The organism is Mesorhizobium sp. M4B.F.Ca.ET.143.01.1.1, from assembly GCF_004792275.1.
GTDB lineage: Bacteria > Pseudomonadota > Alphaproteobacteria > Rhizobiales > Rhizobiaceae > Mesorhizobium > Mesorhizobium abyssinicae.
Window position 1 is genome coordinate 56812 of sequence record NZ_SRSR01000021.1, and the last position, 51390, is coordinate 108201.

Here is a 51390-nt window from a genome sequence, read left to right on the forward strand (position 1 = left end):
CGGGTCCGCCAGCGCGTTTCGCAGCAGCGACTGCAGCACCATGCCGGAGATTGCCAGGCCCGATCCGCAACAGGCCGCAATGATCGCACGCGGCAGGCGGTAGTTCCAGATGATCCCCATGTCGATCGGGTCGAGCACGTAGGCCGAACCAAAGATCTTGTTGGCCAGAGTCTGCAGGACGATCGAGACAGGGATCGGCGTCTCGCCGATGCAGATTCCGGCGAGCACCGCCGCGACGAGCGCGGCGAAACCGAGCGTCCCCCGGCCAAGCCGGAAGACGTAGATCTCCTGCGAGGCGGTCAGACTCACTGTGCCAGTCCGAAATCCTTGAGCGACTTCGACAGCACCTCGATGCCGGCAATCGTGCGGATGGTCGCATCCATCGCATGTGCGTCCATGACCACGATGCGGTCGTTCTTGACCGCGTCCATCTGGCTCGCGACCGGATCGGATTTTAGGAACTCCAGCTTCTTCTCGTAGTCGTCAGCGGGGAAACGGCGGCGGTCCATCCTGGCGATGACGATCAGCTTCGGGTTGGCCTTGGCGATGGTCTCCCAACCGACAACTGGCCACTCCTCGTCGGACTCGATGATGTTCTTGATGCCGAGCTTGTCCATCATGTAGGCCGGTGCGCCCTTGTGGCCCGCGACATAGGGGTCGATATCCATCTCGGCGCTGGAGAACCAGAAGACCGCAGAGACGTCCTTGAGGTCGAGCGCCTTGGCGCGTTCGACGGCGGCATTCTCGCGCTCCGCCAGGCTGGCGACGAGTTCCGCACCCTTGCCCTGGATGTCGAAGATCTGCGCCAGTTCGCGGATGCCCTGATGGATAGTGGCGGTCGAAAAGAGCTCGCTGCGCGTGCCATCAACGCCGACCGTATTGTCCTTGGCGACGCAGTCGGCCGGCAGCATATAGGTCGGTATATCGACGTCATGGAACTGAGTGCGGGTCGCGACGATTCCGTCAGGACCGACATGCCAGATGAACTGAACGGTCACCAGTTCCGGCTTCTTCGCGACCACGCTTTCGAAGCTCGGATCGTTGTCGGCCAGGCGTTCGACCTTGTCGTTGACCTTTTTGAACTCGGGCAGCACCTCGTTGAACCAGACCGAGGTGCCGGTCACCTTGTCGCCTAGGCCGAGTGAGTAAAGCACTTCGGTCGCCGCCTGGCCGACCGCAACGGTCGACGCAGGCGCCTTCTGGAAGGTCAGCGTCTCCCCGCAATTCTCGAGGGTCAGCGGGTACTTGGTCGGCTCGGCCGCTGCGGCCGCCGTGAGGAAAGCGAAGCTAGCAGCGGCAAGCGCAAGGCGTGAAACAGTCATGACGCGAACATCTCCGATCGGTTGCTGGCAGGGATCGAAGGATTCGGGTCAGGACGGCAATGATCGTCATCGCGTCGCAATGGACGAGATGCGGCTGCACTTCACGTGTGGCTAGCGTCATCGACAACCTCCCCGGACACCCCGCCCGGCGCGTTAAGTTACGGGTGTCGGTAGGTCTCCTGACTGACGGGTCATCGTCCCTCTCGGCCTTCCCGGGGGCTAATCCCAGTGGCATGATCGAGATGGACTTACCGCCTACAGTTGCGGGGGCAGTTTCGTTTCGCGGCAAGCCGCGGCGAATTCCCTGTTATTTCCTTACGGAAACCGACACCCGTTCCTAACCAATCCCCTGGCTCGCATCAAGCGGTGCCTTTCCGAGCCCAATATATTTATGCCTCTTCCAGTCTGTCATGTTATTACGTAACAGACTGGAGCTGCTTATCCAAGGAGAGCAGCAAATGCAACCACTATGGACCAACCCGGCAGCGAAGCTCGCGGGAATCAGCGAAGCCTCGGCCGACGAGAAAGAGGCATGGCCTCTGTACGTTTCCGACCACGCCGCACCGACCGTGACGGCGATCGATGCGATAGACGGCAAGACAATCGGCACGTTCCCTGTGAAGGGCCTCGCCACTCTCTACCGCAGCGCGAGCGGCAAGGCCGTGTGTCTCGATTGCAGCTGAATTGAGAATCTGCGCTACCCCATTCTCGCAATTCGTGAGCAGCTCTCTCGCTGAAGCTTGGCTGCTTCGTTCGTCCAACCGATATTGCTCATTCCTTTATGTCCAATTATCACGCCTTTTGATCATATATACATGTTCTTTTGGCGTTTCTCTGCTCATCTTTTTATGCTAACGTGAACCGAAGATGGACATATATCTATGAACATAAAACAGGCTTCGCTCGCGCGCAAACAACTGGAACGGCGTCTCGCACCGCTGCGGGAACTAAAGCTCATTGCGCCGCCTCGCGGTTGGATGAAAGCCATCCGTGAAGCTCTGGGGATGAGCACCCGGCAGCTCGCCACTCGCATGGGCGCAGCCCCCTCTCGCATTCCGGCCATCGAGAAGGCGGAGGTTTCGGGCGCGACGACGATTAAGACCCTTCGGGAAGCCGCGGCGGCAATGAACTGCACGTTTGTCTATGCCTTCGTTCCGATCAAGCCGCTAGACGACATGCTTCGCGAGCGAGCGGCAGAAAAGGCGGGACAGGACATGACTCGCCTGGATCATACCATGCGGCTGGAAAACCAGGCTTTGATCAAGTCGGATCTGGAGGACGAACGTCGCCGTCTCATCGATGCCATTCTTGCCGACTCGCCACGACGACTGTGGGAGGATGACTGATCCCCATGGAAGACGATCCTCTGTTCCAGGATGATGACGAAGCGAATACGCCGCTAACCGCCGAGGAGCGGGAGCAGCTCATCCCGTCCTACATCACACTGCGGCATGAGCTGAATGAGGCCGAACAGGTCAACATCGGCGAAGGCTTGCGCTGGGCGATGTCGCGAAGGCGCGATGTCCTCGACCATGAGTTCCTGAACGAGCTGCACCGGCGCATGTTTGGCGAGGTGTGGCGTTGGGCGGGGCAGTACCGCATGACGGCCCGGAACATCGGCGTTGATGCTTACCGCATCGCAGTGGATGTCAGGCAGACGGTCGACGATGTGCGCTATTGGGTCGAGCACGGTGCCTACCCATCCGACGAGATCGCCGTCCGATTCAGCCACCGTTTGGTTGCCATCCATCCCTTCCCAAACGGAAACGGACGGTTTTCCCGCCTGGTCGGCGACCTGCTTGCTCGCCAGCTTGGACGACCACCGTTTAGCTGGGGCTGGGCAAACCTGGTCGACGCTGGCGAGACCCGTGCCCGCTATGTCGCGGCGCTGCGGGCGGCTGACAACCACGAGATCGAACCCTTACTGGCGTTCGCGCGCTCGTAGGCGCGTCGCCACGACGACCGACGGAGGAGGATGGACAGTGAAGACTTTTACGCAATCGCAATTGCAGGCAATCGCGGATGCGTTGGGAGGTACTACCGCTCTCGGACCCAAGGCGACGTACGCGAGGGTTAACAATGTCGACGCAAGAAGCCCACTCGGGCACCTTGTACATCGATGGAATTGCCCGTGCACAAGCCCATTGCCGTTTTGGACGCCGGGATCGGCAGCTACGCCATAGTGACCGAGATACAGAGGCGATTTCCCGAGCAGGACATTATCTATTCGCTGGTCGTGCGAGATTTCCCTATGGAAGCAGGGGCGCGAACAGCGCCTTGCTATCATGCGCAAGACGATCACCTTTCTGGAGAGCTACACCCCATCGGCCTGGCAATCGTTGGAAGACAGACACCGTGAGGCGCTTTGATCGCTTCATCGAAGTCCAGGTATGGGATGAAAAGCCAATTTTGGATTTCGTTTCGGCAGCACTGCGAATCAGTCATGCTGACTGCCGAAAAACCGAGCGGGCGCAATGCTCAAATGAACGCGATTAAGGTCGTCGACTACAACCCAGCATGGCCAGGGCTATTCGAAGAGCAAAAGCGCCGGATATTGGAACTGATCGGCGACATGGTGGCGAACATCCACCACGTCGGTAGCACCTCGATTGTCGGCCTTTGCGCAACTCTCAAGATTTACATCCACGCAGTGCTCCATCGCGATGCGCTGGTTGCCGACGCGATCGTGCGCGTGAAGTCCGTTCACGACTACACCTTCCACGGCGACCCTATGATGACGGCATGTGGACCTTCACCCAAGATCACGGCTCCTACGGCACGCGGCTTTATCTGTGCGGTCCGAACAACGCCACGCATGTGAAACGAATTCTGCTTCGCGATTGGCTCCGCACACATCCGGCCGACGCCGCCGAATACGCAGCGCTGAAGCGCAGGCTTGCGGCGGAGGCCACTGGCGACTGGAAATTCTACACCGGCGGGAAAGCTGAATTCGTCGCGAGGATCGTGCGGCAGGCATCCGCCCAGATCGGTACTCCGGCGATTTAGGATGGCTATTGCAGGCTAGTTTCCTCCGCGCGTGCACTTTGGCCCTGTCGGCCCGAAGCCGCGAAAATGGCCAAGTTGAAAATCAAATATAGATGTAGGTGCTTGCAATCATAGGCGGCTGTGCTCGTTCACAATGAGACCCCTCCCGGCGCGTGTCATGATTGCAGGAGCGACGCGCCGCGACAGATCACGAACCTCTCAGTGGCGTCGCGCGGCGACATGATTGGCGATACCCCAGCTGAAATAGAGCACCAGAAGCTGGACCAGCAGCAGCCACTGCAAATCAGGGTGCAGCACGAGTGCCATCATGCATGCGATTAGTGACAACACCAGCGCGACGGCCCCAACGGCTGCTTCGGGCGCCGTGTAAGAAATTCCGCCTCGGCACGACTATCTGAAGATGACAATGGTGCGCCAAGACAAGACAGGCGAGGCCGAGCCCGTTGTGCCGGAAGACGTCGATCAACGCTACACGCTCGCGGTGGAGATGCTGGACGGCGCGCTGGCGCGGCTGGCGGCAGGATATGAATCCGATCCCGCCGAGCGGCAGGACCTCGTGCAAGACATCCATCTTCAGGTCTGGCGCAGTCTGAGGTCTTTCGACGGACGCTGCTCGCTGCGCACCTGGGTCTATCGCGTGGCACACAACGTGGCCGCCGATCATGTCGGGCGAGCCCGACGCCGGAAAGGCATGATCGGTTTCAATCAGTCCGAGGCAGAGATTGCTGCGGACCCGCGTCCCTCTCCGGAGATGGAGGTCTCCGACAGGCTGGCCCTTGCCCAGATCCACGCGATGCTCCACCGCCTGCAGCCGGTCGACCGGCAGGTGATGATCCTCTACCTGGAAGACGAGAGTGCCGTCACCATCGCCGAGGTTTCCGGTCTCTCAGCGGGCGCCGTGGCGACCCGCATCAGCCGCATCAAACGCCTTCTGGCCGGCCAGCTCAATCTGGAGGCAACGCGATGAGCGACCGATCCCAACATTCATGGAAGGAACAGCCTGTGACAACCGCAGCCATCAGTCTCGACGAGATCAAGAAGCGACATGCCGCCCTGAGCCGGACCATAAAGCGTCGCAACACCTTGGAATATGTCGCCGGAGGTATAGCCGCAGCATTTCTGCTGGTCATGAGCGTGATTGCCTTGCTTGCCGCCCGTGCCGTGGCTCATTGGGTCATGGGGGCAGGATTTGCGACGCTGGCGCTCGGCATGGTCTTCGTCGGGCTGTATATCTTCAGGAAGAGCACGCGCGTCGGCACCGATATGGCGGCAAGCGGGATGGACCATCTGAAGCGGCGGCTGGAGCACGAGCGCGACCTTCTTCGCTCCGCCTGGCTCTGGTATGTCGGGCCGATGGTGCCCGGGTTTGTCTTGAGCTATCTCGGATACTGGATGGCAAATCCCGAGCGTCCGATCTTTGTGCTTGTCGCAGGAGGTCTGACCTTTGCCTTGGCCGTTTTCGTCGTCGTTCTGAACCGCCGGGCAGCTCGGCAGATCGAGTCGGAAATCCGCAGCCTGAGGAAATGACCACCCGTATGCAGAGGAGAATTGGCAGATGCTCCTGCCATGTTGCGAGCATCAAGCCGTGTTCCTTGTGGGTGACTAGAATAGGATCGGTCATTGCCGGTTCAGGCTCGCCTTTGGCGCAGCGCATCAACATCATCCTTGGGTTGTCTTACCTTTGACGGGTTAACCGAAAGGCTCTCAATATGGCTACTGGAATGGCGATAGGAATTGGAATCGGTGCGGCGGTGGGCGAGCTTGTGTTTGGCAATATCGCCGTTGGGATTGCTGTTGGCACAGCAATTGGGGCAGCAGTCGGCCATACAATCTCAAGATGAGCCAGCCAACGTGTCCTCGTCAAAGTACTTCCCGAACAAGCTGCGCAGCCTGTTTCGCGAAACCGACCCATAGACTGGACCCTGAGTTCTCACAGAGGGCGGCGGCGAGGAACTCATCGCCGGAGAAGGTGGACAATACGGCGATCTTGCGCATCAGCAAGTTCCCTCGAAACTCTGCCCCTTCTGGGCTGTGCGCTGGCGGAGAATGCTTCTAGTAGGGCTGGCACTATCGTACTTTAAAAGTCCGGCGAGACTGAGAAGCAGCCGATCGAGACTTCAAGCCATGGGTTTTTGAAAGATGGTTTACGCGGCAATGCAATGTCAAGATGATCTACATCCCTGAGCGCCATGAAGGAGCCTTGGGCAACGGTCTGGCCTCGCCGCGATGTGCTCCACCCGGGCGGTGTGGCCGCGTCTCCGGCATCGGATGCGACACCGGTCGACGGCTTTGCCCGAACGACGTACTGCATTCGAGAACAGCCACATGCGAATCCCGGGCGAGAACGTATAGTGATGCGCAACACGGCGCGTCGCACCAGTCCATCGAGTGCAAATTGCGCGCACGCGGCCGGCGCCACGATCCTTAGCTTGATCCGATCTTCTCGCCATTGGGGCTCAACGTCATCCGACGCGTGTGCACTCCAGCCGATGCCAGCCAGCACGCCCCCTACGATAGCAATGCGCCCTATAAACGAAGAGAACCACCAACAAATCATGTTAAGCATCCACAGTCTCGACGTCTCGTCGGTCAAAAGCTCCGCCAGCCGGTCGCGGCGGTCGAACGGCAGCACCGAATCAAGCGCATCGAGAGCCTCGGCGCGGTGGAGCTTGGGGGGCGCCGTCAGAGGGTTTTGGCAGGCTGAGGTCCATGGCGGTCGCTCAGAACAGATACGGCTTGTCGGCCCAGGCGAGCAGCACCTGGGCGTCGCGGTCCCAAATTCAGTTTGGTCTCGTATTCTCGGACCAATGTGTCGCTGACGAACCGGGCTCCAGATAACGCCCGAGGGCGCGGAGGTGAGCCACGATCTCCAGTCTGAGGAAATCGCGATCGCCGTAGGTTTCCTCTATTCGCTGTAGTTCCGGCAACGCCGCTTCCAGCTCACTCACGGACAGGTCGGCATCGCCGAGCACGTAACGATCATGGCCGACGGCGCAGATATCACAGCCTGCCTTTATCACCTCTTCAACGAACGCCGGAATTTCGCTCGCCTTCATGAGCCTTCGGTTACTGCTCTCCATAAGTGCTCACTCCTTTCAAGGTATTGGCAGCGGCCGAGAATGCCGTCAAATCTGGTGCGAACGCGAGTATATTTCGCTGCCGCGCTTGCACCACCAGTCGCTAACGAACAGTTCCCAGCTCACGTCCGCATCTCCGCCCAACATATGGACTCTACCCGCATAGCGGCTTCTGCAGGGTGGACGCTGTATGATTTATTATTTTCACTGCGAAGAAATCGTGATGGGGAGTGGCTTCCGTTTGAGCGACGATCCTGGGGGCGGCTACGTGTAGCAGCTTGAGATTATCCAGGCGCGGGCGCGAGATCATCGCGATTTTCGGCTCACTTTATCTGAGACTGTAAAATCGAACATTCGGTTACCGTTCTGGCACACTAAGCATAAATGAGGTTCGCATGTCGGATTCGAGCGTCGATCTTGACCCACCAACCGAAGGAGATGACGGATGGCAGATTGCTGACCCCGAAAGTGAGGGTTTTGACGCAGACTTACTACGAGGGATCGGTCCTCATTTTGACAATTGGGACGACGCGAACGTCCATGCCGTTCTCATCGCTCGACACGGGAAGCTGGTGTATGAACGATACTTCGCCGGCGAGGATAAGGCGTGGGCCACACCACTTGGGCGGGTGACGTATGATGCGAGCCTGAAACACGATCTGCGATCGATTTCTAAAGGGATCGTCTCTCTACTTGTTGGTATCGCGGTCGATCGCGGGTGGATCAGCGACATTGATGCGCCAACTCTGCCTTTCCTCCCCGAATATGGCGATCTCAGATCACCTGAAAAGGACAGCATCACGCTGCGCCATCTGCTGACGATGTCCGCCGGTTTGGCTTGGAACGAATATCTGCCCTACAGCAATCCCGCCAATAGCGAACGGCAGATGATCAATGCTCCGGATCAATATCGCTATGTGTTGGAGCAGCCCGTCGCTCGCCCTGCCGGCGTCAGCTATGCTTACAATGGCGGCCTGACCGCGCTTCTAGGAGCCGTTTTGAAGAAGGTCTCTGGTCGTCCGATTGATCAGCTTGCGCACGATGAACTTTTCATGCCGCTCGGCATTGATGACGTCGAATGGGTTCGTTACGCCAACGGAACGCCAAATCCCGCTTCTGGTCTGAGAATGAGGCCCCGCGATCTGGCGAAGATTGGTCAGCTTGTTTTGAACCAAGGGATTTGGAGCGGACGACGCATTGTCTCTGCATCGTGGATAGAACAAGCCATCTCCCCACAGATTCACGGAGACGGCCTGTTTTTCTACGGGTTCCAATGGTGGATCGGTCGATCATTGATCAATCGCCAGGAGATAAAATGGGCTTCGGCCGTAGGCTGGGGCGGGCAGCGGATGTACGTCGTTCCCAGCCTGAACATGCTCGTTGTCGCAATGGCAGGCCTCTACGACAATCCAATGCTCCAACCAGTGGTAGGAGAGGTCATCCTTCGGCGGTATGCTCTTTCCGCAGCAGAGCCCGGCCGAGATTCGCATATCTCCTAAGTTTTGATACGTCGCAAAAGTCAGCGTATCATCTGATGCAGAAGTCGGGATTTTCGCGACAGCGGCTCGCCGACCATCATTTGGGGGCAGCCTCTTGAGGCGCAATCTTCGTCGTCTCCTTATAGGTCTCGACGGCGAACAGCGTCGTGTAGCGGACCACGTCCGGATCACTGTCGAAGAGGCGGTCGCAGAGCGCCTGATATTCTTCCATGTCGCCGAAATGCCCGATTAGCACCGCGTCCAGATCGCCAGTGACACCGAACGCTTGGGTAATCGCGGGTTCCTCTGAAATGCGCGACGCGAAGGACGACCGCATATCCTTGGTGTGGTTGCGCGTGGTGACAGTGATGACAGCCCGAATGCTGCGCCCGAGCTTGGCCGGGTCCGCGAGATAGACGCAGGCTTTCAGGACGCCCGTTCGCCGCAGCTCCGCGACCCGACGCAGGCAGGTTGAAGGCGTCGAGCCAACCGCCTCTGCCAGCTCCGCCTTGGTGAGCGCACCGTCTGCCTGAAGCGCGGCCACGATCCGGAGGTCCAGTTCATCCATATGCAGCGTTTTCCGTGGTCCAAAGCACCATTTTTTTGTAAATTTTGGCCACCTTATCCGCCATTTTCGCCGTATTAAAGTAGAAAATCGGTGTGGTGAGACGATGAACAGTGCAGCGCTGGGGCTGGTCTGGGCCTTTTCCTTTGTGATCTTGGAAGCAGCCCAAGCCGTGTTTTTTGGCGGCGTGTTTCAGGACTATGACTCGTTCCTGATCGGCGGGGCAGTCTTTGGATTCACGGCCGCCGGAACGCTGACCTGGGCAAAGATGCGGACCCCGGATCAACTGAAAACTGCATGGGCCAACGGAGCCAGTGTGTTCGGTTTGAACCTCTCGACGGCCCTTGTCTGGATCGCATACTTCTTCGCGCTTCAAATGATCGAACCGGCTGTGGTCTTCACCGTGTTTTCAGGGCTGATACCTATTGGTGTCCTTGTTGCCTCGGCTTGCGGGGTTCCGGAAGCGTCACCGCTGCGCAACCGGGTCGAAGGCGTCGGCCTGATCGCTGTAGTGATCGGCGTCGGTTATCTGGCGGCGATCACGCTGCTTGGACAATCAGGCTTCGTGCGAGGCGGCTGGACTGCCGCGATGGCCGGACTGCTGCTGACCTGTGTGTCTGCCGTCAGTCTCACGGCGATGATGATCTACAGCCAGAGGCTCGACCGCCTCGGCATCGCACCGGCTGCGCAATATGGGCTACGGTTTCCGCTTTACGTAATGATGGCACTCCCGGCCGCGTGGCTCGGCCTTGATGGGAAAGGTCCGGTCGATCCCAGCGGGCTGCTTGCTGTTATCGTGATCGGCTTCGCGATCATGGCGTTTCCTGTCTTTGCGATGCAAAAGGCCATATCGCTAATGTCCACCTTGTCGCTGGCCGCGATCACGGCGCTTGGTCCACTGTTCGTTTTCCTGTTTCAGCTCGTTGAAAGTCGTGTGGCTTACGCACCGGCCACGATGACGGGTCTGATGATCTATTTCGCAGGGGCCGTTCTGGCGGCCTATGGTGGGGCCGGACACTCGGATGTAAAGTCGATCATCCACAAAAGGAGGCAGCCGTCGCAAAACTCCTAAGTTTCGCGAATCCCGAACCGTCACTGATTCTTAAGGGAAATTTCTGTCGCAAAAATCGCTGGCAAAACTCAAACTTTCGCGACAGACATTTGCGACAATTTCGACCTAGGCGGAAACCGACTTTCCTAAGCGCTTGGGTTTTGGTATAGATCATCCGTGCCGACCGTTTTACGCCTCGATGGCCTGCGCGTGGTCATCTACCCGAACGATCATCGACCCGCGCACGTTCACGTCAAGGGAGCGGCCGGCGAAGCGGTGTTCATCCTGCATTGCCCCGATGGACCGCCGGCGCTGCGGGAGAGCTTCGGATTCAACCAGCCCCGCGCTAAGCCGGATCGCGGAATGGAGAACAATTCATGGCCGTTACTGAGCAAGAGTTTCACCAAGCCGAAAAGCGGATGGCCGCGCTGCGGGAGAACGGCTTTGCCGTGTCCGCGCGCTACGATCGCCGCTCGGCCCGCATCGTCGTCAACCTGAATACCGGCGTGCAGATCGGTTTCCCGCCGCGCCTAGCGGAAGGTTTGGCTGATGCCTCGCCGGCCGACCTTGCCGAAATCGAGATCAGCCCGGCCGGCCTTGGCCTGCACTGGCCGAAGCTCGATGCCGATGTGTATGTGCCGGCGCTGCTACAAGGTGTGTTTGGCTCCAAGCGCTGGATGGCCGCGCAGCTCGGTACGGCCGGCGGCCAAGCCCGTTCGCGCGCCAAGGCGGCGGCGGCTCGGGAGAACGGCCGCAAGGGAGGCCGGCCGCGCAAGGTTGCTGGTGGTGGCCTATAGGCCGGCCGCTGAAATCAACTCTGGCAATCTGCTTGAGCCAACTTTGGAAATCGCCCCATCTTCCGGACGGCCGATCTGTCGCGGCGACATGGCAAGGTCGCAAAAGGACGGAAGCGGGCCTCAGGCGATCAAATCAACTCCCACCCGATAACCGCTCGGACCACACATTTCGTAGACGGTCGGTGTTGAGCAATAGGCCGGAGATCGCGCCTGTGGCATCACGCGTGAAGCGCAGGCGGCGGCTGCGGTCTTCGATGAATAGGTCCTTCGCCAAGGCGGTCATGGGCTGAAGCGGCTTCTTCAGCGCCGTAGAGGCAATGATGCCATCTTGAAGAACCACTTCGTAGGGGTAGGCCGTCTCTGATGGCGACGGCCTGCGCCAGCAGCGTGTAGCCGGTGTTGCAATACATGAAGCGCGTGCCGGGCGGAAAGTTGAGCGCCCTTTGTCGCGAGACCACCCGCAGCACGTCCTTGTCCGTGATCAGGTCCTTCGAGTAGCGCCAGCCCGACAGTTGGAGAAGTTCCCACTGGTCACGCAGGCCGCTGGTGTGGTGGATGAGATGGTCGAGCGTGACGAGCACGCCGAAATCCGGCAGTTCGGGGACATGGCGGCGGATATCGTCGCCCAGCGAGAGCCTGCCTTCCTCCACCAGCATATAGACCGCCATGGCCGTGAACTGCTTGGAGACGGACGCGGAATGGAAGACAGAGGACGGTGTGATGGGCACATCATGATCCAGATTGGCCATACCGTAGCCGCGCTGGAAGACGATTTCGGCATCCCGGATCACGGCCACCGCCGCGCCAGGCGAATCTGGCCGCGCCCATCCTGTAAAGAGGTTATCGATTACGTCGGTTATGTCGAACACGGGCATATTATTCCGGTCTGCGCTGTCGCAAATCTCTCAAAAACCTGCGACGACTTTAGCGCCTAAGTCCTGCGACCTGAACGTGGATTTAGGATTTCTGCGAAACAGCCCGGCTGATGAAATCAGCCTTTGCGCTTCGGTACTCTTCCATATCCCGCCCTTCAAATCGACGTTTCAGGTCATTGTAAGATGACAGAAGGTTTGCACTTTCGCGAAGGCGATCTCGAAACCGGACAAAGAAATCCAGCTCGCTACCCTTTGCCACAAGCTGCACTCCAAGAGGGGGATGCTGTTCGTCATCCATGAACGCCGAGAACGCATCACTCCTGACCGATCCCGAGTTGCGCTCGAGGCTCCGGACAAGGCGTTCCTCTGCCGCCTCAAAATCCTGCGGGTCTACCCTTATGCAGATATCGAGATCGCCCTTGGTAAGACAGCCGGGGACCGCTGTTGCGCCAACGTGCTCAATCACGGCCGAATTGGGCAGGTCGCTTTTCCATCTACGCACGAACTCGTTGAATGCGTCAGATGCCAATTGTTCGGTATCATCGTAGGGCTGTAGGGTCAGAATTTCGTTGGTCGCCATCTCGTGAACTCATGAACACGTTAGAGTTTTGCGACCGATTATTGCAACAGCCTATTCCCACCGTCACAAGGCGTTAGAAATCCAAATTCTATTTTTGTTCTTCAAGTTGGCCATTTTCGAAGCCTCGGGCCGACAGGGCCGGGAAGAGCTGAGGGGAAACCCGGCCTTCATGGGTCTGCGACGCGGCGTGCACAAGGACATTCAGTCAGCCGCCCGCTTTTCACCTTCACCCTTTGCTCGGCGTTGTGCGGCCCTCCTATGCCATCTGCCGGCGGACAAGCTCAGCCGCGCCACCAGCCTTGGCGGTCGCGATAATCTCCTTCCTGTACCTGCGCGCCGAGGATGGCAAGCAGGTCAGCGGCCATGTCAGAACGTCTCGCAAATGGGTCGCTCTGGAGAGGGCGGGGCCAAGGGCTAACTGTCCGGTTCCGCCAGTCTCGATCACGTCGCTTTGCCGACCGCTGATTCCATCCCCATTTCTTCCTCGGAAATGTCGTCGAACGAAGCGTAGTTCATGTTGTAGAGACGGGCGTAGAGGCCTTTTTTTGCCATCAGCTGTTCGTGGTTGCCGCTTTCGACGATCTCGCCGTTCTGCAGCACGATGATTCGGTCGGCGCCGCGGATGGTGGCCAAGCGATGGGCAATAACCAGCCCTGTCCGGCCTTCCAGCAGTTTTATCAGCGCCTTCTGGATCAGCATCTCCGTATAGGAATCGATGCTGGCCGTGGCTTCGTCGAGCACAAGGATCTTGGCGTCGGCCACCAGCGCCCGCGCGAAACTGATCAGCTGGCGCTGGCCGAGCGAGAGATTGCCGCCACGCTGCTCGAGTTCGGTGTCGTAGCCATCGGGCAAGTTCTCGATGAAGTCGTGCGCGCCGACGGCCTGTGCGGCGCGCACCACCTCCTCGCGGCTGGCGGTTTTATGATAGCGGATGTTCTCCAGCACCGTTCCTGAGAACAGGAACGGCTCCTGCAGCACCATTGCCACCTGCTCTCCGAGCGAATCCTGTGTCAGGTCGCGCACATCGTGCCCGCCGACCAGGACCTGACCGGACCAGACATCGTAGAAGCGGTGCACCAGAGCCATGGAACTGGACTTGCCCGATCCGGTTGGGCCGACAAGTGCTACAGTCTCGCCCGGATTGACACGGAAGGAGACGTTCTTCAGCACAGGCAGGTTCTGCCGGTAGCCGAAGGTGACGTTCCTGAACTCGACCGAGCCGTCCATGTCGCGCGACAGCTTAACAGCATTGTCCTTATCGCTGACGTCCACCGGCACGTCGAGCACTTCTGAGACGCGCTGGCCCGAAGCCATGGCGCGCTGCATCACGCTGTACTGCATGGTGAGCGAGCGGATCGGGTCGAAGAAGCGCTGAATGTAGAACAGGAACGCCACCATGACGCCGACGTCGAGGCTGTGCGACAGCACCATCGAGCCGCCCACGACGATGACTGTCGCCATGGCGAACCCGGTCAGCGTGTCGACGATCGGCACCATCACCTGCGCATACCTGGCCGACCTCAGATGGGCATTGAGATTGGCCAGCACCTTCTCGTCATAAAGATCGAAATTGACATGCTGGCGTTCCAGGCTCTGCACCGTGCGAACGCCATGGATGCCTTCGGCCAGCGCACCGTTGGCGATCGAGTTGGTTTCATGCGCCGCCATGAAGGCGACCTTGGCGCGCGGCAGCCAAAACAGGCGCACGATGAACAGCACCGGCATGGTCGACAGCGTCAGCAGCCCGAGCCGGAAATCGAGCCAGAGCAGGACGCTGACGATGCCGAACAACAGCACGATGTCGCCCACCGACATCACCGACGTTTCAAGGAATTCCTGCATTGAATTCACGTCGCCCTGCAGGCGCGACATCAGCCGGCCGACTTCGGTCTTGTCCATGAAACTCAGCGAGACCCGCTGCAGGTGGCTGAACATGGCGCGGCGCAGGTCGGAGAGCACGTTTTCGGCCACCTTGCCGACGACGCTCTCCTGCACATAGCTGGCGCCGTAGTTGATGAGGATGATCGTGGCGAAGGCGCCCGTCGCCCAGATCATCACCGACCGGTCGAGCCTGCCCGCCGCCATGCCGTGGTCGATGGCGTAGCGGATGACCAGCGGGATCGCCAGCTGCGTCAGCGTGAACACCAGGACCGCGGCGACCGAGATGAAAATCCGGCCCCGATACGGTTTCACGAAGCTCCAGATGCGCCGCACGATGCGCGGATCATAGGCCTTGCCGAAGACTTCTTCCTCGTCGCGGTGCGAGCCGACGACCGCCTTTGTCGGCCGCCCGCTGGTGTCTTCCTTCTCGTCGTCGCTCTGTGTCGACATCACGCGGCTCCCGTTACAACGGGTCGGTCATCGTCCGGCCGTAGCTGCAGGTCGTAAAGGGCGCGGTAGCGTCCGCTGAGCGCCAGCAGTTCCTCATGCGTGCCGCGCTCGACGATCCGGCCGCCCTCCACGAACAGGATCTGGTCGGCATGCATCAGTGAACTCAGCCGGTGCGAGATGATGAGCGTCACGCGGTCCTTGGCGAAGCGTTTCATCGCTGCCCGGATCCGCTGCTCGGTGCCGGCGTCGATGGCAGCGGTGGAATCGTCGAAGACCAGCACCGATGGCCGCAGCATCAGGCTGCGGGCGATGGTCAGGCGCTGGCGCTGACCGCCGGAAAGTGACGCGCCGCGTTCGCCAACGACTGTGGTGTAGCCCGCCGGAAGCCCGATGATGTAGTTGTGCAATTGGGCATACTCGGCGGCTTGCCCGATGCGGGTCTCGCGCGCCCATGGATTGCCGTAGGCGATGTTGTTCTCGATCGAGGTGGTGAACAGGAATGCGTCCTGCTGCACCACGCCGACCGCCTTGCGCAGCGATTGCAGCGTGACCTTGCTGATGTCCTGGCCATCGATGGTGATGGCACCTGACGTCACATCGTAGAAGCGCGGGATCAGGTGCGCGATGGTCGACTTGCCGCTGCCGGGCGGACCGACAATGCCGATGGTTTGGCCGGATCTTGCCTCGAAGGAGATCCCGGATAGCGTCGGGCGACCAGCTCCCGCGTAGCGGAAGCCGACATTGTCGAAGCGCAGCACACCGTCAGTGACGACAAGATCCCTGGCGTCGGGCGCGTCCTCGATATCGAGTTCGGTGTCCAGCAGTTCGAACAGACGCGTGCCGCAGGTCGAAGCGCGGGCGAATGAATTGACCATCAGGCCGAGCTGGCGCACTGGCATCTGCAAGATGGTCATGAAGGTGAGGAACTGGGCCAGCGTGCCGACGCTGATCTGGCCCGCAATCACCTTCTGGCCGCCGAACCAAAGCACCAAGCCCATGGCGGCGAGGAACGAGAAGTTCATGGCGCTGGTGTTGCTGACGCGGATGCCGACGCGCTGGTTGGCGAGGTCCAGCGCATCCTGCTTGGCGCGGTCGAACTTTTCCAGCTCATGCCGCTGCGCCGCAAAAGCACGCACGACACGGATGCCACCGAGGTTCTCATCCATCACCCGGCTCAGCACCGACAGCCGCTCTTGCAACGTCAGCCAGGTGCTGCGCAGCGCCAGCTGCGTGACCGAGGACCGCCAGGCGACGAACGGCACAAAGCTCAGGCTGAGCAGCCCGAGCACGAGATCGGTGCTGATCAGCAGATAAGCGCCGACGCCGATCAGCACGCCGAGCAGCACGACGCGCAGGATGCCGGTGGAGAAGAACATGCGCACGCCGTCGAGATCGAGCAGGCCGAGCGTGATGAGATCGCCGGTATGGACCCGGTCATGGAAGGAGAAGCTCAGGCGCTGGATCTTCTCATAGAAAGCCAGCCGCAGTTCATAGCCGGTCCGGTGGCCGACGGCCTCGCCATAGTAGTTCTGCGCCATAGTGAAGAGGCCGCGCAGGATGCTGACGACGAGCAGCGTGAGCGCCGTGTTCCACAGCGCGTGCTCTGCCGCAGGACCAGCACCCGCAGTCATGACGCCCTGCGCCTGATCGATGGCCCGTCCCAGCAAGCGTGGAATGAAAAGCTGCAGCGTGGCGGCAATGAAGGTCGAGATGATGGTGATGGCGACTTGCCAGGGATGGCGCAGCGTCATTCGCACGATACGCAGCAGGGTGCTGAGGCCTTTGCCCCAGGAGGCTTCCGCCACATGGACAAACGATTTGCCGCGCTTCGCCGCGCCGCTGGTTGCATCCGTACGCAAGGAAAATATCCAGACCACTCCGGACATTAGCCCGGACGAATGAAGCAGACTCAATTCAGATGGCGCGATGGTACGCGTGTCCGACTTGACCGTTCAAGGGGCCAATGGCGACATCGCACTGGGCCTGAAAGGCGGCACCGCCAATTGGGTCATCGCCATCGCGTCGAAGAACGGAGTTGCAAACGCCACCCCCAGACCTCACCTCCCGTCGTGATACACGAAGAGGCTGTCGGTTCGAAGTCCCCTCAAACGCAATGCGGCAAGCCGGACTTATCGCGGTTTCAATAAGCATGCTGGACGCAGGCAATTTATTGCGTGTCCATGTTCCGCTGTTCCCTAAGATGCGGCGAACCCTCGGGGGACGCCGTGATACCTCTTGAACTCAAGGTCACTGCCGCGCGCAGCCTTCTCTCCGTTACATGGGAGGACGGTGTGGTTTCGCTCATCCCCGCGTCCAAGCTGCGGGCGCGCAGCCGGGCGGCACAGCAGGTGCGGGCGGACATCGAGGGCAACGAACATTCGTTCGAGACCGTCACCGTGACGAGCGCAGAGGCGATCGGTTCATATGCCATACGTCTGGTTTTCTCCGACGGGCACGACCGGGGCATCTATCCCTGGAGCTATTTGCGCGAAATCGCCGATTCTGCGGCTTGAGGAACGAGAATGGATAATTTTGTCGAAGGGCTGTCGGAAGTCACCTGCGATGTGCTGGTGATCGGCGGCGGCACAGCCGGACCGATGGCGGCGCTCAAGGCGAAGCAGAAAAATCCCGCTCTGAATGTCGTCCTGCTCGAAAAGGCCAATGTGAAGCGTTCCGGCGCTATCTGCATGGGCATGGACGGACTGAACAACGCCGTCGTCCCGGGATATGCGACGCCCGAGCAATACACCAAGGAGATCACCATCGCCAATGACGGCATTGTCGATCAGGCGCCGGTCTTCAAATATGCATCGCGCTGCTATGATATCATCCAGGAACTTGACCGTTTCGGCATCCGTTTCCAGAAGAACGCCAATGGCGATTTCGACCTGAAGAAGGTCCACCATCTCGGAACCTATGTGCTGCCTATGCCGAATGGCGATACCGTCAAGAAGGCGCTCTACCGGCAGATCAAGCGCGAAAGGATATTGGTCTCCAACCGCTTCATGGCAACGCGCCTGTTGACCGCCAACGACGGCAGGATCGCGGGCGCCACTGCTGTGAACACGCGCACGGCTGAATTCCTCGTGCTACGCGCCAAGACCGTGATCCTGTGCATGGGCGCGGCGGGGCGGCTCGGATTGCCGCATTCCGGCTATCTCTTCGGAACCTATGAGAATCCGACCAATTCCGGTGACGGTTATGCCATGGCCTATCATGCGGGTGCCGCGCTCGCGAATCTCGAATGCTATCAGATCAATCCGCTGATCAAGGACTATAACGGCCCGGCTTGCGCTTACGTGGCCGGTCCGTTCGGAGCCTATACCGCCAACAGTGAAGGCAATCGCTTCATCGAAAGCGACTACTGGTCGGGACAGATGATGCAGGAATTCTACAACGAACTACAGTCTGGCAAGGGGCCAGTGTTCCTGAAGCTCAACCACCTTCATGCCGACACGGTCGGCGAGATCGAAGAGATCCTGCACAAGGTCGAGCGCCCGTCACGCGGCAGGTTCCACCAGACGCGGGGCACCGACTACCGCGAAAATATGATCGAAATGCACATTTCCGAAATCGGCTTCTGTTCGGGTCACAGCGCGTCGGGCGTTTTCGTCGATGAATGCGCCCGGACCACGGTGCCGGGCCTCTACGCTGCGGGCGACATGGCGAGCGTGCCACACAACTATATGCTAGGCGCCTTCACCAATGGCGCGATTGCGGGCGAACACGCAGCCGAAGTCGCACTCGAAAGTGATCTGCCGCCCTTCGACAGCGATCTGGTCAGGCTGGAGCGAGAACGCGTGCTTGCGCCGACGCGGCGCGAGGACGGCATCCCGCCCAACCAGCTGGAATACAAGACCCGGCGGCTGGTCAACGACTACCTGCAGCCACCCAAGGTGACGGCCAGGATGCGGATCGGCCAGGCGCGGCTCGCGGAGATCAGGGATGATCTCGAAAGCGCCCTTATCGCGCGTGACGCGCATGAACTGATGCGTTCGCTCGAAGTGTCGTCCATTCTCGACTGCGCCGACATGGCGGCCCATGCCTCGCTCTTCCGAACGGAAAGCCGCTGGGGGCTCTATCACAACCGCGTCGATTATCCCAAAAAGGATGACGACAACTGGTTCTGCCATACGCTTCTGCGCAAGGTCGACGGCCGCCTGGTCTCTGAGAAGCGGCCAATCCAACCCTACATCGTTCCGATCGAGAACGAGGAGCGGACGGCCTATGACCATCTGCGCGTTTCCAATCAAGCCTGACGAGGAAGCCATGCCGCTTGCGCTTTCACCCACAACCGTTCCCGTCGTCGTGGACGAGGCGAAATGCATCGCCGACAAGGGCTGCACGGTCTGCGTCGAGGTCTGCCCGCTGGATGTCCTGCGCATCAGCGATCTCACTGGCAAAGCCTATATGAAATTCGACGAGTGCTGGTACTGCATGCCGTGCGAGAAGGATTGTCCGACCGGCGCTGTGACCGTCAACATCCCCTATCTGTTGCGCTGACATGACTGCATTCGATCCCTTCGAAGATTTTGGCGACATCGAGGAAATCGGCGAGCGTCTGAACGATGCGGACGCGGCCGTGCGACGGCTTGCCGTGATCGACCTTGCCGAGACCGCGAGCGCGGATGTGCTGCCGGATCTCCTGACCGCAGTTGCCGACCCCGACGCGACAGTGCGTTTGCAGCTGGCGATTGCACTGTCCGAGTTCGACGCCGTTGAGGCGGCTGCTGGCCTTGCCCGTCTGGCGGCGGATCAGGATTTGACGGTGGCCCAGGCGGCAGCCGATAGCCTTGCTGAACTGAAGGATCCAGCGGCAGCTGAATCCATCCTACCGCTCGTCAGTCATGGACGCCCCTTCGTCCGGGCTGCGGGTTTTCGCGGGCTGAAAGCGTTGCGTTCGCGTGGGGCACTCGGCCCCGCTCTGGCAGCAATGCGGGATGAAGATGCCAATGTGCGCGCGCAGGCGCTCGGCGTCGTTGCCTATCTCAAGCTGGAAGAGACCTTGCCTTCCCTGATCGCCGCGACGCGCGATGCCGATGCCACCGTTCGGTCCGTTGCGGTCAACGCCTTGTCGTTCACGAGCCAGCCCGCCGCAGCGGCTGCCGTGACGGCTGCCCTCGACGATGAGAACTGGCAGGTGCGGGCCGCGGCGGCCGAATCGCTCGGCCGAATCGGCCAAACCTCGGCCGTCGACGGACTGACCGTCGGCTTTTCCGACGAATACTGGCAGGTTCGGCAAAAATGCCTGAATGCGCTTGGCAAGCTCAAGGCGCAATCGGCGGTACGGCAGATTTCCGAGCTGTTGACGAGCGACATGGCCTCGCTCCGCAAGGAGTCTGCGGCGGCGCTCGGTGAAATCGCCGATCCATCGTCGCGGGATGCTCTCATGACGCATATCGGCGACGCCGATCCGGACGTGCGCAAGACCGTTCGCTGGGCGCTAACGCGGCTCGGTTAGTTAGGGGAAGCCGAAGCGCGGCCTCACCCCGCCGCGCGCTTCGAAACCATTTCCATCAGCGTGTGAGGGCGTTCGATACGGATATGGCGCGGCGTCACCGTTACCAGCCCTTCCTTTTGGAAGCGCTTCATCATCATCGTCACCCATTGGCGTGTGGAGCCGACCATGGCCGCAATCTGGTCATGCGTCACCTTGGCATTGATGACGATTGCCCGTCCGTCGCGCACGCCATGAAGGTTGCCGAGATTCATCAGGAACTGCGCCAGTCGTTCGATCACCGAACGCGTGCCGAGCATCTGAGCCATCGCCGAATAGCATCTGCCCTTCGCTGCAAGCCCCTGCAGAAGACAGAGCGCGAAATTCGGGAGCTCGACGACGAGCTTTTTCAACGCATTGGCCGGGATGAACAGCATCCGGCATTCACTCAATGCTTCTCCGGACCAGATATGGATTCCACCGCCGGTCATTTCGGGACCGCCAATGAAATGCCCCGCTGTCCAGTAGGCGAGGGTGATTTCGCGTCCTGACGGTGCCGTGTAGAAGACGTGAACCTTGCCGCTTTCGATGATGAAAATGCCACCGTGCCTGTCGCCTTGGGTGAAGATCGCCTGACCGGTCGCAAAAGCGAGACGCCGGCCATGCGCCCTGAGTTTCGCCCACTCGTCGGATGTCAAGGCATCGAGAAAATGCGCGCCGTCGTCGAGCCCTTCCACGCTTTCGCTGAGAAAAAGCGCTCGATCGCCGGGAAGAAAGACCTGCGCGGGCAATTCGAGCGCCGGCTCATGTTGCTTCCGCTTAGCTTCGAAATTGGTTGAAAGCATTTCGAGGCTCATATCCGGCTCCTTTCGTGTCACGAAACGCGTTAAAAGTAGATAATTTCTATAGACAAAAAAGGAATATAATTGCGGCTTTCATGCCTTGCTTAGATAATTCCTGTCCCTCAATTTCGAACGGTTCCAGCATACAATTTTAAATCAGCGCTGAACCGACCGGAAGCCGGCGATCGAAATCGGCGCCGCCGAAATTGCGCAAGTAATTGCTTATGCCTTCAGCCCGGCCGTCACAACTTGGATGACATCGGATTGGCAATCGCCACCGGGTCAGCAAATCAGCCGCGAATGCCGGCAGATTAATCACGAGGTAGGACCATGAATGTTCGCTCATATTTGGCTGCGCTTGCCCTTATGGTGGCCGGATTCGCTTCTGCCGCGCATGCCGAAACCATCCGCGTAGCCATCGGCACGCAGGACACCACCATCAATACCGCCACGGGCGGATTGCTGATCCGTGAGTTGAAACTGCTCGACAAATACCTGCCGCACGACGGCAAGTATAAAGACGTCACCTATGATGTTCAGTGGAAGAACTTCACGAGCGGCGCGCCGATCACCAATGAGCAGATCGCCGGAAAGCTTGATTTCGGGGTGATGGCGGATTTCCCCGGCTCGTTCAACGGTCTCGGCCATATCAAGGCGGGGAGAAAGAGCTTGTTCATCACAGTGCTGTCCGGCAGCGTGAACGGCAGCGGCAACGGCGTTGTGGTGCCGACCGCTTCGCCCATCCAGTCCCTCTCGGAGCTCAAGGGCAAGACCATCTCCGTTCCATTCGCATCGACCTCGCACGGCATGCTGCTGCGGGCCGTCAAGGCACAGGGCTGGGATGCCGAAAGCGACGTGAGGATCATCACCCAGGCTCCTGAAGTCGCCGGCGCGGCCCTCCAGGCAAACCAGATCGAGGCGCACGCCGATTTTGTCCCATTTGCCGAACTCTTCCCCTGGCGCGGCTTCGCCCGCAAGATCTATGACGGATCACAGGCAAAGACGCCCACTTTCCACGGTGCCCTCGTCGAGGCCAACTATGCTGAAAAGTATCCCGAGATCGTTGTTGCCTATCTTCGAGCCTCAATCGAGGCCGATCAGTTGATCGCCAAGGAGCCGGAGAAATACAGTGAGCTGATCGCCAAGGTGACAGGCGTCGAAGCCGAGGTCGAATACCTGTTCCATGGACCGCTCGGGCTTCAGACCCGTGATCTCAGCTGGAAGCCGGAATACCGCCAGGCCGTCGCCACTGCGATCGACACCTTGAGGCTCCTGAAAAAGACCGACCAGTCGCTCGACGTGAACAGCTTTGTCGATGACCGGTTCATAAAGGCTGCATTCAAGGCGTCCGGGCTCGACTATGATGCCGCGCTCAAGAACTATGCCCAGCTGCCTTTGAATGCCAAGGATGCTGCCACCGGTGAAGTGATCAGCGACCCCAAACGCGTTGCTGAGATCTGGGTCCAGGGTGAGCCGCTCGTCCGACACTATGCGTCGCCGGAGAACGCATTCAAGGCGCTTAAGGCCGTTGAAGGTGAGGGGAAGCCGGTCCGGGTGTTTTATGCGCAGGACCGTGAAAGCGGCATCAAGCTGCTCGGCAATCAGGCCTGGTTTGTGCGTGCCGACGGCGGCGAAGTCAGCGCCTTCCTGCTGAAGGAAAACGCCAAGAAATGGGCCAAGGATCATGGTGGCAAGGTGCTTGATTTCGCTGCCGCCAAGGCCTCGATCATGGCCAGCAATTGAGGTTGGCCAATGACGCGTTTTCACCTTGGGCAATGGTTGCGCCGGGCCGGATCCCTCGCCATCTGCCTCATTCTCTGGCAGATGGTATCGAGCCTTAAACTGAATCTCGGCATTGTCACGTTCGAGAATGTGCCATTGCCCATGGATGTCGTGTCGGCAGCGTTGGATTTCCTGCGCTCGCCCAAGTTCTTTGCCCATCTTTTTAGCAGCCTGGAAAGGGTTCTGGCTGGCTATGGCATCGCTGCCGTGATCGGTATCGGGCTTGGCCTCGTCATGGGTCGCTCACGGTGGCTCGGGGATTTCCTGCAAGCCCCGCTTGAGCTCCTGCGGCCGATCCCGGCCGTCGCCTGGATTCCGCTTGCGGTTCTGATGTTTTCGTCGTCGGAAGTCTCAATGATTTTCATCACCTTTACGGGCGCGTTGTTTCCGATCTTGCTCAACACCGTCCATGGCGTGGAAAGCGTCGATCCAAGGCTGATCGCCTCTGCTCGCAGCCTGGGGAGCACCCGGACCGCGATGCTGTTGGAAGTCATTATTCCAGGCGCGGCGCCGAACATCGTCACGGGCCTAGTCATCGGCATGGGCACGTCGTGGTTTTGTCTCGTCACCGCCGAGATGATCTCCGGTCAGTTCGGTATCGGTTACTACACCTGGGAATCCTACACGCTGCAAAACTATCCTGAAATCATCGTCGGCATGATCCTGATCGGGCTGTTCGGCATGGGAAGCAGCGCCCTCTTGCGAGCGGCAGGGGCGGCACTTCTTCCATGGCACACGAAGGACAGCAAATGACGACCCATCAGCGCAGCTTTCGCGCGGCAACGGGCCGTATCGAGGCCAATCATGTTTCGATCCGGCTCGGTCACGGCAGCAGTGCGTTCGAAGCCGTCAGTGATGCGAGCTTCGAAGTCTCTCCCGGGGAATTCGTCTGTCTTCTGGGACCATCCGGCTGCGGGAAGTCGACCCTGCTCGGCGCCTTGGCGGGACATATCAAGCCAGCTGCCGGCGTCCTTTCGGTCGACGGACAGCCCGTAAAGGACCCGCATCCAGAGCGCGGTATCGTTTTCCAGCACCACACGCTCTTTCCGTGGAAGAATGCGCGGGACAACGTCGCTTTCGGCCTCAAGATGCGCGGCGTCAAGCGCGGGCAGCGGCGTCTCGAGGCGGAGAAAATGCTCGATCTCGTCGGTCTGAACGGCTTTGCTAGGCGCTATCCCGGCCAGCTGTCCGGCGGCATGCAGCAACGCGTCGAGATCGCGCGTGTTCTCGTCAACCAGCCACGGCTGCTGCTGATGGACGAGCCCTTCGGGGCGCTCGATGCCCTGACACGGCTTCGAATGCAGGAATTGCTGCTCGATATCTGGGCGCAATTCCGCAAGACGATCCTATTCGTCACTCATGATATCGACGAAGCCCTGCTGCTCGCCGACCGGATCATCGTTATGCAGGCGCAGCCCGGCCGGATTCACGAGGAAATCACCGTGCCTTTCGAGAGGCCGCGCATGACCGAAATCATCGCCTCGAGCGAGTTCATGCGCCTGAAACAGCATTGCCTGCATCTTCTTCACAGCGACAGGCGAGGGGATACTTTGCCTCGGCTTTCTCCCTTGGGGTTGTGAGTGAGTGTCGAGGCAGTCTCGACAGCCGCCATCGTGGCCCTCGTGCCGGACGATCCTTTGAAGCTCGTCCTGCAAGCGCTGCCGCGTCAGAGCCTCGATGGCCCCAGCGGCTCGTCGAGCAGCAGAAAGCGTGGCTTCGTCACGAGCGCGTGGGCGATCGCCACGCGCTGCGCCATGCCGCCCGACAATTGGGCGGGATAGGCTTGGGCGAATTGATCGAGGCCGACGAGATGAGAGAGGGTCGCGAACGAGTTCGCTCCGTTCGGCAGCGCTCAGCGCGCACAAGGATGGCGGCTTCCTGACCCTGCTGCTGCAGGACGACAAACAAGGGGCTGCAGGTCGAATATGACCGCTGGGTGAATGTGGACCCGATCCCCGGAACGCTGGTCGTCAACATCGGCGAACTGCTCGAACTGGCATCGAATGGAGACCTGTGCGCCACCGTGCATCGCGTCGTGACGCCGCCCGCCGGCGTCGAGCGGATTTCCGTTCCCTTCTTCTTCAGTGCGCGGCTCGATGGAACTGGCGGCGCAGGCGCGCGGATCGGCGAGCGATCCGGACAATCCGTTGTTCCGCGATGTCGGAACCAATGTTCTGAAAAGCCGACTGCGTTCACACCCCGACGTGGCACGCCGCCACTATGCCGATCCTCTCGAGACCCGGAGCAGCGCGATCGTGAGGGTTCTCTATAATGCGGTGCGCGAATTTTTGCCCGTTTATATTCTTTTTTGGAATTACATTCGTCGCCAAGGCTTTGAAATAAGATCAAACAGGTAAAATCGTTCGGCGGTTTCCTCCCATCCGCCGGACGGTGTTCCCCGAAGGTTTTAACCTTCTTTTGGCCGGGCCGCATTCGAGCCCGGCCATTTTTTTTTGCGGGGGCTCCTTGTTCAGCGCTGCTGGAACGCACCTGGGATCAATCATTCGGAAACAAGACGGTTCGCATTCGCCGCTCCAATGGAAGTGCGGCTACCATGTTCCGTCTAACCGCCACATCGAGCGTGCCGATGGCCGCACGCCGTGGGTCATGCCTGCCGAGGATGATTCTCCGCCCCAAACCCTCCCGCGCCATCCTTCCCAGGCCGGAACCGAACCGTTCGCGCCCAGGACGAGGGTGCCGGCCTGGCTGCGCCGGGCCGTCGAGGCGGCGCAAACCCTTGAGCATGCTGCGAGCGTCGCCCATCAGTCCGCGGGTCCGCAACGCCGGCGGCCGGGAGAGCAATTCGGCGAGGCGCTCATGTGCCTGCTTTGCAACGTGATGTCCGATCCATCGCGGTGCCTAGATATAGGCGATGCGGTCTTCCACGCTGCGGTCGAGGTGCGGGCGAACGTGATCGAGCAGATGGTCCGCCATGTCGCCAATCCTCGACCTGCAGACGGCGTTTCTGACGCACCGGATGCTCGGCAGGAGCCGGCGTCGGTGTGCGCATCGCATCATAGGATTTGGTGGTTTCTGCCGCGTGGGTTCGATCGGCGCGAGCAGACCGTCGCGCCTCTCGACAGCCCGAAATTCTTTGGTCTCCGGATCTCGGATGTAGATGTGGCTGATATCGCGAGGATCGCATCGCACTTCGAGCCTGCCCAGCCGGCCTAGCTGCGGAACCAGGCCGCCCAGCCACGGCGAGTAGTAGTCCAGCGCGAACATGCTGATCCCCTGCGGCGAGAGGCGTCTGTCTGCACCGGACAGGAAGGCGAGCAGGACACGCACTGGATCGTCGTCGAGGCGACGGAGGTCTCGGCTGTTCCGCTCTCCCATTCCGTCGGCTGGTCGGCCCCTATGCCAACGGCAAGACGATGATTGCGGAACGGTTTGCCGTCGAACATCTGAAAGCCGCCGAGCAGCGTCCTTGGGCGCGGCGCCGAGCAGCTCGGCTGGTGGCTGGCGGATCTTGTGCTGGCGCAAAAGCTGCGTTGGCCAAAGCCAGTTCCGCTTCTGATGGCGCAGGTTTTTACGCCGACCTAAGCAAAGATTTGAGTGGGCGGTGTGCTTGGCGCTGGCGCGCGGCGCCGCTTGGCGCGGACTGCGGATTATTTGGCAAGCTACTATCACGCTCGCCTTCGAGTGCGATCCTGGCCGTGTCTGCGGAAAACGGTCATATTCTGGACGCGAAGCGTCAGCCGACGTGGATATGTTCGCGATACCGCCTCTTCGAGACCGCGCTTATCGATACCACGATCCGACCCAAAGACAGAATTTTAATTCTCTACAAATCTATAGAGAATATATTCTATCTTAGTCGGCGCTCGCCTTGTCGGTAGTGTCCTCCGCAGTCGCCCGGCAGGGCTATCAAAGGAGTGACGGATGGGTCGTCATATTCGCTTCAACGCTTTCGACATGAATTGTGTTGGCCATCAATCCCCGGGTCTCTGGAAGCATCCGCGCGATAAGTCGTGGAAATACAAGGATCTGGACTACTGGCAGGATTTGGCGCGGACGCTCGAGCGCGGTATTTTCGACGGCATATTCATCGCAGACGTCATCGGCTACTACGACGTTTACAAGGGCTCGAATTACCACGCGATCGAGCAGGCAGCGCAGATCCCGGTCAATGATCCCCTGCAGTTGGCCGCGCCGATCGCGCTTGCCACCGAACATCTCGGCATCGGCATTACTGCTTCGACCTCGTTCGAGCACCCTTATACATTCGCCCGCCGCCTTTCGACTGCCGACCACCACACCAAGGGTCGCGTCGGTTGGAACATCGTTACCTCGTACCTCGAAAGCGGCGCTAAGAACGTCGGCCAGACTGGCTTGAAAACCCATGACAACCGTTACGAGGTCGCGGCCGAATATGTCGAAGTGCTTTACAAACTATTCGAAGGCAGTTGGGAAGAGGGCGCGGTGCGGCGTGATCCGGTCCGCGGCATCTTCACCGATCCCAGTAAGGTCCACGAGATCGGTCACAAGGGCAAATTCTTCGAGGTGCCTGGCTACCATTTATCGGAGCCGTCGCCGCAGCGCACTCCGGTTCTCTATCAGGCGGGCGCCTCGGGTCCCGGCAAGGCCTTCGCCGCTGCGCATGCCGAGTGCGTCTTCGTCGGCGCGCCGACGAAATCGCTGCTCAAGGCCTATGTTTCCGAAATCCGCCAAAAGGCCGCCGCCGCGGGCCGAGATCCGAAGAATATTCTGATCTACAATCTAACCACGCTGATTGTCGATGAGTCCGACGAAAAGGCCCGGAAGCGCTTCGAGGAATATCAAAGCTATACATCCTACGATGGCTCGCTGGTGTTCATGTCGGGTTGGACCGGCATCGATTTCGGCCAGTATGCGCCAACCGACGCGCTCAAGAAGGTCGAGACCAACGCCATCGTGTCGATGGTCGAGCACTTTGCCGGCAAGGATAAGGCCTGGACAGTCGAGGAGCTGGCGAAATGGGGCGGCATCGGCGGCGTTGGGCCTGTCTTCGTCGGCTCGCCCAGCACAATCGCCGACATCCTGCAGGAATGGGTCGATGAAACCGGGGTCGATGGCTTCAATCTCGCCTATGCGGTGACGCCCGAAAGCTTTGAGGCCGCCGTCGACCTGCTGGTGCCGGAATTGCAAAAGCGCGGCGTCTATCCCACCGCCTACAAACCGGGCACGTTGCGCGAAAAGCTGTTCGGCGACGGTCCCTATCTTTCCAGAACGCATCCCGCTGACGGGTACCGTGACATCGAGGCCGTGAAGCGTCGCGAAGCCGAACGTGCTTCGGCGTTGCGCTTGAAATCCGTGAATGCGTGATGACCAGTCTGCTGGACCTCCACGACGTCTCGCTGTCCTTCAAGGGTGTGCGAGCGCTGAATGCGCTGAGTTTCAGCGTCGCCAAGGGTGAAATCTGTGCCTTAATCGGGCCGAATGGCGCCGGTAAAAGCTCGCTTCTCAATGTCATCAACGGCGTCTATCGCGCCGACGCCGGCGATATTGTCTTCGACGGGCAGCGCTTCGAGGCAATCCATCCGCAGAAGGCAGCCCATCTCGGCATCGGCCGAACCTTCCAGCATAATGCGTTGTTTCGCCGCCTGTCGGTGCGCGAGAACGTGCTGGCCGGTCTTTCTCGTCATGGCACCGCCAGCTTTTTCGAAAACATCTTCCGGCTGGGCAGGGACGGCGCCGAGCGCCGCAGCTTCCTTACCCACGCTGAGCGCATCATGTCTTTCCTCGGGCTCAATCGCCATGCCGAAAGGATAGTTTCGACACTTTCGTACGGGCTGCAGAAACGCGTTGATCTCGCCCGCGCATTGGTCTCCGGCCCCAAGCTGCTGCTGCTCGACGAACCGATGGCCGGCATGAACCAGGAAGAGAAGGAGGAGATGAGCCGCGTGATCCGCGAGATCAATCGCGTCTTCGGCTCGACTGTGGTGCTGATTGAGCACGATGTCGGCATCGTGCTCAACCTCGCCAGTCATGTGGTGGTGCTCGACTACGGCCGCAAGCTCGCAGATGGGGCACCCGACGAGGTGCGAAAAAACCCCGACGTGATAACCGCCTATCTCGGCACGGTTCACTGAGGAACTCATGTCCTATTTCTTTGAAACATTGGTCAGCGGCCTGTTTGCTGGAGTGATGTACTCACTCGTCGCGATCGGCTTCGTGCTTATCTACAAGGCGTCCGGAGTCTTCAATTTCGCGCAAGGAGCGATGCTGCTGTTTTCGGCGCTGACCTTCGTCACCCTGACCGAGAAAGGCATGCCATTCGCCTTGGCCTTCATCGTCACATCCCTTGTCATGGTGGTGATGGCGATACTGATCGAGTGGCTGGTGCTGCGACCGTTGCGAAATCGCGATGCGTTGACCCTGTTCATGGCCACTCTGGGATTGAGCTATGTCATCGAGGGGTTTGCCCAACTGCTGATGGGCATGGATGTCCACATGCTCGATCTCGGTATCGCCGATGTCGCGGTACAGGTTGGCGGCATCTATGTTAGCCAGTTCGACATCATTGCCTCGTTGATCGCGCTGACGCTGATCGCCACACTGGCCATCGCGTTCAACAAGACGCGCATGGGCATCTCGCTTCGGGCGGTGGCCGCCGACACGCTTGCGGCGCAGTCAATCGGCATCCGCCTGCCTGTCATCTGGCGCATCGTCTGGAGCGTCGCCGGGGTCGTGGCCCTGGTTGCCGGCCTCGTCTGGGGATCGCGCCAGGGCGTGCAATATTCGCTCTCGCTGGTGACGCTCAAGGCGCTGCCGGTCCTGATCGTCGGCGGCTTCTCCTCCATCCCGGGCGCGATCGCCGGTGGACTCCTTGTCGGCGCAACCGAGGCGTTGGCCGACATCTACATCGGCCCGCTGGTCAATGGCAGCGTTTCCACGTGGTTTGCCTACATCCTCGCTGTCGGCTTCCTGCTCATACGTCCGGCCGGCCTGTTCGGCGACCGCGAGATCGAAAGGGTCTGATCATGACCACGCTGCAGGAATCCGCTCCGTCCAAGCCAATCCGCCAACCCATGTTTGGAGTTGGCACCATCGCCGTCGTCGCTGGCCTGATCGGCGCCTTTGCGGTGCCGGCCATTGCCGACGATTACTGGCTGAGCTCGATCATCATTCCGACAGTGATCATGGGGCTTGCCGGTATCGGCCTGAATCTGCTGATGGGCTATACGGGGCTGGTGTCGATTGGTTCGGCTGCCTTCATGTCGATAGGCGCCTTCTCGACCTACAATTTGCTGCTGCGCGCGCCGTTCCTGCCACTGCCGGTGGTTCTGATCCTTGCCGGCTTAATCGCGGCGAGTGCCGGCGTCATCTTCGGGCTGCCCTCGCTGCGCATCAAGGGCTTCTATCTTGGCGCCTCGACCCTCGGCGCACAGTTCTTCTTCGAATGGCTGTTCACCAACTTCAGCTGGTTCTCGAATGACAGCCAGTCGCTGACCATATCGGCGCCTCGGCTGCAGATCCTCGACTACGATCTCCAATCGGCCACCGGCCGCTACTATCTGGTCATTGCAACCACGGTGCTGCTCATCGCGCTGGCCTTCGCCATCGTCAAAAGCCGGGTCGGCCGTGAATGGATGGCGATCCGCGACATGGATGTGGCTGCCTCGGTCATTGGCATCCGCGTTGCGCGCCGCAAACTTCTGTCCTTCGGCATAAGCTCGTTTTTCCTTGGCATCGCCGGCGCGCTCTGGGCCTTCGGATATCTTGGCACCTCGGACGCGCATGCGTTCAATCTCGATAAATCGTTCCAGATCCTGTTCATCGTCATCATCGGCGGTGTGGCAACCATCTTCGGCAACTTTCTCGGAGCAGCCTTCATCGTGCTGACGCCGATCCTGCTCGACCGGCTGTCCCTGATCATCGATTTGTCATTCCTGGGCGATCAGGGCGCGCTGGCAAACCTGCAGCACATCATCTTCGGCACGATCATCATCGTGCTGCTGATCAGGGAACCGGATGGATTGTCGAGTCTCAGACGACGCGCTGTGGATGCCCTTCGCTCGCGGGCAAGATCATCCAGTTGAACCTCAGACAGACGAAACACCTCGGCGCCGGGTCTTTCGCCTTCTCCCAAGCATCAGGCGTCATTTCCTCAAACCACTTACACAAGGGTTGCACAATGTCATTGTTAACCAAGGCCGTGTCGTTGGCGGCCACTGCCGCGATGGCCGTCACGCTGATGAGCAGCGCATCTTTCGCCGAAGACGGCAGTGGGCAACAGCTCTATCCGCTGTTTACCTATCGCACCGGGCCCTATGCCCCATCGTTCATTCCATTCGGCGCCGGCAATATCGATTATCTCCGCTACATCAATGAGGTCGAGGGCGGCGTCGATGGCGTCAAAATCCTGGTCCAGGAATGCGAGACGGCCTACACGATCGAGCGCGGCATCGAATGCTACGAACGCTATAAGAACGGCTATAACGGCGCGCTGACGGCGGCAATCTATCCGCATTCAAGCGGTCTCGACGTGGCCCTCACCGACAAGGCTCGCATCGACAAGATCCCGATCGTCAGCCCTGGCGGTGGCCAGAACATCGCCACCGACGGCCGCGTCTTTCCCTACCTGTATCCGTTGGTGTTCGACTACTGGAGCGAAGCCCAGATCATCGTTGATTACATCGCCCAGCAGGCGGGCGGCTACGACAAGCTCAAGGGTCTGAAGATCGCGACGCTCTATCACGATAGCGGCTATGGCCGTGATACGATCGAGCCGCTCGGCATCCTTGCCAAGAAATATGGCTTCGAAGACATCCAGATCCCCGTTCCGCATCCCGGCGAACAGCAGCAGACACAGTGGCAGCAGATCCGCCGTGCAAGCGCCGACTGGGTGTTTCTGCGCGGCTGGGGCGTGATGACGCCGGTGGCGATCAAGACCGCGGCCCGCGTGGGTTTCCCCGCCGATCGGATTATCGGCGATATCTGGAGCGGTTCGGAAGACGACGCCCGCCCAGCGGGTGCTGCCGCCAAGGGTTACCTCGCCGTCTCGGTCTTTCCGCCGGGCACCAACTACGGCATCTTGAAGACGCTCAAGGAGGATATCCTCGACAAGGGCAAATCCGACTTGAAGGACAATTCGAAATTTGGCACGGTTTACTACAATTACGGCGTGATCGAAGCCATCACCTTCGTCGAGGCGCTGCGCACAGGCCATAAGAAATTCGGCAACAGGCCATTGACCGCCGCCGAAGGCCAATGGGCGCTCGAAAACTTCGACATCGATCAGAAGCGGATCGCCGAGCTTGGCGCGGAAGGCCTCATCAGCCCGCTGAAAACCTCCTTCGATAACCATAAGGGCGAAACCATCGCTGCCAAAATTATCCAATGGAACGGTCAGTCCTGGGACACCAGGACCGACTGGATAAAGGCAGATGCCTCGCTGTTTGCCGACGTCATCAAGGCAAAGGCTGCCGCCTACGCCAAGGAAAAGGGCATCCAGCCTCGCGTTGCAACGAACTGAACACTAACCCCCACTGACAGGATCGACCTATGACCATTGCAGCAAAAAGCTTCCTCGATATCCAGAATATGGAAGCGCTCTATGGTCAGGCGATCTTGGCTGTGCGCGACGTGTCGCTCAAGGTCGAGCAGGGCAAGATCGTTGCCCTGCTCGGTGCCAATGGCGCGGGCAAGACAACGACGCTGAAGGCGGTTTCCAATCTGCTTGGACCAGAGCGCGGTATGGTCAGCCGCGGCAGCATTCTCTGGCAGGGCGAGCCGGTCAGCGGCCTCTCGGCGTCTCGGCTTGTCGCCAAAGGCGTCGTGCAGGTGCTGGAAGGCCGTCATTGCTTTGCGCAGTTGACGGTCGAAGAAAATATCCTCTCCGGTGGCTTCGTCCGCAAGCCGAGCAGGACAGATCTGCAGCGCGACGTCGAACGAATCTACACTTGGTTTCCGCGCCTCAAGGACAAGCGCAAGGTCAAGGCCGGCCTGACCTCAGGGGGCGAACAACAGATGTTGGCAATAGGCCGCGCGCTGATGACCAAGCCTAGCCTTGTGCTGCTGGACGAGCCGTCGATGGGGCTCGCGCCGATCATCGTGCAAGAAATCTTCGAGATCATCCGCATTCTGAACAGTGAGCAGGGCGTCAGCTTCCTGCTTGCCGAGCAGAACGCCAATCTCGCGCTTCGCTATGCCGACTATGGCTACATCCTTGAAAACGGTCGCGTTGTTCTGTCGGGAACGGCAGAGAAATTGCGAGCCCGTGAGGATGTCCAGGACTTTTACCTGGGCGGTGCCAATGTCGTCAAACCACACTGACCGCCTCGCCCGCGCGGGTGGGAGGGCTAATTTCAGGACAATCAAAAATGACACAGATCGATACGGCCTGGGGTGCAGGCCCCAGCGCTCGCTATGAGACACTGGCCGAACGGTTCCGGCCAATATTTGCACAGATCGCTGCCGGCGCAGTTGAACGCGAGCTTGGCCGCGAACTTCCGGTAGTGGAGATTGCGAAGTTGAAGCAGGCGGGTCTGGGCGCGCTGCGCTTACCCGAAGCCGAAGGCGGTCTTGGCGCGACGCTGCCCGAACTCGCCAACATCCTTATCGAGCTGTCGCAGGCCGATTCCAATATCACCCAGGCGCTACGCGGTCATTTTGGATTCGTCGAGGATGTCGTCAACAAGACAGCAGGCGAGAGCCGCAAGCGCTGGGCAGAGCGGATTGCCCGCGGCGAGATCGCCGGCAATGCCTGGACCGAGATCGGCAATGCCAAACAGGACGTTTTCTCGACCCGCATCTCGAAAAAGGGTGACAGGCTGGTCCTTAACGGCACCAAATACTACACCACCGGCTCGCTGTTCGCCGATTGGATCGATGTCGGTGCGACGGGGCTTGCCGGGGAAGGCATCGTCTTGCAAGTGCGTCGCGACGATCCGGGCGTCGATGTCATCGACGACTGGGACGGTTTTGGCCAAACGCTCACGGCCAGCGGCACCACGATCTTTACCGACGCCACTGTCAATCCTCTGGATGTCGTCGTCGACGACGACAAGTTCCGCTATGGAGCCGCCTTCTACCAACTGGTGCATCTTGCCTCGCTCGCCGGTATCGGCCGGGCGATGGCCAACGAGACCGCTGCCGCCGTCGCCGCACGCAAGCGGTCATACTCCAATGCTGCCGGCCCGCGCTCGAGCCAGGATCCGCAGGTGCTTCAGGTCGTTGGCCGTATTCGCAGCAACGCCTATGCCGCTGGCGCCATTGTTTTGCAGGTCGCGCAAGCCATCGAACGCGCTTATCGGGCACACTTTGCCGGCGAAGCCGACGCCGAGGAAAAGGCCAACGCCATCGCCGAACTTGAGACATCGCAGGCGGTGACGGTCGTCACGAATCTTGTTCTCGAAGCGTCGACGATCATCTTCGATGCGCTGGGTGCGTCCGCGACCAGGAAGCCGATCGGTCTCGATCGTCATTGGCGCAATGCTCGTACCCTGTCTTCGCACAACCCACGCATCTACAAGGATCGCATCGTTGGCGACTACGCGGTCAATGGCACGCCACCACCATATCAGTGGCGTATCGGGCGGAGCCCGTTATAAGCCAGCAAGAGTGAGTGGCCGATTCGCCGCTGACATTTTTTAGAACGAAGGCGATGTAAGACCGCTCATGCGGTACGCTGCTGTGATTGTGTTTGCCATCAACATGGCGATGGTCATCGGCCCGACACCGCCCGGAACCGGCGTGATCGCACCGGCGACATCAGAGGCTTCCGCATAGGCGACGTCGCCCACGAGCCGGGTCTTGCCCTCGCCCCGTTCCGGCGCATCGATCCGGTTGATGCCGACATCGATCACAGTCGCACCAGGCTTAACCCAGTCCGCCTTCACCATCTCCGGCCGGCCCACCGCAGCCACCAGAATGTCGGCGCCACGCGCCACGGACGCCAAATCCTTCGTGCGCGAATGCGCCGTCATCACCGTGGCATTGGCATTAAGCAGCAATTGCGCCATCGGCTTGCCGAACAAGTTGGAGCGCCCGATAACGACCGCCATCAGGCCCGACAGATCCTCGGTATGGATGGAGCGCACCAGCAGCATGGCGCCGGCCGGTGTGCACGAGATTAGGCCGGTCGCCAGGTCACCGATTGCGAGCTTGCCGGCATTGACGACATGCAGGCCATCGACATCCTTCTCCGGGCGGATCGACTGGATGATCGCATCCGCATCAAGATGCTTCGGCAGCGGCAGCTGCACGAGAATGCCGTGGATGGATGCATCCTCGTTCAGAGAGGCCACGAGGCCTGCGAGCTCGCCTTGCGTTGTTTGCGCCGGCAGCGTGTGCTGGATGGAGTTGAAGCCGCATTGCTTGGCCATGCGTCCCTTGGCGCCGACATAGGCGTGGCTGGCCGGATCGTCGCCAACAATCAACACCGCAAGCCCCGCTTTTACCCCCTTTGTTCGCTGGAGATCAGAAGCCGCTTGCTTCACCGCTTCAATAACGGATGCCGCCACCTGTTTGCCGTCGATGATATGCGTCATCGCTCAGCCCATGCGCTCAGAAGCGTAGCTTCCCGGGCTTGCCGGGAACACGACGGTTCGGTTGCCGTTCAGGAAGACGCGGTGATGGATATGGGCGTGGATGGCGCGAGCCAGAACCTGGCTTTCGACGTCACGGCCGATCGAGATATAGTCCTCGGCGCTCTGCGCATGGGTGATGCGGGCGGTGTCCTGCTCGATGATTGGGCCTTCGTCGAGATCAGCGGTGACGTAGTGTGCCGTTGCCCCGATCAACTTGACGCCTCGCTCATAGGCCTGCTTGTACGGGTTGGCGCCCTTGAAGGAGGGCAGGAACGAGTGGTGGATGTTGATGATGCGGCCCGACATGTTCTTGCACATGGCATCGGAGAGGACCTGCATGTAGCGGGCAAGCACGATCAGTTCGGTGCCCGTCTGCTCAACGATGTCGAGGATCTGCGCTTCAGCCTGCGGCTTGTTCTCCTTGCTCACATTGATGTAGTGGAAGGGAATGTCGTGGTTGACCACGACCTTTTGGTATTCAAAATGGTTGGAAACGACGCCAACGATGTTGATCGGCAGGGCGCCGATCTTCCAGCGGTAGAGCAGGTCGTTGAGGCAATGGCCGAAGCGCGAGACCATCAGCAGCACCTTCATGCGCTTGGTGGCATCGTGGATCTCAGCATCCATCTGGAACTTCTCCGCGATCGGCCTCAGGCCTTCCACCAGGTCGGCCTGGCCGAATCCCTCCTCGGAGATGAAGGAGACGCGCATGAAAAACTTGCCTGTGTCGAGATCGTCAAACTGCGAACTATCGACAATGTTACAGCCTTGGCCGGCCAGGAAAGTCGCAATCGCCGCAACGATACCGCGAGCCGATTTACATGAGACTGTAAGTACGTAATGCGTCATTTTAAACTTACTTTGCTGAAATTCCGGGCGTTTTGCTTGCAATGGGATGTCCTCAGAACCAAGCGGCGCGCTCGATGGAAAAGGCGGAGTTCTTCCGCCTTTCAAACTCCGGGTGCCAAAACGAACGTGCGGACAATCAGGCCACGGCCTTTTTGCGGGTCCTTTTTGCAGGTGCAGGCTGTTCGGGTTCGTTAGGCTTTCTACCGAGGCCAATAGTCTTGGCCAAAGCCGAGCGCGCGGCGGCATAATTCGGGGCGACCATCGGATAGTCTGCCGGCAGGCCCCACTTGGCGCGGTATTCGTCGGGCGTCAGACCATAGTGGGTGGAGAGATGCCGCTTCATGGAAGTCCCGGAGCTGAAGGAAGAACGGAAAGACCGATGATGCTGCTTGTCTCGTCGAAACGCTAGGAGTGCCGATCCTCCGTAGTACGGCACCGGTTCAGGGCCCCACGCGCGCGGCCTCCGTCATGCGCCCGTCGTCATAAACGACCGCGGGCACGGACTCGGCCACGCCCGGATCGGCAATCGCACGCTCCCGGCAAGAGGTGTTTTCGAAGGAGGCCTCGCCTGTCTTCGCGGCCGCTTCCCAGGGCTCGACGGGCACACGGACGGCACTCGCCGCATGATCGGCCTGGAATGCCTCGGCGTCGCGCACGTCGAGTAGGCGAAAGGCGGCGAGCAGCGAAAGTTTGTCCGCTTCAATCACTGGATCACGCGGCGCGAGCGTCTCCGACTCATGGCGGGAGGCGGCCCCAGCTGCCGCCGGAGCGGCACTTGCTGTGCGCCGAGACATTATACGTCGGCCCTCGTCCCGTCGAAGCGGGTGAACGTGAATTTCTCGAACGGCTCGCGATAGGTTTGCCGTTCGTTGCGGAGAACATTGATCGCGAGCGCTTCGCCGAGCGCCAGCGACGCCGAGAAATCGGAACGCCAATGGATGCCGGCCCAATCGCGGCCGATGCCGTAGTTCCAGGCGAGCTTGTTGAGCTCGCCGCCGACCGTGAGCGGCTCGCCCTGGTAGGGGATGAGCTTCGTCGGGTCCTTCGGGTCGGGCTGCACGGGATTGGGAATGGTGGCGTCCTCATCGAAGAGCGCCTTGAGAATCGTCACGTTGGACGCGGCAATCTGAGCCGCGCCGCCGGGATAGCTCGAGTGGATCGGCGCGCCCTCCGGATAGACGTGCGGCAGGAGGTGGGTGCCGAACTTGCCGACGCTTCGCGTAAGAGCGGCCGAGTTGAGGATGTCGCCGTGGACGGGATAGGCGTCCACCTTGTTGGTGATGCGGTGGTGGATCAGCCCGCCATAGGCCTCCGGCCGCAAGGCGCGGTGGACATAGAACTTCTGCCAGTAGGCGACGCGGATGGCGAGCGATGCGGTGACCGGCAGCAGGCTTTGCGCATAGGGCAGGCCGAAAGTGCTGTACCCGCCAGTCTGCGTCTTCGAGTGCAGGTACGGATTGGATTTGGCGAACGGAATCCCGAACCCGCCGAACTCGGCATTGGCCTTGTCGGGTCCCACGCCTAGCAGCAGGGCTGCCGACCAGAAGGCAGCCGGATTGTTGTGCACGTATTCGGCGAGGTCGCGACCGGTCGCGATATAGCGCGCCATCGGGTCGAAGCTGGTCGGCTTCGCAGGCGGAATGCCGTTCTGGATGGCGAGCCACTCGTCATAGGCGGTATGGAAATCGGTCCCGGCTGCGGCGGTGCGGATGCGCGCTGGAATGAGCTGGCTGCCGTAGGGGGCGTCCTTGAGCAGAAACTGGGAAATGTAAGGACCAACCAGCGCGCCGGGCGGCGTGACATAGCGCCCGGTTTGCCCGGACGGATCGGCCGCGTCGACATAGAGCGCCGTCCCGCGGAACAGCGTCTCCGGCGTGATGCCACCATCCTTGCGCGGGCCGCTGAAAGCGGTGAGCTTGTTGAGCTCGTCGACGGCGGCGAGCACGTCCTTGTTCTTCGTGTCGTTCGTCAGCTCGGACAGCGGGACGTCTCGCAGGAGCGACTGCCAGTAGAGCTCGACGGCCTCGCTCGCCCGCGTCGCGCTATCGAGCGTGGGGGCCGGCGGGATCGTGAGCTGCGGGCCGATGCAACCCGTGAGGTTCACGGCGAGGGAACCGATCGGATTGAGCTGCTTGCGCTTGCCGCCGAGCGGTATCGCCTCGAAGTCGGCCGGATCGCCCGAGGCATAGGCCTTCAACGTTGCGTCGAAGGCCGCGCGGTCGACCTCGCCGCGTTCATCATGCGGCAGGCCGCGTGTGTCGGAGCCGATGAGGTTCGCATATTTCTGCTCGTCGCCGTTGACCGGATGCGGCGCAATCGCCACCGCGAAATCCGCGTCCGCTGCGGCGCTTCGCACAGCATAGGCGTGCTTGCGAAACGCAAGATGGGCATCCCCCGACGACTCCTCACCGGCATGCGCCCGGGTGGAGCCGCCGACGACCGCGAGGGGAGGCAAGCCCGCAACGGCTATGGCCGCGACGCCTCCGGCCGCGCCAAGAAAGCGGCGGCGCCCACCGTCAGGGCCGTCTGCCCTCTGCTGTGCCGGCGGCACACGCCCGGTCTGACTTTCGCCTGCTGATCCGCGATCCTTGTGCATGTTGCGATCTCCTTGTTCTGCCGAGGCGCCGCACGGATCGACGGCTGCGCCTATACCTCTTCGAGAATTCGCGCCTGCAGGGCCACAGCCGCGGTGTCCGCCCCCTCGCGTCGTGGCCGGGGGAGATCGACCGGCAAGTCGAGCGTTATGCCGCCGTCGCGGATGACGAGCACCCGGTCCGCGAGTGCGACCGCTTCGGCGACGTCGTGGGTGATGAGTACGGTCGTGAAACCATGCTCGCGCCAGATGCGCTCGAGCAGACGGTGCATCTCCATACGCGTCAACGCATCGAGAGCGCCGAACGGCTCGTCGAGCAACAGTACCCCCGGTCGGCTCACCAGCGCCCTGGCGAGAGCGACGCGTTGAGCCTGACCGCCGGACAGGACGGCAGGCCAGTCGTTCCACCGATCGGCAAGCCCGACATCGGCGAGGGCTGCCGCCGCAGTCTCCTGCCAGCCCTTCGCGCGCGCGATGCCGACATTGCTGAGAACGCGATGCCAAGGCAGCAGCCGCGCGTCCTGGAAGAGAAGGCGCACGTTCGGCTGCAGCGACTGGACCTCGGCGTCGCCGATGGCAATCGTTCCGCTCGTCGGACGATCGAGTCCCGCGATCAGGCGAAGGAGCGTCGACTTGCCACAGCCGGAGCGGCCGACAATCGCCAGCAGCTGTCCGGCAGGGATGACCAGATCGAGGTCGGACAGGACGCTTCGGTCTCCGAAGGATTTTGACAAGCGATCAAGTCGTATGTCCTGCCCGTTCAGTGACGGCGCGTCCTTACCGTGCGGTCTCACCTCGCGAAGCAGGTTTTTCTCGGCCAGCGCATCCGCTTCGTGGAACGAGGCATCCTTGTGCAGCCGCAGCACGCTCGCAGATTCTCTCACGACGTCGCTCCCCTGGTGACGGTGCGGCGATAGGTGGGGTGCCAGGCAAGAGCACGCGCCTCGAGCAGCCGTGTGATGAAATCGGCAAGCTTGCCGAGCAGCGCGTACACGATGATGCCGAGCACGACCACGTCGGTCTGCAGGAATTCGCGTGCGTTCATCGTCATGTAGCCGATGCCGGATGAGGCCGAGATCGTCTCGGCAACGATCAGGGTGAGCCACATGAGGCCGAGCGAGAAACGAAGGCCGACAAGGATCGATGGCATGGCGCCCGGCAGGATCACCCGCCAGAACAGGGGTACGGGACCGAGCCCATAGACACGCGCCATCTCGATCAGCTTCGGATCGACGGTGCGGATGCCGTGAAAGGTGTTGAGGTAGAGCGGAAATGCGGTCCCGATCGCCACGAGGAAGATTTTTGCTTCCTCACCGATCCCGAACCAGAGGATGACAAGCGGGATGATGGCGAGATGCGGCACATTGCGGAGCATCTGCATCGACGAGTCGAACACGGTCTCGGCCGGCCGCGATATCCCGGCGAGGACTCCCAGCACGAAGCCGATGCCACCGCCGATGAAGAGGCCCTTCAGCGCGCGCTCGGTCGAGATTCTTGCATGGGTGAGGAGCGTTCCGTTTTTCAGGCTCTCCCAGAAAGCGGCGGCTACCGCGCTCGGCGCCGGCAGAAGACGCGTCGACAGCACGCCGCTTCGCGAGGCGATCTCCCATGCGATCAGCAGCACGATCGGGAGTGCCCAAGACGCCAGCGCCCTAAGCGCCGCTGCGCCGGTGCCATGAAGGCGCGATGGCCCGGCCATGCTCAGGACGCCTTTCTTGCGGCCGGACGGATCTCGTTGGCTATCGTCTCGCCGAACGGACCGGTGTTGACAGAGAGCTCGGCCCTCTCCGGCGCGTGCGCCAGCGGCAGCAGTGGGAAGACGAGTTCGGCGAAGCGGTATGCCTCTTCGAGATGCGGGTAACCGGACAAGATGAACGTGTCGATCCCGATGGAGCGATACTCGTTCATGCGCGCCGCCACCTCCTCGGGCGAGCCGACGAGGGCGGTGCCCGCGCCGCCTCTGACCAGGCCGACGCCTGCCCAGAGATTCGGGCTGACCACGAGCTTGTCGCGGCGGCCGCCATGCAGCGCGCTCATCCGGCTCTGGCCGACGGAGTCCATCCGCGCGAACACGGACTGCGCCTTGGCGATCGTCTCATCGTCGAGATGGGCGATAAGGCGGTCTGCTGCCGCCCAGGCCTCATCGGAGGTCTCGCGCACGATGACGTGGAGGCGGATACCGAAGCTGAGCCTGCGGCCGTGCTTGCGCGTGGCGGCCTTCACCTTGGCGATCTTCTCGGCGACCAGAGCGGGGGGCTCGCCCCAGGTGAGGTATTTGTCGACGGTTTGCGCGGCGACCTCGATTCCCTCGTCAGACGAGCCGCCGAAATAGAGCGGCGGGTGCGGTGCCTGCACCGGCGGAAACAGCAACTGTCCGCCCTCGAGACGGATATGCTTGCCTGACGTCGTCACGGTCTCCCCGGCGAGCAGCGCCTTGTATGCATGCATGAACTCGCGGGTGATCTCGTAGCGGTCGGCGTGGCTGAGGAAGATGCCGTCGCCCTTGTTCTCGACCGGGTCACCGCCGGTGACGACGTTGATCAGCAGGCGGCCATTCGAGAGGCGGTCGAGCGTCGCGGTCATGCGAGCCGCCACCGTCGGCGGCTGCAGCCCGGGCCGCACCGCGACCAGGAATCTCAGCCGCTCAGTGGAGGTGAGCATCGCCGACGCGACGATCCAGGAATCCTCGCAGCTCTTTCCCGTCGGCAACAGCACGCCGTAGTAGCCGAGCTGGTCGGCCGCTTGAGCGATCTGGCGCAGATACGGGAGGTCGGTTGCACGGCCGCCGGCCGCGGTGCCCAGGTACCTGCCGTCCCCGTGGGTCGGCAGGAACCACAGCACGTTCACGCGGTCGGGGGCGAGATCGGCAGCGAGATTCACGACTGCGGCTTCCTTACGGCATCGGCGACCGAGATCGAATGCGGGATCAGGCCGAGGTTGAAGAATACGTCGGCGATCTTCTGCTGGGCGGCCACCACCTCCGGCGTGACCGGCTTCACGCCGTACGTCCGCCGTTCGACGGCGACTTCGAGGATCTCGGCAGGAATGCCGAGCGCCGGCGAGAACTGTTCGGCCACGTCGCTGCGGTTGGCGTTGATCCACGTGTCGACCTCGCCGAGCGACGCCACGATCGTGTCGACCACATCAGGGTGGGCATCGAGGAAGTCGCGGGAGGCGAGATAGAACTCGTGGTTATCCACGACGCCGCTGCCGTTCGCCAACTGCCGGGCGCCGGTTGCTGCCTCTGCTGCAGCCAGGAACGGCTCCCAGATAACCCAGGCGTCGACCGCTTGCTTCTCGAAGGCTGCGCGTGCGTCGGCCGGCGGCAGGAAATTGACCTCGATGTCCGAGTAGGCCAGGCCCGCCTTCTCGAGAGCCTTGACCAGCAGGTAGTGAACATTGGAGCCCTTGTTCAATGCGACCTTCTTGCCCTTCAGGTCGGCAAGTGTCTTGAGCGGGCTGTCCTTCGGAACGAGGATTGCCTCGGCTTCGGGCGCCGGCGGCTCATAGCCGACATAGACCAGCGGCGCGCCGGCCGCCTGTGCGAAGATGGGCGGCGCCTCGCCGGTCGTGCCGAAGTCGATGGAGCCGACATTGAGCGCCTCGAGCAACTGTGGTCCGGCCGGGAACTCGGTCCATTCGACCGTGTAACCCTGCGGCTTCAGCTTCTCCTCGAGCAGGCCCTTGGTCTTCAGGAGGATGAGCGTGCCGTATTTCTGGAAGCCTATCCGGACGACTTTGTCCTCGGCGTGGGCTGCCGCCGCTGCCATGCTCAGGGCAATGCTGCCGGCAAGCGTGATCTGTGCGAGATACCGTGTAAACGCATTCATCAAATCGGACTCCTTCTCCAAGCCGGTCGAACTTTGATCAGCGGGCACGAACAGCGTCGCGCGGTGCGGCAATCTCGGAAGCGCCGTCGGAATTGCCCGATCGATTGAGCCTACCGAGGCAAAGAACTGCTCTCAAAGAAAATTCTACTAACTTTATAGACATTAGAGAATGAATTGCCCTGCCGAGCGAGAGCCGCGGAAGAACCTGGTCCATCCAAGTCTGACAGCCGATCTCGACCAGTCAGGCCCTGGGTCGTCTCGACGGGTGGCTGGCGAGCAGGCGCCGACGAGTGCTGGCACTGGACACGGACGTCAGGGATCGCTTCGATCTCGAGAAAGGCGCCGCGGGTAAGGGGGCCAACGCCTACAAAAAGTCGCTGTGTCTTCCATCCCGGTTGATCAGCGCCATCGGTAGCGGATGTCGAGGTGAAGCCTATCCGTCCGCGCCATACCTCTGGCGAGCAGGGACCGGATCAGGGGGGTTGGTGCTCTGCTCGGATCCGCGATCAGGCCGGCGCAGTCGTAGACCCGTCCGGCCCGAATCTCCTCAAGCGCGGCCATCAGGACCCAGCTGGCACCAACGCCGATGATCGCAACGGACCTGATCGGAGCGGTGCCGGGAGTCGGGTCGCGATACGCGGAAAAGGCGACTGTGATGATCGCGCGAGTCTCCGTGGCGGCCCACAAACTATAATGGTGTTGGCGTAACGCTTTTAGGTTGAATGCCCGATGCGAAGGTGGCTCAGGCGGTCGCCTTTTGCGGCCGGCTGAACGTATTTTCCGGGCGCGGCAGACCGAAATGGTCCCTCAGCGTTGCCCCGTCATAGTCGTGCCGGAAAAGTCCGCGCCTGCGCAAGATCGGCACCACCTCCGCGGCGAATATGTCGAACCCGCCCTGCAGGTAGGGCGGCATGATATTGAAGCCGTCCGCGGCACCATTGTCGAACCATTCCTCGATCTTGTCGGCGATCTGTTCGGGCGTCCCGGCCTGAACCCAATGGCCGCGCGCCCCGGCGAGGCGGTGGAGCAGCTGGCGGATGGTTGGATTCTCGCGCTCGATGATGTCGAGTACGACGTGGAAGCGGCTGCTCGCACCACGCTCGCCCTCGATGCGGATAAGCTCGCGCGGAAATGGCCCGTCCAGATTGTAGCTTGAAAGGTCGGCGTCTACGATCCGGCGTAGCTGGTGAAGGGAATATTCCGGCTGCGTCAGCTCGTTGAACTCGTCATGCAGCGCACGGGCTTCCGCCTCGGTGGAACCGATGAAGGGGCTGATGCCGGGCAAGACCTTGACGTGGTCAGGATTGCGGCCAACCGACTTCACGCGCGCTTTGATGTCGGCATAAAATTCCTGCGCGTTGCCGAGTGTCTGATGTGCTGTAAATATCGCCTCGGCATAGCGGCTTGCGAATGACCGTCCGTCTTGGGACGAACCTGCCTGCACGTAGACCGGACGGCCCTGCGGCGAGCGTGGAAGCGTGAGGGGTCCCTTCACCCGATGATATTTGCCGATGTGGTTGATCGGGTGGATCTTGTCGGTGTCGGCAAAGATTCCGGACACCCGGTCCGCGACAAGCGCGTCGTCCTCCCAGCTGTCCCAGAGCTTCGTCACCACGTCAACGAATTCGCTTGCGCGCTCGTAACGGTCGGCGTGGGTTGGATGTCGGTCAAAGCCGAAATTCAACGCTGCGGACGCATCGCCCGTCGTGACGATGTTCCAGCCGGCGCGCCCGCCGCTCAAATGATCGACGGAAGCAAACAGCCGGGCCAGATTGTAGGGTTCGTTGTAGGTGGTCGAGGCCGTGGCGATGAAGCCGATGCGTTCGGTCACAGCAGCGAGAGCCGAAATCCATGTCAGCGGCTCCAGCCTGAAGCGGCTTGCGTAGCGAATGTTGTCGGCAAGCGCGGGCCCGTCGGCAAAGAACAGCGCGTCGAACTTGCTTGCCTCGGCCTTTTTCGCCAGTTCCTGATAATAGGCGATATCCAGCACTCTCTCGGGGGCGGAATCCTTGTAGCGCCAGCCGGCTTCATGATGGCCGCCAGGATAGATGAAAAGGTTGAGATTCAATTGTCGTTTTTCGGCGGGCATATGTCAGTCCTCCTGGGTGGTGATGCTGAGCGACAGGTCTTGGGGGGCCGTTCAGACGGGCAACACAGGCTTTGTCTCGACGCCGAGATGACGCAGAAGTTGGGAGCGGATCTCGCCGAACCGGCGATCGCCATGATCGCGTGGCGTGGGGACATTGATTGCGATGTCGGCGACGATCGCGCCGTTGTCGAGCACCAAAACCCGGTCCGCCAGCGTTACGGCTTCGTCCACATCATGGGTAACCAGCAGCACGGCCGGCTGGTGACGGGCGCAGAGCTGGCGCAGCAGATCGTGCATGCGCAGGCGGGTCAGCGCGTCGAGCGCGCCAAACGGCTCGTCCGCTAGCAGCAGCTCAGGATCACGAACCAGCGAGCGCGCCAATGCCACCCGCTGCTGCTCGCCACCAGAGAGTTCGACCGGCCACGCGTTCTCGCGGCCGCTCAGGCCAACCTCTTCGAGAGCTACCCGTCCGCGTTCGGCGGCGTCCGGCAGGTCGAGGCCAAGAACCACATTCTCCAGCACTCGTTTCCATGGCAACAGCCGGGCATCCTGGAACACCACCGATTTCTTGTCGGGTATTTCGAGTCGGCCGGAGCCGGAGACTTTGTCGTCGAGATCGGCGAGCGCGCGCAACAATGTACTCTTGCCCGACCCGCTACGGCCGAGAAGGGCGACGAACTCCCCCTTCTCGATGTCGAGGCTGAGGCCGTCGAGGATGGTTCGCGGCCCGAAACGTCTCACAAGGCTCTCGACCCGCACCACCGGCGCGCCGCTCAATCCGCCAAGGTGCGACGCCATGACAGGGACCTTTCCTGGAAGAAGCGGACGCTGCCGTCGGAGGCTAGACCGAGCAATGCGTAGACGACGAGGCCGACGATGATGATGTCGGTCTGGCCGTAGTTGCGTGCGAGATCGATCATGTATCCGATGCCGCTGGTGGCATTGACCTGTTCGACAACCACCAGAGACAGCCAGGCATAGGTCACCGCGAAACGCAGGCCAAGGAAAAACCCTGGAAGGGCGCCGGGCAGGATGACCTCGCGGATGAATTCGCGGTAGCCCATTCGCAAGGTCTGGGCCAGTTCGACATAACGGCTGTCTATGCTGCGCAAGCTGCTGTGGGTCTGGATATAGATCGGGATCAGGACAGCCAGCGCGATGGCCGTCACCTTCATGCCCTCGCCGATGCCGAACCACAGCATCAGCAGCGGGATCAGAGCGAGCGTCGGTATCGCCCGCTTGATCTGGACGGGACCGTCTATGATGGCCTCACCAAGCCGCGACAAACCTGAAATGAGAGCAAGGATGGTCCCGATCAGGACACCGAACACCAGCCCCTGTGCTGCCCGCCAGGCAGACGTCGTTAAATTATGCTGAAGCTTCCTTTCGGCGATGAGATCGATGGCGGTGCCGACAACCGACCAAGGTGCCGGCAGCGTTCTAGGATCGATCAGGCCGGCGATACTGCCGATGGACCAGATCACAAGAAGAAGTGCAGGCCCAATCAGCGCGCCAAACGGGATCGTTCGCCCAAGTGCAAGTCGCCTCGTCCCGGTCTTGCGGGGCTCCACGGCGGGCGGGATCAACAACCTTTCATCCGATGGGTAGGGAATGTTGGGGGCAACTGCGGCGGTGTTGGAGAATGCGTTCATCGGTGTCGTCTCCGGTCTCGGAAGGCAGGCGTCAGGAGGCGTTCAGCGCGTTTGTGGCGATCGCCTCGAAGCGCCTGTCGAACAGGTCCTCGGCCTTGATCGCGGGCTTGTTCAACTCCTTGGCCAGGAGATCGATCGTCGCCTGCTGGCGCACGATCACGTCGTTCCAGTCGGAGGGGATGTCGAACTGACCATCAGCGTCGACCAGATACTGGCCATCTTCTGTGTTGAGGCCCTGGGTGGGGACGTAGTACCCCTCGATCCACTCCTTGGGATGCTCTTCCACCCAACGGGCGGCTAGCGCCCAGTAGCGCACATATTCGCCGAGAGCGGCTGCTTTGGCCGGGTCGTCAAGCACGGCTTGTGGGGCATAGAGATGGGCTGGATCATCGCGCAAGCCGTGCGGGATGGTGGTAGCGCCGTCGGCGCCATACTGGCGCAGATAGCGCTTGATGAGGACGCCCGAGATCGGCGCGACGTCGACTTGCTTGCCGGAAAGTGCCACCGGATAGGCATCGCCTTTGCTGGGCAATTCGATGAGATTTACATCCTCCTTTTCCAGGCTGGCGGCCTGCAGGACCCTCAACACCAGCGCGCCCTGTGCCTGACCGGGGCTGAAAGCAATCCGTTTGCCGCGCAAATCCGCGAGCGTCTTGACCTCAACTCCCGGTGCAATGCCGAGTTGATAGATCGGGTGCGCAACCGGTTCCTTGCGGAACTTCGCGGCAATGATCTTGACCTTGAGCCCAGTCCAGGTCGCGTGGATGGGTGGAATGTCGGCAACCGATCCGACGTCCAATGCGTTGGCGCGAAAGGCTTCGATTGTCTGTGGGCCGCCGCTGATATTGGCCCATTCGACCTCGAACGGCAGTTGATCGATCAGCCCCGATAATTCCAGCGCCCTTTGCGTCTCGGGATCGCCGATACGAAGGACAGTGCCCGCCGGGATGTTGGTCGGCAGTTTGCCAGCGTCCGGACTACCCGCCTGCGCAATGAGGGGGGAGAAAGAAGCGACCAAGCCTACCGCGAACGCGGTCACGAACCCACCAAATCTCCTTCTTGAAAATCTCTCCACAGCTAACACCATCGTCTTGCTCCAGTTTGGGGAAGGCTCCGAATTTCACTGCTAGTATGTCCAGCGTTTTGGTAGACTATAAAAGTATCAGGTGCTGTTCTTTGCCACCCGATGGAAACGCTGTTCGCCTCCAATGCTCATTTGGAGCACGTGCCGCCCAACAACAGGCGGCTTAGGACGCTGCAGAGCAGCTCGCGTTTCTAACCGGCGCCCGTCGCCAAAAGCGGTTCCTGATGCCCTCTGCGCCTTGCCAGCAAGCTTCGGCTTGGAACAGGACCCAGCGTGAAGCCGCCTAGCAGAAAAATTGCTTTGGCTCCGGTCGTGTAAGAGCAGGCACTATGACCCTGCGCCGTGTACCGGCCGTTAGGAACGGCCGGGGTCGCAATCTGCTTTCTCTAACAGAGCGAGGCCGGCTTCGTAAGGACCGGAAGAGTTACTGTTTCCTTTTCGAAGGATTCCCTGAAAAGTCTTCTGCCTAAAACTCATTATTGTGGTCCAGCTGTCGTATTTTCCAAGGCCATTGCAAAGTAGAGTGATAGCACCTTGCCGCCTGCGCGGCAGGGAAGGCCATGGCAGAGCCGGAACCACGGTAGGACGGCGCAGACCGTCAGGCTCTTCAAAAAACTATTCAGAGGGGATCGTCATCATTGGTCCGGAGGTTGGGAGGCTCGGCCGGCTGAAAAGAGGACGTTGGCAATGGGGCGGCCACGAGATAGCTGGGGTGATCCACGCCACGCATTTGCACGGATCACCTGCCAAAAATGGCGGACCGGTCCCGGAATCGAGCCGCCGTCGCGGGTTTTTTGCGGCCGTAGCGGCCTCGCTCTCTGCTGTGCGCCTGGCGAAGCCCGCAGCAGATGAGAAACCCTGCGTGCGTCGCGCTGGCGCTGATGGTGCAGCCGGAGATACGGCTGCTCGATGAGCCGTGGGGGCTCTCGAGGCCATGACCGAAATTTCCATACAGGAAGAACTGGCGCGCATCTGAGCGAGACAAACGTCATCATGATGGACAAGGCGTGCCAGCCGGCGCGGGCGTTTCGCGCCTCCGGCGCGGCAATCATCCCTGTGAATCAGGCTTGTTTGTATAGCGAAACTTCGACAAAAAGTCGCTCCGACGCGGATCGGGAGAAGGGAGCGGATATGGTCTTTCGATTGAAAGAGCGACTTGGCAAGAAACTTGAGGAAGAAGTGCAATTCTTCAAATGTTGGCAGAAGGATAAGAAAGGTGTTGGCGCACTCATGCCCACCTCGATCCATGCGGCGCGCCGCATGGCTAGTGTGGTCAACCCGCATTCTGGATTGCCGGTTTTGGAGCTTGGTGCCGGGACTGGTGTCATCACCAGGGCCATCCTAGAAAGAGGCATCAAACCGCATCGGTTAACTTCGGTCGAATATTCCAAGGATTTTTATGATGGCCTGGTGCGACGCTTTCCGGGAGTGGATTTCCGCTTGGGCAATGCGTTTGCCCTGGAAGAAATTCTGGGGGAGCGCCGGGAAAAGTTCGATTGTGTCATAAGCGCAGTGCCGATGTTGAGCTTTCCGATGCAACAGCGCCTCGCACTGCTCGAGGATTTGCTTGCACGAATCCCGGCCGGGCGACCTGTGATCCAAATCACCTACGGTCTTCTGTCACCGGTGCTCAAAATGCCCGACCGTTACATCATTTCTCACTATGATTTCGTCGTTCGCAATGTCCCCCCCGCACAACTCTGGACCTATCGACGAGCAGTGTGAAACCACAGGGGACGCGAGCGACAGGTGGCTTTCGGAATCCTTGTACAGGACTGCAAAGCCGATTGAACTTGGTGCTGTGACCAGCCATTCGCGGCCTGGCTGGACCGCCTTCCATTCCGCATTTTCTGGGGATGATTTGACCGCAGCAGAGAGATGATGTTCGGCTACAAGCATTGAGAGCGGCGCAGCTTCCGCTAAAGCCTATATTTCTCCGGTATTTCGGCTATGCATTCCTCGAGACGCGCCAGGCGGAACTTCGCATTGCGAAGTTCATGTCCGGCTTCGAAACGTCCATGGCGTCCTTGACGTGTGGGCGCTATGAGGTCGTGCTCCAGTTCCGCAATGCGCGCACGCACCTGCCGAGCCTCGTCCTGTCGCAACGCCCTGATCCATCCACGCCCGCGCATCGGTCTTCCTGCCAGCACCCCAAAAGCCATGCGGGTTTATCCACCGAGACCCTAATTTCCGGCAAGCCGAAACGCTCGAAATTTAACTTCGGCTATTTTAGCGAAGACAAAGAGGGCTCTTTGGAAAAAAGGCGGCGCTTGGAAGGACGAGAAGCGAATAGAAGGTCATCCGTCCCATCGGCCATCTTCGGCTCTGACGTCATGCGCAATCTGTTTATCTGTTTGAGGGGCGCTGAATCTGCAACGGTTTGGGCATGCCGCGGACAAGCGAAACGCCGGCCAGTCTCGATTCTCCTAGCTGGCTTTGCCCGCCGTTGCCGACGCGTCCAGATCGTCAGCATTGCCAAGTACGTTCAAAGTCCGGTCCAGCGCGCCTAGTCATTTTTGATCTCGGCAAGCCTGTCTCGAATGCGCTCAGCTTCGGTGAACAGATCGGCCCGCATGGCGCAAGCCATTTACCGTTTGTTGGGGTCTATCGTTCATCGTGAGGTAAGCCGCGAAAAGGTGTTGCGTACGCGGCTCATTCTCCCCCGAAAACCGGCTCTGCACCTACTGGAATGTTGGTGCTCTTGCTACATAGGGCCGCACTTTCGCAGCCATGGTGGCGCAGCAATTGGAATTGGTGTTGTTTGAGCAGCCACTCGTGCGAGGGCCTGCATCGACGTTCTGTGATCGTGTGGCTGAAGCAGGCCCGCTTCTAGCCCGCTGAGCGCCGCCTGCTTGCGGGCCGAGGCAGCGGAGAGATGATGTTCGCTGCAAGCGTGCTTGGCGTGCAACTACTCAATTCACCGGCTATCGAAAACGTTCTAAGCAGATGGCATGCTCGCCAGCGGCAGCCTTTCCGCAGTCAAACCCGGCTTCGTGCCCGTCCTCAAACGGGAGAGCGGCTGATCAAAGACGCTGCCGGCCTGTCATGGACAGTTCGACAGGGCAGCTTCAATCCTGGCGCAGTTGACCTACCGCGCCGCTCGGTTATGGCGGAGCACCCATGGCAGGCGCCGCTTCCATCGTTCACCTGGCCGCAGAGAAACATCTCTCTGCCAGCGCTTCTTCTTGCGAGTCCGTCTGCCTTCAGTCGGTGCGTTCGATGCCTCCGGAAGCGGCGCTTCTTCAACCCTAGGCGGCTTAGGAACCGATACATCGGGCAAGACCATGTCATTGACATCGGGTACTGCTTCACCAATGGCGGCCATGGGCTGAGAACGGATATCTTCACAAGGAAAAATCGGCGCTTCAGCGATAGCTTCAGTCTTGGCTTCCGCGACATCGTTCGTAATGGCGGCCAGGTCGATGCCGGCCCAGATTGACTGTGGCCGCTTCACGAGCCCACGCTTCTGTTTGATCTCGACGACAAAGGGTCGCTGCTGCCTCATAGTGCTCTTGACGTTGCCCCCAGTTTCTATCCAGTTTTGAGTTCGTTTCCGGCGTGGGTTGTGCCCTGCTGGGCGGGTGAAGCGACGGGCGCTGGCGCGGAGCCTTTGGCATAGCGCAGCGCGAGCGACCGTC

49 protein-coding genes, 7 pseudogenes and 1 riboswitch (1 of these 57 only partly in view) are annotated in these 51390 nt (G+C 60.6%); of the genes and pseudogenes, 29 read left to right on the forward strand and 27 right to left on the reverse strand.

The genetic code is table 11. The features are described from left to right. Together EN786_RS32035 and EN786_RS32040 are read right to left on the reverse strand one after the other, a co-directional pair. Positions 1-228: the beginning of an iron ABC transporter permease gene (locus tag EN786_RS32035; protein ID WP_210238911.1), read on the reverse strand. Its footprint begins 744 nt before the window's first position; the window shows 228 of its 972 coding nt (coding positions 1-228); its start codon is at positions 226-228; its stop codon lies beyond the left edge, outside the window. A 77-nt stretch (positions 229-305) separates the two neighbouring features. Beyond that, complete coding sequence (locus EN786_RS32040; RefSeq protein WP_135909492.1) at positions 306-1322, reverse strand: ABC transporter substrate-binding protein; 1017 nt, start codon at positions 1320-1322, stop codon at positions 306-308. 151 nt (positions 1323-1473) lie between these two features. Continuing rightward, positions 1474-1666: riboswitch (cobalamin riboswitch) on the reverse strand. A 114-nt stretch (positions 1667-1780) separates the two neighbouring features. Here EN786_RS32040 and EN786_RS32045 point away from each other — a divergent pair. The 6 genes and pseudogenes from EN786_RS32045 to EN786_RS32075 all read left to right on the forward strand — a co-directional run bounded on the left by EN786_RS32045 (position 1781) and on the right by EN786_RS32075 (position 5855). Beyond that, positions 1781-2005, forward strand: coding sequence for a hypothetical protein (locus EN786_RS32045; RefSeq protein ID WP_135909494.1), 225 nt, complete (start codon positions 1781-1783; stop codon positions 2003-2005). Positions 2006-2203: 198 nt separating this feature from the next. Further along, positions 2204-2668, forward strand: a complete 465-nt coding sequence (locus tag EN786_RS32050; RefSeq protein WP_135909496.1) for a mobile mystery protein A — start codon at positions 2204-2206, stop codon at positions 2666-2668. Between the two features lie 5 nt (positions 2669-2673). Then, a complete protein-coding gene (locus EN786_RS32055; RefSeq protein ID WP_135909498.1) occupies positions 2674-3267 on the forward strand; it encodes a mobile mystery protein B in 594 nt (197 codons plus the stop codon). A 537-nt stretch (positions 3268-3804) separates the two neighbouring features. Further along, positions 3805-4328, forward strand: a pseudogene (locus EN786_RS32065) (GrpB family protein). Positions 4329-4773: 445 nt separating this feature from the next. After that, complete coding sequence (locus tag EN786_RS32070) at positions 4774-5295, forward strand: RNA polymerase sigma factor (protein WP_246688794.1); 522 nt, start codon at positions 4774-4776, stop codon at positions 5293-5295. After that, positions 5292-5855, forward strand: a complete 564-nt coding sequence (locus EN786_RS32075; RefSeq protein WP_135909502.1) for a hypothetical protein — start codon at positions 5292-5294, stop codon at positions 5853-5855. The genes EN786_RS32070 and EN786_RS32075 overlap by 4 nt, the downstream gene beginning before the upstream one ends. 333 nt (positions 5856-6188) lie before the next feature. Here EN786_RS32075 and EN786_RS39360 read toward each other — a convergent pair whose 3' ends face one another. Together EN786_RS39360 and EN786_RS32080 are read right to left on the reverse strand one after the other, a co-directional pair. Beyond that, positions 6189-6323, reverse strand: coding sequence for a hypothetical protein (locus EN786_RS39360; RefSeq protein ID WP_281405023.1), 135 nt, complete (start codon positions 6321-6323; stop codon positions 6189-6191). Between the two features lie 785 nt (positions 6324-7108). Then, positions 7109-7384 (reverse strand): hypothetical protein, encoded by a 276-nt coding sequence (locus tag EN786_RS32080; RefSeq protein WP_135909504.1) that lies wholly within the window; start codon positions 7382-7384, stop codon positions 7109-7111. Positions 7385-7800: 416 nt separating this feature from the next. Between EN786_RS32080 and EN786_RS32085 the strand changes: the two genes are divergently transcribed. Then, entirely contained in the window at positions 7801-8904 is a 1104-nt protein-coding gene (locus EN786_RS32085) for a serine hydrolase (RefSeq protein WP_135909506.1), read from the forward strand. Between the two features lie 76 nt (positions 8905-8980). Here EN786_RS32085 and EN786_RS32090 read toward each other — a convergent pair whose 3' ends face one another. Continuing rightward, positions 8981-9451, reverse strand: coding sequence for an Lrp/AsnC family transcriptional regulator (locus tag EN786_RS32090; protein ID WP_135909508.1), 471 nt, complete (start codon positions 9449-9451; stop codon positions 8981-8983). A gap of 103 nt (positions 9452-9554) precedes the next feature. Between EN786_RS32090 and EN786_RS32095 the strand changes: the two genes are divergently transcribed. From EN786_RS32095 to EN786_RS32105, 3 genes are all read left to right on the forward strand, one after another. Continuing rightward, positions 9555-10520 carry a hypothetical protein gene (locus EN786_RS32095; RefSeq protein ID WP_135909510.1) on the forward strand — a complete coding sequence of 322 codons (966 nt, stop codon included), beginning with the start codon at positions 9555-9557 and terminating at the stop codon, positions 10518-10520. Between the two features lie 189 nt (positions 10521-10709). Next, complete coding sequence (locus EN786_RS38920) at positions 10710-10997, forward strand: DUF4160 domain-containing protein (protein ID WP_246688799.1); 288 nt, start codon at positions 10710-10712, stop codon at positions 10995-10997. Beyond that, positions 10919-11296: a DUF2442 domain-containing protein gene (locus EN786_RS32105; protein ID WP_246688795.1), complete on the forward strand. Its 378-nt coding sequence runs from the start codon at positions 10919-10921 to the stop codon at positions 11294-11296. The genes EN786_RS38920 and EN786_RS32105 overlap by 79 nt, the downstream gene beginning before the upstream one ends. Before the next feature lie 218 nt (positions 11297-11514). Here EN786_RS32105 and EN786_RS32110 read toward each other — a convergent pair whose 3' ends face one another. From EN786_RS32110 to EN786_RS32125, 4 genes are all read right to left on the reverse strand, one after another. Then, positions 11515-12165, reverse strand: coding sequence for a serine hydrolase domain-containing protein (locus tag EN786_RS32110; RefSeq protein WP_135909514.1), 651 nt, complete (start codon positions 12163-12165; stop codon positions 11515-11517). 88 nt (positions 12166-12253) lie between these two features. Then, positions 12254-12751 (reverse strand): GrpB family protein, encoded by a 498-nt coding sequence (locus EN786_RS32115; RefSeq protein WP_135909516.1) that lies wholly within the window; start codon positions 12749-12751, stop codon positions 12254-12256. A gap of 441 nt (positions 12752-13192) precedes the next feature. After that, positions 13193-15082, reverse strand: coding sequence for an ABC transporter ATP-binding protein (locus EN786_RS32120; RefSeq protein WP_135909518.1), 1890 nt, complete (start codon positions 15080-15082; stop codon positions 13193-13195). Next, on the reverse strand, positions 15082-16941 hold the full coding sequence (locus EN786_RS32125; protein WP_135909520.1) for an ABC transporter ATP-binding protein: 1860 nt from the start codon (positions 16939-16941) through the stop codon (positions 15082-15084). Before EN786_RS32125 ends, EN786_RS32120 begins: the two co-directional genes overlap by 1 nt. A gap of 366 nt (positions 16942-17307) precedes the next feature. Between EN786_RS32125 and EN786_RS32130 the strand changes: the two genes are divergently transcribed. The 4 genes from EN786_RS32130 to EN786_RS32145 are packed head-to-tail and all read left to right on the forward strand — an operon-like array spanning position 17308 to position 20543. Beyond that, the gene (locus tag EN786_RS32130) at positions 17308-17595 is read left to right on the forward strand and encodes a gamma-butyrobetaine hydroxylase-like domain-containing protein (protein ID WP_246688796.1); all 288 of its coding nucleotides are present in this window, start codon (positions 17308-17310) and stop codon (positions 17593-17595) included. A gap of 9 nt (positions 17596-17604) precedes the next feature. Next, positions 17605-19341 carry a fumarate reductase/succinate dehydrogenase flavoprotein subunit gene (locus tag EN786_RS32135; protein WP_135909522.1) on the forward strand — a complete coding sequence of 579 codons (1737 nt, stop codon included), beginning with the start codon at positions 17605-17607 and terminating at the stop codon, positions 19339-19341. A 10-nt stretch (positions 19342-19351) separates the two neighbouring features. After that, positions 19352-19585 (forward strand): ferredoxin family protein, encoded by a 234-nt coding sequence (locus EN786_RS32140; protein ID WP_135909587.1) that lies wholly within the window; start codon positions 19352-19354, stop codon positions 19583-19585. A gap of 1 nt (position 19586) precedes the next feature. Beyond that, the gene (locus EN786_RS32145; RefSeq protein ID WP_135909524.1) at positions 19587-20543 is read left to right on the forward strand and encodes a HEAT repeat domain-containing protein; all 957 of its coding nucleotides are present in this window, start codon (positions 19587-19589) and stop codon (positions 20541-20543) included. 23 nt (positions 20544-20566) lie between these two features. Here the strand turns inward: EN786_RS32145 and EN786_RS32150 are convergent, their stop codons facing one another. Next, complete coding sequence (locus tag EN786_RS32150; RefSeq protein ID WP_135909526.1) at positions 20567-21376, reverse strand: Crp/Fnr family transcriptional regulator; 810 nt, start codon at positions 21374-21376, stop codon at positions 20567-20569. A gap of 315 nt (positions 21377-21691) precedes the next feature. On the opposite strand from EN786_RS32150, the gene EN786_RS32155 reads away from it, so the two are divergent. From EN786_RS32155 to EN786_RS32165, 3 genes are read left to right on the forward strand one after another with little or no spacing between them, the layout of a single operon-like run. After that, positions 21692-23104, forward strand: a complete 1413-nt coding sequence (locus EN786_RS32155; RefSeq protein ID WP_135909528.1) for an ABC transporter substrate-binding protein — start codon at positions 21692-21694, stop codon at positions 23102-23104. 9 nt (positions 23105-23113) lie between these two features. Then, entirely contained in the window at positions 23114-23896 is a 783-nt protein-coding gene (locus tag EN786_RS32160) for an ABC transporter permease (RefSeq protein ID WP_135909530.1), read from the forward strand. After that, on the forward strand, positions 23893-24723 hold the full coding sequence (locus EN786_RS32165; protein WP_135909532.1) for an ABC transporter ATP-binding protein: 831 nt from the start codon (positions 23893-23895) through the stop codon (positions 24721-24723). Before EN786_RS32160 ends, EN786_RS32165 begins: the two co-directional genes overlap by 4 nt. Positions 24724-24768: 45 nt before the next feature. Here EN786_RS32165 and EN786_RS39365 read toward each other — a convergent pair. Next, positions 24769-24953: pseudogene (locus EN786_RS39365) on the reverse strand (ATP-binding cassette domain-containing protein); the annotation flags it as partial. Between the two features lie 47 nt (positions 24954-25000). On the opposite strand from EN786_RS39365, the pseudogene EN786_RS32175 reads away from it, so the two are divergent. Beyond that, a pseudogene (locus tag EN786_RS32175) lies at positions 25001-25380 on the forward strand (2OG-Fe(II) oxygenase family protein); the annotation flags it as partial. A gap of 523 nt (positions 25381-25903) precedes the next feature. Here EN786_RS32175 and EN786_RS32180 read toward each other — a convergent pair. Together EN786_RS32180 and EN786_RS32185 are read right to left on the reverse strand one after the other, a co-directional pair. Then, a pseudogene (locus tag EN786_RS32180) lies at positions 25904-26077 on the reverse strand (TniB family NTP-binding protein); the annotation flags it as partial. Between the two features lie 4 nt (positions 26078-26081). Next, a pseudogene (locus tag EN786_RS32185) lies at positions 26082-26473 on the reverse strand (Mu transposase C-terminal domain-containing protein); the annotation flags it as partial. Between the two features lie 14 nt (positions 26474-26487). Between EN786_RS32185 and EN786_RS38930 the strand changes: the two are divergent. From EN786_RS38930 to EN786_RS32225, 9 genes and pseudogenes are all read left to right on the forward strand, one after another. Next, a pseudogene (locus EN786_RS38930) lies at positions 26488-26574 on the forward strand (TniB family NTP-binding protein); the annotation flags it as partial. Positions 26575-26614: 40 nt separating this feature from the next. Further along, positions 26615-26686 (forward strand): hypothetical protein, encoded by a 72-nt coding sequence (locus tag EN786_RS38935; protein WP_348642260.1) that lies wholly within the window; start codon positions 26615-26617, stop codon positions 26684-26686. Between the two features lie 339 nt (positions 26687-27025). Then, positions 27026-28447 (forward strand): LLM class flavin-dependent oxidoreductase, encoded by a 1422-nt coding sequence (locus EN786_RS32195; RefSeq protein ID WP_135909534.1) that lies wholly within the window; start codon positions 27026-27028, stop codon positions 28445-28447. Beyond that, a complete protein-coding gene (locus tag EN786_RS32200; RefSeq protein ID WP_135909536.1) occupies positions 28447-29214 on the forward strand; it encodes an ABC transporter ATP-binding protein in 768 nt (255 codons plus the stop codon). Before EN786_RS32195 ends, EN786_RS32200 begins: the two co-directional genes overlap by 1 nt. A 7-nt stretch (positions 29215-29221) precedes the next feature. Next, positions 29222-30103 carry a branched-chain amino acid ABC transporter permease gene (locus EN786_RS32205; protein ID WP_135909538.1) on the forward strand — a complete coding sequence of 294 codons (882 nt, stop codon included), beginning with the start codon at positions 29222-29224 and terminating at the stop codon, positions 30101-30103. A 2-nt stretch (positions 30104-30105) separates the two neighbouring features. Beyond that, positions 30106-31164, forward strand: a complete 1059-nt coding sequence (locus EN786_RS32210) for a branched-chain amino acid ABC transporter permease (RefSeq protein ID WP_135909540.1) — start codon at positions 30106-30108, stop codon at positions 31162-31164. Between the two features lie 95 nt (positions 31165-31259). Next, positions 31260-32600, forward strand: coding sequence for an ABC transporter substrate-binding protein (locus EN786_RS32215; protein ID WP_135909542.1), 1341 nt, complete (start codon positions 31260-31262; stop codon positions 32598-32600). Positions 32601-32629: 29 nt separating this feature from the next. After that, a complete protein-coding gene (locus tag EN786_RS32220; protein ID WP_135909544.1) occupies positions 32630-33400 on the forward strand; it encodes an ABC transporter ATP-binding protein in 771 nt (256 codons plus the stop codon). Positions 33401-33447: 47 nt separating this feature from the next. Then, positions 33448-34677 (forward strand): acyl-CoA dehydrogenase family protein, encoded by a 1230-nt coding sequence (locus tag EN786_RS32225; protein WP_135909546.1) that lies wholly within the window; start codon positions 33448-33450, stop codon positions 34675-34677. A gap of 39 nt (positions 34678-34716) precedes the next feature. Here EN786_RS32225 and folD read toward each other — a convergent pair whose 3' ends face one another. The 13 genes and pseudogenes from folD to EN786_RS32290 form a co-directional block, all read right to left on the reverse strand. Beyond that, the gene (folD, locus tag EN786_RS32230; RefSeq protein ID WP_135909548.1) at positions 34717-35616 is read right to left on the reverse strand and encodes a bifunctional methylenetetrahydrofolate dehydrogenase/methenyltetrahydrofolate cyclohydrolase FolD; all 900 of its coding nucleotides are present in this window, start codon (positions 35614-35616) and stop codon (positions 34717-34719) included. A 3-nt stretch (positions 35617-35619) separates the two neighbouring features. Then, entirely contained in the window at positions 35620-36504 is an 885-nt protein-coding gene (gene purU, locus EN786_RS32235) for a formyltetrahydrofolate deformylase (protein WP_135909591.1), read from the reverse strand. Between the two features lie 136 nt (positions 36505-36640). Continuing rightward, positions 36641-36850: pseudogene (locus EN786_RS32240) on the reverse strand (MucR family transcriptional regulator); the annotation flags it as partial. 94 nt (positions 36851-36944) lie between these two features. Continuing rightward, a complete protein-coding gene (locus tag EN786_RS32245; RefSeq protein WP_246688797.1) occupies positions 36945-37211 on the reverse strand; it encodes a rhodanese-like domain-containing protein in 267 nt (88 codons plus the stop codon). Positions 37212-37297: 86 nt separating this feature from the next. Further along, positions 37298-39100 carry a vanadium-dependent haloperoxidase gene (locus tag EN786_RS38940; protein WP_135909552.1) on the reverse strand — a complete coding sequence of 601 codons (1803 nt, stop codon included), beginning with the start codon at positions 39098-39100 and terminating at the stop codon, positions 37298-37300. A 50-nt stretch (positions 39101-39150) separates the two neighbouring features. Next, positions 39151-39891, reverse strand: coding sequence for an ATP-binding cassette domain-containing protein (locus tag EN786_RS32255; protein ID WP_189524342.1), 741 nt, complete (start codon positions 39889-39891; stop codon positions 39151-39153). An 86-nt stretch (positions 39892-39977) separates the two neighbouring features. Further along, positions 39978-40796: an aliphatic sulfonate ABC transporter permease SsuC gene (gene ssuC, locus EN786_RS32260; RefSeq protein ID WP_135909554.1), complete on the reverse strand. Its 819-nt coding sequence runs from the start codon at positions 40794-40796 to the stop codon at positions 39978-39980. Positions 40797-40798: 2 nt separating this feature from the next. Then, positions 40799-41977 carry an FMNH2-dependent alkanesulfonate monooxygenase gene (gene ssuD, locus EN786_RS32265; protein WP_189524337.1) on the reverse strand — a complete coding sequence of 393 codons (1179 nt, stop codon included), beginning with the start codon at positions 41975-41977 and terminating at the stop codon, positions 40799-40801. Further along, on the reverse strand, positions 41974-42927 hold the full coding sequence (locus EN786_RS32270; RefSeq protein ID WP_135909556.1) for a sulfonate ABC transporter substrate-binding protein: 954 nt from the start codon (positions 42925-42927) through the stop codon (positions 41974-41976). Before EN786_RS32270 ends, ssuD begins: the two co-directional genes overlap by 4 nt. A 742-nt stretch (positions 42928-43669) precedes the next feature. Then, positions 43670-45016, reverse strand: coding sequence for an LLM class flavin-dependent oxidoreductase (locus tag EN786_RS32275; protein ID WP_135909558.1), 1347 nt, complete (start codon positions 45014-45016; stop codon positions 43670-43672). Positions 45017-45067: 51 nt separating this feature from the next. Beyond that, entirely contained in the window at positions 45068-45814 is a 747-nt protein-coding gene (locus EN786_RS32280) for an ABC transporter ATP-binding protein (protein ID WP_135909560.1), read from the reverse strand. Next, a complete protein-coding gene (locus EN786_RS32285; RefSeq protein ID WP_135909562.1) occupies positions 45790-46668 on the reverse strand; it encodes an ABC transporter permease in 879 nt (292 codons plus the stop codon). Before EN786_RS32285 ends, EN786_RS32280 begins: the two co-directional genes overlap by 25 nt. A 31-nt stretch (positions 46669-46699) precedes the next feature. Beyond that, a complete protein-coding gene (locus EN786_RS32290; protein WP_246688800.1) occupies positions 46700-47752 on the reverse strand; it encodes an ABC transporter substrate-binding protein in 1053 nt (350 codons plus the stop codon). Between the two features lie 1131 nt (positions 47753-48883). Between EN786_RS32290 and pmtA the strand changes: the two genes are divergently transcribed. Both pmtA and EN786_RS37965 read left to right on the forward strand, forming a co-directional pair. Then, positions 48884-49477 carry a phospholipid N-methyltransferase PmtA gene (gene pmtA, locus EN786_RS32295; protein WP_135909597.1) on the forward strand — a complete coding sequence of 198 codons (594 nt, stop codon included), beginning with the start codon at positions 48884-48886 and terminating at the stop codon, positions 49475-49477. A gap of 272 nt (positions 49478-49749) precedes the next feature. After that, complete coding sequence (locus EN786_RS37965; RefSeq protein ID WP_189524338.1) at positions 49750-50262, forward strand: hypothetical protein; 513 nt, start codon at positions 49750-49752, stop codon at positions 50260-50262. Between the two features lie 578 nt (positions 50263-50840). On the opposite strand, the gene EN786_RS32305 is transcribed toward EN786_RS37965, so the two are convergent. Next, positions 50841-51390, reverse strand: a 550-nt coding sequence (locus tag EN786_RS32305; RefSeq protein ID WP_210238909.1) for a hypothetical protein, incomplete at its 5' end; no start/stop codon positions are given.

Coding starts and splice junctions, on each gene's coding strand:
- EN786_RS32285 (WP_135909562.1), bottom strand. CDS start 46,668: ATGAACGCATTCTCCAACACCGCCGCAGTTGCCCCCAACATTCCCTAC.
- EN786_RS32220 (WP_135909544.1), top strand. CDS start 32,630: ATGACCATTGCAGCAAAAAGCTTCCTCGATATCCAGAATATGGAAGCG.
- folD (WP_135909548.1), bottom strand. CDS start 35,616: ATGACGCATATCATCGACGGCAAACAGGTGGCGGCATCCGTTATTGAA.
- EN786_RS32215 (WP_135909542.1), top strand. CDS start 31,260: ATGTCATTGTTAACCAAGGCCGTGTCGTTGGCGGCCACTGCCGCGATG.
- EN786_RS32080 (WP_135909504.1), bottom strand. CDS start 7,384: ATGAAGGCGAGCGAAATTCCGGCGTTCGTTGAAGAGGTGATAAAGGCA.
- EN786_RS32095 (WP_135909510.1), top strand. CDS start 9,555: ATGAACAGTGCAGCGCTGGGGCTGGTCTGGGCCTTTTCCTTTGTGATC.
- EN786_RS32045 (WP_135909494.1), top strand. CDS start 1,781: ATGCAACCACTATGGACCAACCCGGCAGCGAAGCTCGCGGGAATCAGC.
- EN786_RS32155 (WP_135909528.1), top strand. CDS start 21,692: ATGAATGTTCGCTCATATTTGGCTGCGCTTGCCCTTATGGTGGCCGGA.
- purU (WP_135909591.1), bottom strand. CDS start 36,504: ATGACGCATTACGTACTTACAGTCTCATGTAAATCGGCTCGCGGTATC.
- EN786_RS32135 (WP_135909522.1), top strand. CDS start 17,605: ATGGATAATTTTGTCGAAGGGCTGTCGGAAGTCACCTGCGATGTGCTG.
- EN786_RS32210 (WP_135909540.1), top strand. CDS start 30,106: ATGACCACGCTGCAGGAATCCGCTCCGTCCAAGCCAATCCGCCAACCC.
- EN786_RS32055 (WP_135909498.1), top strand. CDS start 2,674: ATGGAAGACGATCCTCTGTTCCAGGATGATGACGAAGCGAATACGCCG.
- ssuC (WP_135909554.1), bottom strand. CDS start 40,796: ATGGCCGGGCCATCGCGCCTTCATGGCACCGGCGCAGCGGCGCTTAGG.
- EN786_RS32280 (WP_135909560.1), bottom strand. CDS start 45,814: ATGGCGTCGCACCTTGGCGGATTGAGCGGCGCGCCGGTGGTGCGGGTC.
- EN786_RS32150 (WP_135909526.1), bottom strand. CDS start 21,376: ATGAGCCTCGAAATGCTTTCAACCAATTTCGAAGCTAAGCGGAAGCAA.
- EN786_RS32225 (WP_135909546.1), top strand. CDS start 33,448: ATGACACAGATCGATACGGCCTGGGGTGCAGGCCCCAGCGCTCGCTAT.
- EN786_RS32075 (WP_135909502.1), top strand. CDS start 5,292: ATGAGCGACCGATCCCAACATTCATGGAAGGAACAGCCTGTGACAACC.
- EN786_RS32090 (WP_135909508.1), bottom strand. CDS start 9,451: ATGGATGAACTGGACCTCCGGATCGTGGCCGCGCTTCAGGCAGACGGT.
- EN786_RS32140 (WP_135909587.1), top strand. CDS start 19,352: ATGCCGCTTGCGCTTTCACCCACAACCGTTCCCGTCGTCGTGGACGAG.
- EN786_RS32165 (WP_135909532.1), top strand. CDS start 23,893: ATGACGACCCATCAGCGCAGCTTTCGCGCGGCAACGGGCCGTATCGAG.
- EN786_RS39360 (WP_281405023.1), bottom strand. CDS start 6,323: ATGCGCAAGATCGCCGTATTGTCCACCTTCTCCGGCGATGAGTTCCTC.
- EN786_RS32105 (WP_246688795.1), top strand. CDS start 10,919: ATGGCCGCGCTGCGGGAGAACGGCTTTGCCGTGTCCGCGCGCTACGAT.
- EN786_RS32275 (WP_135909558.1), bottom strand. CDS start 45,016: ATGCCCGCCGAAAAACGACAATTGAATCTCAACCTTTTCATCTATCCT.
- EN786_RS32200 (WP_135909536.1), top strand. CDS start 28,447: ATGACCAGTCTGCTGGACCTCCACGACGTCTCGCTGTCCTTCAAGGGT.
- EN786_RS32160 (WP_135909530.1), top strand. CDS start 23,114: ATGACGCGTTTTCACCTTGGGCAATGGTTGCGCCGGGCCGGATCCCTC.
- EN786_RS32120 (WP_135909518.1), bottom strand. CDS start 15,082: ATGTCGACACAGAGCGACGACGAGAAGGAAGACACCAGCGGGCGGCCG.
- EN786_RS32050 (WP_135909496.1), top strand. CDS start 2,204: ATGAACATAAAACAGGCTTCGCTCGCGCGCAAACAACTGGAACGGCGT.
- EN786_RS32040 (WP_135909492.1), bottom strand. CDS start 1,322: ATGACTGTTTCACGCCTTGCGCTTGCCGCTGCTAGCTTCGCTTTCCTC.
- pmtA (WP_135909597.1), top strand. CDS start 48,884: ATGGTCTTTCGATTGAAAGAGCGACTTGGCAAGAAACTTGAGGAAGAA.
- EN786_RS32195 (WP_135909534.1), top strand. CDS start 27,026: ATGGGTCGTCATATTCGCTTCAACGCTTTCGACATGAATTGTGTTGGC.
- EN786_RS32270 (WP_135909556.1), bottom strand. CDS start 42,927: ATGAATGCGTTTACACGGTATCTCGCACAGATCACGCTTGCCGGCAGC.
- EN786_RS38940 (WP_135909552.1), bottom strand. CDS start 39,100: ATGCACAAGGATCGCGGATCAGCAGGCGAAAGTCAGACCGGGCGTGTG.
- EN786_RS32145 (WP_135909524.1), top strand. CDS start 19,587: ATGACTGCATTCGATCCCTTCGAAGATTTTGGCGACATCGAGGAAATC.
- EN786_RS32085 (WP_135909506.1), top strand. CDS start 7,801: ATGTCGGATTCGAGCGTCGATCTTGACCCACCAACCGAAGGAGATGAC.
- EN786_RS32115 (WP_135909516.1), bottom strand. CDS start 12,751: ATGGCGACCAACGAAATTCTGACCCTACAGCCCTACGATGATACCGAA.
- EN786_RS37965 (WP_189524338.1), top strand. CDS start 49,750: ATGTCCGGCTTCGAAACGTCCATGGCGTCCTTGACGTGTGGGCGCTAT.
- EN786_RS32205 (WP_135909538.1), top strand. CDS start 29,222: ATGTCCTATTTCTTTGAAACATTGGTCAGCGGCCTGTTTGCTGGAGTG.